Origin of the sequence: Brevundimonas sp. (assembly GCF_035627055.1) — a bacterium.
In the GTDB taxonomy this organism is placed as follows: Bacteria; Pseudomonadota; Alphaproteobacteria; order Caulobacterales; family Caulobacteraceae; genus Brevundimonas.
Genome location: NZ_DASPMM010000010.1, coordinates 277,048 through 327,428, shown reverse-complemented (window position 1 = coordinate 327,428; position 50,381 = coordinate 277,048). Strand labels below are relative to the sequence as shown.

Genomic DNA, 50,381 nt, shown 5'->3' with positions numbered 1-50,381 from the left:
GCTCCCACTGCTTGTAGGCATCCGGTTTCAGGAACTGTTTCACTCCCCTCGTCGGGGTGCTTTTCACCTTTCCCTCACGGTACTGGTTCACTATCGGTCACTGAGGAGTACTTAGGCTTGGAGGGTGGTCCCCCCATGTTCGGACAGGATTTCACGTGTCCCGCCCTACTCGAGGACCGTCGCTGGTTGACCCGTACGGGGCTGTCACCCGCTCTGGCCCGGCTTTCCAGCCGGTTCCGGTTGTGTCACGACGGCCACTGGCCTGGTCCGCGTTCGCTCGCCACTACTAGCGGAGTCTCGGTTGATGTCCTTTCCTCCGGGTACTGAGATGTTTCACTTCCCCGGGTTCGCCTCGTGAACCTATGAATTCAGCTCACGATCACCTTGCGGTGGGGTTGCCCCATTCGGAAATCTGCGGATCAAAGCCTGCTCGCGGCTCCCCACAGCTTATCGCAGCGTGCTACGTCCTTCATCGCCTCTCAGTGCCAAGGCATCCACCAGATGCCCTTGTTACGCTTGATCTCTCTTCAACCTTCGTCGCGTGCCCCGCACGCAGGGGCAACCCCGCGCACGCGACCCGCATCCTCGAAGATGCATCCTTCGGTCACACAATTACCCTCTTCACTTTGTCCAAGATCCCGGCGCCGCTGGAGGCGACGCCAACGGCCCACCGGCACAAGGCCGGTCGGCCGGGAACTCCGTTGTTGTGCCTTCGCCCTGGATGCCCCGCCCCCGCCACCGGGTGGTGGAGGCGAACGGGATCGAACCGATGACCTCCTGCGTGCAAAGCAGGCGCTCTCCCGACTGAGCTACGCCCCCGCCGCCGGCGCGCCGCGCCGGACGGGAAGATGGTGGGCCAGGGAGGAGTTGAACCTCCGACCTCACGCTTATCAAGCGCGCGCTCTAACCAACTGAGCTACTAGCCCAGAGGACCGGGCCGCCCGCGCCCGGCAACGGGCAAGGGCGGCGGTCGTCTTTGTCTGATCATCCAGGAGAAGGGATGCGCCGGCGGCGGCGCGCGGGGCCGAGGGCCGGGATCCTTAGAAAGGAGGTGATCCAGCCGCAGGTTCCCCTACGGCTACCTTGTTACGACTTCACCCCAGTCGCTGACCTGACCGTGGTCGGCTGCCTCCTTGCGGTTAGCGCACCGGCTTCGGGTAAAGCCAACTCCCATGGTGTGACGGGCGGTGTGTACAAGGCCCGGGAACGTATTCACCGCGGCGTGCTGATCCGCGATTACTAGCGATTCCAACTTCATGCACCCGAGTTGCAGAGTGCAATCCGAACTGAGACGGCTTTTGGAGATTCGCTCCCCCTCGCGGGATCGCTTCCCACTGTCACCGCCATTGTAGCACGTGTGTAGCCCAGCCCATAAGGGCCATGAGGACTTGACGTCATCCCCGCCTTCCTCCGGATTAGCTCCGGCAGTCCCATTAGAGTTCCCAACTAAATGATGGCAACTAATGGCGAGGGTTGCGCTCGTTGCGGGACTTAACCCAACATCTCACGACACGAGCTGACGACAGCCATGCAGCACCTGTGTCCCAGTCCCCGAAGGGAAAGCCAGATCTCTCTGGCGGTCCGGGCATGTCAAAAGGTGGTAAGGTTCTGCGCGTTGCTTCGAATTAAACCACATGCTCCACCGCTTGTGCGGGCCCCCGTCAATTCCTTTGAGTTTTAATCTTGCGACCGTACTCCCCAGGCGGATTGCTTAATGCGTTAGCTGCGTCACCGAGAAGTAAACTCCCCGACAACTAGCAATCATCGTTTACGGCGTGGACTACCAGGGTATCTAATCCTGTTTGCTCCCCACGCTTTCGAGCCTCAGCGTCAGTAATGAGCCAGTATGTCGCCTTCGCCACTGGTGTTCTTCCGAATATCTACGAATTTCACCTCTACACTCGGAGTTCCACATACCTCTCTCACACTCAAGACACCCAGTATCAAAGGCAGTTCCGAAGTTAAGCTCCGGGATTTCACCTCTGACTTAAATGTCCGCCTACGCTCCCTTTACGCCCAGTAATTCCGAGCAACGCTAGCCCCCTTCGTATTACCGCGGCTGCTGGCACGAAGTTAGCCGGGGCTTCTTCTCCGGCTACAGTCATTATCTTCACCGGTGAAAGTATTTTACAATCCTAAGACCTTCATCATACACGCGGCATGGCTGCGTCAGGCTTTCGCCCATTGCGCAAGATTCCCCACTGCTGCCTCCCGTAGGAGTTTGGGCCGTGTCTCAGTCCCAATGTGGCTGGTCATCCTCTCAGACCAGCTACTGATCGTAGCCTTGGTGAGCCATTACCTCACCAACAAGCTAATCAGACGCGGGCCGCTCTAAAGGCGATAAATCTTTCCCCCGAAGGGCACATTCGGTATTAGCTCAAGTTTCCCTGAGTTATTCCGAACCTAAAGGCACGTTCCCACGTGTTACTCACCCGTCCGCCACTAACTCCGAAGAGTTCGTTCGACTTGCATGTGTTAGGCCTGCCGCCAGCGTTCGCTCTGAGCCAGGATCAAACTCTCAGGTTGAGTTGACTATCTGACCTAAGCAGATCGGTCCGAAGACCGACTTGGCATTAGTTCTACGTATTCTTGACGAGATCCCACGAACGCCTCTCCGAAGAGCGACGTCATGGTGTCTTTTCAAAAAGACCGCAGTTGTCAGTGTCGAGACAATCTCTAGGATTGTCGCTAGGACACCGCCGCCTGCGTTTCTCTTTCCAGATCAACGATTTCAAAGACCCAGGAACCGGAGAACCGATCCCACCGTTTAGCGCCCGGTTGCGGCGGAGGCGGCGATGTAGTCGCCTCGCTTTCCCGTGTCAAGCGATCATTCCGAAGGACGATCTCTTTTCAGCGGCCCCGCCCGGAGGCGAGGGAGGCGGTGTTTACCGCCTCATTTTCCTGCGTCAAGTGGTTCTTTTTAAAGAAGAACCTCTCTCTGCAAACCCGCCCCGGAGGGCGGCGGAGGCGGCTATCTAGTGAGGCCGCTTATCCGTGTCAACCGGGCTTTTTGAGCCATTTTGCGAAGGCTGAAATCCGGAGACTTCGGGCCGCAAAAAACCGTCTGGAAAGCCGAGAGGCTTGCCTCTGTTTCGTCCGACGATTCGATTGGAGCGCGGAACCTAACCGAAACACCTTAAGGAAGCAACCCGCTTTCGCGACTTTCTTCCCGGGAAACCGTGGAGGCTTTCGTCTCCGTGGCCCCGGCGGCCGGCCCGTTTCCGAGCGAGGCGGCGATATACGCAGCGGCCTTTTGGACCGCAACCCGATTCCTGCGAATTCTCGAACTTTCTCGCGGACTCCCGGTCGCCGGCCGGCGTTCGCCGCCTCCCCGCCCGATGCGTCAGCCAGCCGCTATATAGGTGCGAAGCGACTCCGCCTCCTGGGTCGCCTCGGCGATCTGGCATTTCACCACGTCGCCGATCGAGATCACGCCGGCCAGCCGTCCGTCCCTGAGCACGGGCAGATGGCGGATGCGACGGTCCGTCATCCGGCCCATCAGGATGGTCACGGTCTCCGCCGGAGCCGCGAACACGACGTCGGCCGTCATGAAATCGGATACCGGCCGATCCAGAGCCGCCGCCCCGCCGGCGGCCATCGCCCTGACCACGTCGCGCTCGGACAGGACGCCGACCACCCGGTCCGCATCGCAAACGATGAGAGCACCGACCCGCAGCCTGTCCAGCTCGCCGCAGGCGTCGCCGAGGCGCACGTCCGGGCGGATGCTGTAGACGGCGTCGCCCTTGTCCTTGAGAATTTCGGCGACCAGCATCGCGGCTCCTCCTCTCTATATAGAGCGCGGCCGCGGACGGGCCGCTTCAGGCGGAAGGGTCGCGCAGATCGGGCGGGGAATCAAATGACGTCCGGCGTGAACCGAACAGCCGGACCCACGGCCCGATCAGCAACGCGCCGGCGATGAAGCCGAAGGCGTGGGCTTCCCACGCCACCCGCGCGCCCTCGGCGCCGGGCAGCAGGCCGATCACGCCCGCTCCGGCGTTCACCACCATGATGACCCCCGCCATCAGCAGGAAGCGGCGGTCGCCGAGGGGCCGCAGGGAGCCGTCGCGCCGTCCGAGCAGGCGCAACGCGGCTCCCATCACGCCGAACACCGCCCCGGAGGCGCCCACCAGCGGATCGAAGGTATCGGGGTGAATGAGGCCATAGCCCGCCGTGCCGACCAGGCCGGTCACCAGGTAGAAGGCGAGGAAACCGGCGACTCCGCGCGGCCCGGGCATCAGCCGGGCCACCGGCGGGGCGAAGGCGAACACGCCCAAGGCGTTCATCGCCACGTGCCCCCAACCGCCATGCATGAACATTGAGGTGAGCAGGCCGGGCCACCAGTCGCCTCTCCACAGCGACGCCGGCCTGAACGCCAGCGACAGACCGCCGTCGGGCAATCTTGCCTGTAGCCAGAACAGGGCTGGCAGGGATAGCGCCAACAGCACCGCCACCGCGGGAGCCTTGAAGATCGGTTCGGAGGGCGGCGACTCGGTCAGGGTGGGGCTCCGGAGCGGTTCGGCGGACAGATCGTCGTCAGGCCCGAGCATGGCAAGTGGTTCTTAATAACCATGATCCAGATTGGCACGGGGGTTGCTTGCCGGCCCGTAAACCATGATCGCCTGTGGAGGTTCGCCTTGACCATCCGGCCGAAGACCATCTCCGCGCTCCTCAGCGTCGCCGTCCTCGCCCTGCCTGCGGCCGCGACGGCCCAGTCGGCGGGTTCCTCGGGCATGGGCGCCTACCAGGCGGGCTACGGCGGCTCGCGCTACACCACCGCCCGGCCCCAGACCGGCTCGACCCGTGACCAGAACGGCAACCGCCTGATCGTCGACGGCATCATCCAGGCGGGCGCCAGCGCCTATTCCAGCGCCAGCGGCGGGGTCTCCACCAGCTTCACGGGCGCCGGCGGCCACAGCGGCCAGGGCGGCACGACCATCGGCGGCTCCACCGCGATCGGCAACAGCCTGAACGTCGTGGTCCAGGGCAACCACAACACCGTCATCGTCAATTCCACCCAGATCAACAACGGCAACGTCACCGCCGGAACCAGTCTGAACGGCACCCTGAGGCTTCCATGATTCACGGTCAGTCCGTTCGGCGTCTGAGGACGGTCGTCGCCGCCAGCGCCATCGCCGCGCTCCTCGGCGGCTGCATCTCCGCGTCGGCGGGGCCCCAGGGCGTGTATGCGACCCCGATCGGCAATGCGCCCGTGACCGCCAACCCGACCCCCTACTCCGCCGCTCTCTACTGCATGGCCGACTACGCCCGGCGCTACAACCTGCCGTCGCCGCGCATGGCCGTGGGCCGGATCAGCGACTACACCGGCACGGTCTCGGCCGACGGCGGTCGCCAGATCACCGGCGGCGCGTCACAGATGGCGATGACGGCCCTGGCGAAAGCCGGGGCCCGCCAGGTCGAACGCTACGACACCTCGGTCTCCGAGATGGAGCTGCGCTACGCCAACAACCGCCTGATTGGCGACGAAGGCCCCGCGGGAGCCGACGACAACCAGTATCGCCGCATCCTGGCGGGCCAGGTGCCGGGGTCGGACTTCTACATCGTCGGCGGCATCACCGAGGTGAACTACAACATCCGCTCGGGCGGGTTCGACATGGCCGCGGGCCAGGCCAGCACGGACACGCCGCTGTCGACAGCCTTCGCCGGCAAGGCCTTTGTGATGAACATCGCCATCGACCTGCGGCTGGTGCAGACCACCACGCTTGAGGTCGTCGACGTGGTCTCCTACCAGAAGCAGATCATCGGCCGCGAGATCTCGGCCGGCGTGTTCGATTTCCTGAACGGCAATGTCTTCGACATTTCCGCCGGCGAAGGAGGGCTGGAGCCGGTCCAGCTGGCGGTGCGAGCCCTGATCGAGCGGGCGACCGTCGAGTTCATGGCCAATCTGTACGGCGCTCCGGGACCGGAGATCTGCCTCTCGGCCGGCCCTGACCCGCTGGGCGGCACGACCGGCCCCACCGGCGGCTACTATCCGGCTTACCCCAACACGGACACGAACAATGGCGAAACCCGCGCGGATCCGTCTCGCTGGCACGATCGCCGCGACGGCGCTGTGCGCCGCAGCCGCTACTGAGGCTGTCGCGCAGACCCCGCCCCCCGGCGGTTCGATCGTCCTGAACGAACAGCTGCAACTGGGCGACGTGTTCTCGCAACAGACGCTGAACGTCGTCGACGCCCAGGACCAGGTCACCGTCAGCACCTCCGCCCAGGGCAACAGCGCGTCCGGGGCGGTCGAGAACGGCTCCATCACGGTGCAGTCCGACCAGGACATGCGCGGCGACGCGGTTGCGACCACCGACATGACCCTGGGCGGCGACACCGATGGCGTGGTCAACGCCACCACCCAGGCACAGGGCAACTATCTGGCGGTCAGCGCCTATGACGCCGACCTGACCATCGATGCGACCCAGTCCAACACCGGCGGCCTGGTCAGCGCGACCTCGCAGCTGGGCGACGACGACGCCCGCCTGCTGGACGGCGCCTACATCAATGCCTCGGCCATCTCCAACACGGTCGCGATGTACGGCGAAGGCTCGGTCGTCGCCGGCTCCATTGACCAGTCATCTTCGGCGACGGTCCGCGCCTACGACCGCATCGAGACCCAGTACATCCCGGCCGAAGCCGTGATCTCCAGCCAGGCCATCGCCAACGCCGTCCAGGTCAACAGCGGTCAGACCTCCGGCCAGGACCTCAGCATCGTCCAGTCCTCCACGGGGGACCTGGTCGAAGCCGAGTCCAGCGCCAACGCCGGCAACGCCTGGGATCTGGCCGGCCGCGCCCGCGCCAGCGCCAACCAGGCCGTGCTCTATAACGAGGGCGGGTCCGTCGTGGTCGGGTCCAGCCAGGACAACACCGCCTTCGTCCGCGCCGCCGCCACCACCACCGCCTATGACTACGGCCGCGCCGAAGCCTCCGCACGGGGGGCAGCCAACGAACTGTCCGTCGGCAACAACGACATCTTCGTCGAGATCGACAACAGCCAGTTCAACTCGGGCGGCGTCGACGTCACCGCCACCTTCTCGGGCACGAACGGCTACGACGTCTATGTCGGGGCGGAGGCGGTGGGGAACAGCGTCACCGGCTACGCCTGTTCCGAGTGCGAGGGCTATCTCGAAGCCCGCAACAGCCAGACCAACGGCGGCGACGTCTCAGCGACCGCCAACGCGACCGTCGCCGGCTCGACCCGCGCCGTGATCACCGGCGCCAACGCCGTCGGCAACTCCGCGTCCTTCTATGTCTCGCGGCCGTCACATTAATCTTCCGTAACTTGAGCGGCCCTTCCGTGTCGCTGAAAGGTTGACGAGGGCGTCGGCGGTCGAGGATCGCAGCCCCTGTACCTTGTCCGGCGCGGCTTCCGATCAGGAGCCCTCGCGCCTATCGGAAAGAACCGCCCATGCGTTCCCCCCGTCGCCTGCTCCTCCTCGCCGCCGCCTCCATGGCGGTCCTCGCCACGGCCGCCCCGGTCCTGGCCCAGGCTCCAGCGGCGGCACAGGCCCAGCCAAGCGACCCATGGGCCCAGAGCGCCAGCGACATTCCGGCCGACTCCAACGTCCGTTTCGGGCAGCTCGCCAACGGCATGCGCTACGCCATCCTGCGCAACGCCACCCCGCCCGGTCAGGCGTCGCTTCGCCTGCGCATCGACGCGGGTTCCCTGATGGAGAACGAGGACCAGCTCGGCCTCGCCCACTTCATGGAGCACATGGCGTTCAACGGGACGACCAACATTCCCGAGAACGACCTGCTGCGCATCCTTGAGCGGCTCGGCCTGGCCTTCGGCGCCGACACCAACGCCTCGACCGGCTTCGACCAGACCGTCTACATGCTGGAACTGCCCCGGACCAACGACGAGACCGTCGACACCAGCCTGCGGATCATGCGCGAACAGGTGTCCGAGGCGCTGATGGCCCCGGAGGCGGTCGACGCCGAACGCGGGGTCATCGCCGGCGAGGAACGGCTGCGCAACACGCCCGGCCTGCGTTCGGTTAAGGCCCAGCTGGCCCTGCTCGCCCCCGGCCAACGCATTTCCCAGCGCCTGCCGATCGGCGACCTGGAGATCATCCGCACCGCCCCGCGCGAGCGCTTCGTTGAATTCTATGAGGCCTACTACCGCCCGTCCCGCGCGACGATGATCGCTGTCGGCGATTTCGACGTCGACGTGATGGAAGCCAAGATTCGCGGCGCCTTCGAGACCTGGCAACCCAAGGGCGCCGAAGGTCCCGAGCCGGATCTCGGAACCGTTGCGCCGCGCGACCCGGAAACCCGCATCCTCGTCGAAGAGGGCGTCCAGTCGTCCATCCAGCTGAACTGGATCAAGGCGCCGGACACCGATCCGGACACCGTCGCGGAGCGCCGCGACAACCTGCTGCGCAACCTCGGCGTCGCGGTTCTCAACCGCCGGCTGGGCGAGATCGCGCGGGCCGACAATCCGCCCTTCATCTCCGCCGGCGGCGGTCAGGCGACCCTTGCCGAAAGCCTCGACATCGCCTCCGTCTCCGCGCAGTTCAATCCCGGCGAATGGAAGCGGGCCCTGGAGACGATCGAGCAGGAGCAGCGCCGCCTGGTGCAGTACGGCGTGTCCGACGCCGAGCTTCAGCGTGAGATCACCGACACCCGGGCCGCGCTCGAGAACGCCGTGGCCGCCGCGGCCACGCGGCGCACGCCGTCGCTGGCCAACGCCTTGGTGGGCGCAGTGAATGACGAGCAGGTCTTCTCGGCCCCCCAGACCAACCTCGACCTGTTCAATGCCTCCGTGGAGGGGCTCACCGCCGCCCAGGTGAACGAGGCCATCAAGCCCGTGTTCGAAGGCGGCGGTCCGCTGGCCCTGGTGGTCACGCCCGTCGAGATCGAGGGCGGCGAGGCGGCGGTCACCGCCGCGCTCGAGGCGTCGCGTCAGGTCCCCGTGGCGGCCCCCGCCGCCCAGGCGCAGCTTGACTGGCCCTACGCCACCTTCGGCGCGCCGGGCACGGTGCAGGATCGCCGCGAGATTGCGGAACTGGGCGCCACGGTGGTCACCTTCGCCAACGGCGTCCGCCTGACCGTCAAGCCAACCGACTTCCGCGACGAGCAGATTCTGGTCAGCGTCCGCACCGGCATCGGCGAGCTGGGCCTGCCGACCGACCGTTCGGACCCGCAGGCCCTGGCTCCGCTGGTCTTCACCCAAGGCGGCCTCGGCAAGCTGACGGCCGACGAGCTCAGCCGCGTGCTGAACGGCCGCATCTATTCGGCCAACTTCGGCATCGACAGCGACACCTACAGCCTGTCGGGCGCGACCCGGCCGCAGGACCTCGCGCTCGAGATGCAGGTGCTGACCGCCTATCTGACCGATCCGGGCCTGCGCCCGGCGCCGTTCCAGCAGATCAAGGCCTTCTTCCCGCAGATCGTCGCCCAGCAGATGGCCACGCCCGGCGGCGCCTTCCAGCTGCAGGCCTCCGGCCTGCTGGCCAGCGGCGACAAGCGGCAGTCCTTCCCCAGCATCGAGGATGTCGCGGCCTGGACCATCGAGGACATGCGCGCGGGCGTGACCCACGGCCTTGCCTCCGGTCCGATCGACGTGGTCGTCGTCGGTGACGTGACCGTCGACGACGCCATCGCGGCGGTCGCCCCCACACTGGGCGCGCTTTCCGCGCGCGGTCCCGACGCCCAGCCGGCGCCCGGCGCGACCCAGCTCCGCTTCCCGGCGGGGGTGGCCGATCCTGTCCAGCTGAGCCACACCGGCCCCGCCGAACAGGCCCTTGGCTATGTCGCCTGGCCGACCACAGACGCCGTCGGCGACCGCACCGAGTCGCGCCAGGTCGCCATCCTGGCCGAAGTGCTGAAGCTTCGGGTGCTCGAGGAAATCCGCGAGCGGCAGGCCCTCGCCTATTCCCCGGGGGTCTCGGCCAGCGCCTCCGACGTGTACGAGGACTACGGTTCCATTTCGATCACCGCCCAGACGGCGGCCGATGCCCTGCCCGCCTTCTATGCGGCGGTCGATTCGATCGTCGCCGGCCTTCGGGACACCCCGGTCGAGGAAGACGAGCTGAACCGCGCCCGCCTGCCGGTCATCGAATCGCTACGCCGCAGTCAGGCCGGCAACGAGTACTGGCTCGGCCAGCTGGGCGACGTGGCCGCGAGGCCGGAAGAGGTCGAACAGACGCTGACCCACATCTCGGACCTGGAAGCGATCACCCCGGCCGATATCCAGCGCCTGGCCCGTCAATACCTGCGGCCCGACACTGCCTGGCGTGCCTCGGTGACGTCCTCGCGTCCGCCGGCGGAGGCTCCGGCCGCGGCGCCGGCCCAGTAGACGACAAAAAAAGGCCCCGGTCCTTTCGGATCGGGGCCAGTCGCTTCTCAGGATCGTCGACAGAGCCGACGATCGCCATCCTATTGAAGGCGCGATGACGCGCGGCTGAACGCCGGCAGCGGGTCTCGCGTCAGAATACGCGGCCGCCGACGCCGCCATCGAGGGTCATGGACGCGCCGGACACCGCGATGCCCTGCTGTTCGACCACTTCCTCGCGGTACTCGGTGTAGATCTCTTCCCGGACCATGGTGAGGATCTTGATGCCGGCGCCGTAACGACGCAGGAGCGAGCGTTCATTGCATTCCCGCTCGGCCTTCTGGGCCCGGCATTCCACCAGTCCGCCGCGGCCGTGCCACAGCGCCTCGCCCTTGCGGCAGTCCATGGTCTGGCCGTGGCCGAAGTCGGCGTCGCCGGTATATTCGGCCCAGGTGTACTGCAGCCACGTTCCCGCCAGGCAACGGTACAGTTCGCCCTCGTAGTCGGCGTCGACCTCGCGGTCGGGCCGCACCTGGGACGCCGGATGGGGTACATTGCGGTCGTCCAGGCAGAAGGCGCGGATGACCACCCGCTTCTCCCACCGGCGGCGCGACTCATAGGGCACGCGGACGGTCTGGCGCACCCGGGCGCCCTCGACCATCAGGCCGTTGATCGTGGTCGGATAAGGCTGATCCACGGTCACATAGGCCGATCCGCCGCCCGAAACCCAGACCGCGCCGCCCGCGCGGGCGTTGAGCCCCGCCCGGCTGCGCGCGCCAGCCTCGGCGTTGGCGTTGACGTTCACATTGACGTTGAAGTCGCCGCCGCCGCCGCAGCACGGCGGGGGCGGGGGCTGCTGGCAGCACGGCGGGGGCGGCGGAGGCGGGGGCGGCGGGGGCGGCTCGCAGCAGGGCGGCGGCGGGGGCGGACAGACCGGTCCACATTGCGCCGCAGCCGTTCCGGCGACCGCCGTCACGACGACGAAGGTCGCCACGGCCGGCGTCCAGTTCATGATCCGCACCCGCATGGGCCGACCTCCAGATGAATCTTCTCGCGTGCCCAGCAAGACGCGGGCCGCTCCAGCCTGCATCTGAACCGCAAAAGCCTTTCGTTTCCGTTGCGCTCGGCCCGGCCCGGTCCTTGCGGCGGCGACGCCAGAGGCCAAGGCGATGTTTCACCCTGACACGCAGTTCCTGATCGACCACTGGACGGCCCTCGCGCGCCGGCCGGAGTCGCGTGGCGGAATTCCCCATCGAGCCGCTCTCGAGCCCGACGTCCTGGGTCTGCGCCTGCCGAGGGCGTTCGTGGCCAGGCGTTCAGGCGAGGACGCCGCGATTCGCCTCGCCGGAAGCTGGATCGAGGCGTTCCACGGCGAAGACCTGAAGGACAGGTCGCTGCTGTCCCTGTGGCGCACGGCCTCGCGGCCGCTGGTGTCCACGGCCCTGACCCAGACCGTCCGCGAAGGCCGCCCCGTGGTGGTCGCAGCCCTCGCCGGCAGCATCGCCGCCCAGATCGAGATCACCCTTCTGCCGTTGCGCGGACCGTCGGGGCGGCCCGATCGCCTGCTCGGCCTGTACGCGCCGGCCGCCACCCTGACCCTGGCCGCCGACGAGCCCCGCCTGCTGACCGCCCGCGTCTCGATCGGGGTGGGAGAGGCGGCCCGCGCTCCGCTCAGCCTGGCGGCGGTCGGCGGCCGCCGTATCGCCTGACCGGCCTAACCGGATTTGAGATCCGCCGCGTAACGCTTCCAGTTCTGGACATAGTGGGCGGCCGACGCCTTCAAGGCCTCGATCTGCCCCGGCTCAAGCTGCCGCACCACCCTGCCCGGCTGGCCCATGACCAGTGAACCGTCGGGAATCTCCTTGCCTTCGGTGATCAGGGTGTTGGCGCCGATCAGGCAGTTCTTGCCGATCTTCGCCCGGCCCAGCACGACGGCGCCGATGCCGATCAGGGTGTTGTCGCCGATCTCACAGCTATGGAGCATGACCATATGGCCGACCGTCACCCCGTCGCCGATGGTCAACGGCTCGCCCGGGTCCGAGTGGAGCACGCTGCCGTCCTGGATATTGGTGTCCCGCCCGATGGTGATGGGGTCATTGTCGCCGCGCACGACCGCGCCGAACCAGAGGCTGGCGCCGTGCTTGAGAATCACGTCTCCTATGACGGTTGCGGTCGGTGCGATCCAGTATTCGCCTTGTGGTGGAAGCTGTGGTTTCTTGTCACCGAGGCTGTAAACATTCATCACGACACCGTCATTTCTGAACAAATCAAGGGCTTTAAGCTCTCGTAAACCACGCTAGCATCAGAGTGTAGATGCGATTCGAGGCCGCCATTTCCGCCCCGGATCCGAAGCCGGATCAAGCCCGGTCCGGTCAGACCCAGGAGAGCGCGCGTGACGCGTTCCGGTCGGCGGGTATTCCCGCTGGAAGTTGGTTCTTCCTCAGACCCGGGCGGATGCGCCGCGTCCCCTTCCCCGACCACCTTCGTTCGAGGCGATGCTTTTGCGGCATCGCCTTTTTTCATGCCCTGGAGGCGTCCATGACCAAGCGTGCGGCAATCAAGCGTCAGACCCGTGAAATGTCCCGTGAACACGGCGTTCTGGATTCGCGGCAGTTCATCGAGGACGCCAAGGTACGGCGCCTTCCCACGCACGCCGGCTGGTCGCCCTACCCCTCCAACGACGATCGCGACCAGGCTTATCTGAAGACGCTGAAGCCGAAATCGGACGGTCAGGCTGAGCTGATGACGGCCATCGACCACCACAACATGGTCCTGGCCCTTGGTCCGGCCGGCACCGGCAAGACCTACCTCGCCGTCGCCAAGGCGGTAGAGGCGCTCGAAGCCGGCAAGGTCGGCCGCATCGTCCTCTCACGCCCGGCGGTCGAGGCCGGAGAATCGATCGGCTTCCTGCCCGGCGACATGGAGGACAAGCTCGCGCCCTATCTGCGCCCCCTCTACGACGCCCTGTCAGACCGGCTGTCGATGAAGCGGGTCAAGGCGTTGATGGCCGAAGGCCTGATCGAGATAGCGCCGATCGGCTACATGCGCGGCCGCACGCTGAACAACGCCTTCATCGTGGTCGACGAGGCCCAGAACTGCACCTACGTCCAGCTGAAGATGCTGCTGACGCGGCTGGGCTGGCATTCGACCATGGTGGTCACCGGCGATCCGCAGCAGTCGGACCTGCTGCCGGGCATCTCCGGCCTGTCCGACATCGCCGAACGCCTCGCCCCGGTGCCTGACATCGCCGTGGTCAAGCTGGCCGAGCGCGACATCGTCCGCCACCCCTTGGTGGCCAGTATGATCGGCGTGCTCTGAGACCTAGATCAGGTCCCTGACCGGAACCGCCTCCGGCGTTGCCGGGAGCGGTTTCGGCCGCGCACCCATCCGGTCGACAAGCGCAAAGACGAACGGGTTCAGCGAGATCGACAGCAGGGCCGCGGCCAGGATCAGGTCGTGGGTCTCCCGGCTCATGGCGCCGAGGGACACGCACAGGGCGGCCAGGATGAAGGAGAACTCGCCGATCTGCGCCAGGCTCGCCGCAACCGTCAGGCTGGTCGCCCGGTCCAGCTTGAACAGGCTGGTGATGGCCAACGCCGCCAGCGACTTGCCGACGATGACGATGCCCAGCACGCCGAGCACGGCCAGTGGCTCGCGGATCAGGATGCTGGGATCGAACAGCATGCCGACGGAGACGAAGAACAGCACGGCGAAGGCGTCCCGCAACGGCAGGGAGCGCTCGGCTGCATTGTGCCCCAGCGGCGAACTGTTGAGCACCAGGCCCGCCAGGAAGGCCCCCAGCGCGAACGAGTGGAACAGGGCGTAGGCCACCCAGGCGATGCCCAGGGCTATGGCCAGCACGCCCAGGGTGAACAGCTCCCGCGACCGGGTGTGGGCGATGCGGATCAGCAGCCAGGGCAGGACCCGCGGGCCCACAAACAGCATCGCGCCGACGAAGGCGCCCACCTTGAGCAGCGTCCAGCCGATCGACTGCGCCAGTTCAAGACCGTCAAGGGTCTGGCCCGGCTGCACGATCAGCAACGGCAGCATGACCAGGGCGATGACGATGACGAGGTCTTCGACGATCAGCCAGCCCACGGCGATACGCCCGACCTCGACCTTCAATTGCTTGCGTTCCTCGATCGCGCGCAACAGCACCACCGTCGAGGCGGTGGCGAGGGCGAAACCCAGCAGGGCGGCCTCAAGATGGCCGAGACCCAGCAGCGTGCGGCCGAGAACCCAGCCCAGCACCGTCGCCGCCACGATCTGCACGACGGCGCCCGGAAGCGCCACCTTGCGGACCTTCATCAGGTCCGCCGGCGAGAAATGCAGTCCGACCCCGAACATCAGCAGGATGACGCCGATCTCCGCCAGTTGCGGCGCCAATTCGGTGTCGGCGACGAAACCCGCGGTGAAGGGGCCGACCGCCACGCCAGCGACCAGATAGCCGACCAGGGGCGACAGCTTCAGCCGGTTGGCCAGCATCCCGAACACGAAGGCCAGCACAAAGCCGCCGACCAGGGTGAGGATCAGGCTGTCGGCATGCGGCATCGGCGCTCCTTCTGACGGGCGGCTGGTTCGGGGGGAGAAAGCGTGACAATTGAAGCGTGCAACGCATCGGGGCAAGCTTTGATGCTCCCGCGCGACCACGCGCCACGATTGCCCCTTCGCGCCCGGGGCCGGGGCTGCTAACCGGGCGATCTCACCCATTCAGCGACCCCAATGAAAATCCCACGCATCGCACTGGCCGCCTACGGCATCGCCATCTTCGTCATCGTCTTCGACCAGTTGACCAAGGCCTGGGTGCTGTCCGGCCTGGATCTGCGCGAGCTTGGCCGGGTTCCGGTCCTGCCGCCGATCTTCAACCTCACCTGGGTCGAGAACCGCGGCGTCAGCTTCGGCCTGTTCGGCGACGGGTCGGCGCGCTGGATGCTCAGCGCCTTCTCGCTCGCCGTGGCCGGCGTTCTGGGCTGGTGGGCGCTCAAGGCCGACCGCCGCCTGCTGATCAGTTCGGTCGGCCTGATCATGGGCGGGGCCATCGGCAACGTGATCGACCGCATCCGCTTCGGCTTCGTGGTCGATTTCCTCGACTTCTCCGGCACGGGCTTCTTCCCTTGGGTGTTCAACGTCGCCGACAGCGCCATCACCGTCGGCGTCATCCTGCTCATCCTCGACAGCCTGCTGTCCGAAAGGGCGGCCAAGGTTGGCGTCGCCGCCGAAAAGTCGTAATCAGCCGCTTCCTCTAGGGTTTACGCGCGCGCCTTCGGGCGCGCCCAGCCGAGATTGACCATGCGCCTTAACCGCACCGCCATCCTGACCCTCGCCGCATCGACGCTGGTGCTCGGCGCCTGCGGGAGCATGCGGCAGACGATCGGCCTGACCAAGGTCACTCCGGACGAGTTCCTGACCGTCTCCACGGCGCCGCTGACGGTGCCGCCGGAATACGGCCTGCGTCCGCCCGCGCCGGGCGAGCCGCGCCCGCAGGAGCTTGCGCCCGAGTCCGCCGCCCGTCAGATCCTGCTGGGTCAGCGCCAGGCCGTGACCCGTTCGCCCGGGGAGCAGGTGCTGGTGGCCCAGGCCGGCGGCGACCGCGCCGATCCCCTCGCCCGCTACGTCATCGACGACGAATTCGGCGACCTCGCCCACAAGGAAGAGGGCTGGGCCAATCGCATCCTGTTCTGGCGCCGCGACGACGCAGCGACCCAGGCCCCGACCACCACCCAGACCGCGAGCGGAGCCGTCACCATTGACGCCGCCAGTGAATACGCCCGGGTTCAGGCCCTGACCGGCGGCCGCGCCGGCATCGTCATCGCGCCGCGCCGCGACACCGGCTTCAAGCTCCCGGGTCTGTAGGACCTCGGCATGTGCCCGAAGGCCCGGACGCTTCGGCGTCCGGGCCTTTTTCGTTTCAGGCCTTCGCCGCTCCGGCGCGGAGGCCGCGTTCCGCAAGCGCCACCACCGCCACGCCGGCGATGGTCAGGGCCGCGCCAGCGAGGATTTGCGGCGTCAGCACATCGCCCATAAAGCCCCAGCCGATCAGGATGGAGACCACCGGGGTGGCCAGCAGATAGGGCGTGACCCGTCCGGCCTCCCGCTTCTGGACCAGCCAGAACACCAGGGTGGTCGCCAGCACCGACGACACCAGCCCGGCCCAGACGACGCAGGTCCAGACGAGGGCGTCGGCCTCCCGCATCGCCTGCACCTGCCCCTGTTCGAACATCGCGGAGCCGAAGGCCAGGCTGGGCAGGGCCACCAAGGCCAGCAGCCCCTGCATCTTGAGCGGCGGAATGGAGGTGGTCCGACGCGCGATCACCGTCGTCATCGCCCAGGCGGCGCTGGCCGCGACGCCGACCAGGATCGCCTGCCAATCGGCGAAGGCGTGCGGGTCCAGCGTCATCCAGGCCACGCCCGCAAAGGCCACGCCCATGCCGATCAGGGCGAACCGCGACAGGCGCTCCGCCAGCAGCAGGAAGGCGAACAGGGCCGTGAACGGCACCCACAGCTGGGTCGCCACCGACACCGGGCTGACGTCCCGCGCCATCCAGAAGGCCAGATAGATCAACCCGTAGTGAACCGGCCCCCCGAGACCGACGATGATCAGAAGGCTCTTCCAGTTGGGGAAGGGCGGCCGCACGAAGGGGATCAGGCAGACGGCGGCTATGGCGAACCGGAGCGCGCCCGTCAGCAGCGGCGGCAGGGTCTCGGTGGCCTGTTTGGCCGCGGCGTTGTTGACGCCCCAGATCACCACCACCGCCACGATGGCGGCGATCTCGACGAGGGAAAGCGGGCTGTGCGGCTTGTCGGGCGTGATCACAGGACGCCTATGCCATGCGCCGCGCCGCGTCGCCCGTCAAAGCGGGTAACCGACCGTTTCGACCTCCGCCCGCCGGTCCTCGACCTAGAACGGAATGTCGTCGTTGAGGTCGTAGCTTTCCTTGGGACCGCTCGGCTTGTTCGCGCCGCCGGTCGAGAAGCCCGACGAATAGTCGTCATCGCCGCCGCGCGAGGCGCCGCCGCCTTCACTGCGCCCGCCCAGCATGGTCAGTTCCCCGCGGAACTTCTGCAGCACGATCTCGGTGGTGTATTTCTCGACGCCGTTCTGTTCGTATTTCCGGGTCTGCAGCGAGCCCTCGACGTAAACGGTCGAGCCCTTCTTCAGATAGTTCTCGGCCACCTTGACGATGTTCTCGTTGAAGATGACCACCCGGTGCCACTCGGTCTTTTCCTTGCGCTCGCCGGTGGCCTTGTCGCGCCACTGCTCCGAGGTCGCGAGCGACAGGTTGGCTACGCGCTCGCCGGAGTTGAGGGTGCGGATTTCCGGGTCCTTGCCCAGGTTGCCGACCAGAATGACCTTGTTGACGCTGCCCGCCATCATCGAATCCTTTTTGTAGGCCTGACGTGTGTTTCGCCACGGGCCGGTTGTGTTGGGTGGCCGCAACCTAGCGGATCACGGACCAATGTTCCAGTTTTGTTCGCTATTGCCCCGCCGGCGCCGGTTCCGGCTCGGGGGGTGCGGCGACGCCGATCGGCCGCCCGGTCTCGTCCCTCACGATCGCCCCGGGCGTCGCCAGCCGGCCGTCGCCCGTCCGGGCCATGAAGATGAACCGCGAGCCGTCCAGCGACTTGCCGAGCCAGATGCCTTCCTGGTCGATGAAGATGTACTGGCCCTGATAGGACCCGGTGATCTCCTGGCGACTGCCGCCCTGACGCAGGAAACGGACCCGCATCTCTTCCAGTCGCGCCGCGCAATGCTCGAGCTGCGGCTGGTTGTCGGCGAGCTTGTTGAACACGGGCGCCTCGCCCGGGGCTCCGGCTTCCACCGCGAAGCAGACGCCCGGTTCGAACGGCGCCTCGACGGCGTTGCTGCAGGCCGTGAGGGCGAGGGCGCCGAGACCGGCGGTCAGGAAAAGGCAGGCGCGGGTCATCAACGGAGGTCCGGGAACTGGCAGCTCCGGTCCTGTTCGACCAGGGTGCGGAAGCGATTGTTGTCAGGCGACTGCTCGACCCGGCGCGGCACGAGTCTCAGGGTGGTGTTGCCCCAGCGGCCGTACAGGGCGTCGCCGGGGCGGACGCAGGTGCCGGAATACAGCGCCTGCACGCAGGCGTTCAGGCTGGTGTTCGAAGAGACGGTGCGCCAGTCGGAGCCGGTGTGGCGCAGGCATTGCGCGCCCGGCGCGGCCTGGGCCTGAGTCTGGGGCGGTTCCGAGGGCTGGGCCTGGACCGGTTCGGGCTCCAGCTGGGCCCGTTCGTCGGGCTCCGTGGGCGGGGGAGCGAACGACGCCGTCGGAGCCGCCACCAGCGCCCCGGTCTCGTCCACCCCGACGTCGAGAGCGTCTGTGGCCAGGCCATTGCGGCGCGCGCAATCGACGAGGGTGGCCATCCCCACGAACCGCCCGTCGACATAGCAGCGCAGTTCCCGGGTCGTGTTCAGTTCCGGCGCGTCGGCGACATCGACCGTGAGGCCGCCCTGGGCGGCCGGAGGCGGGGTCGGGTCGCGGTCCCGTCCGCCGGAGACGATCAGGGCGATCACCACCGCCGCGACGACCGCGAGGCCGGCGCCGATTGCGATGAGGATGCGGTTGTCCTGGGGCATGAAAGGCTCGCGCGGCTGGGGAGTCCAATAACCCCGCCGGGCCATGCCGCGTCAACGGCCTTCGTCAGGCTCGCGACTAGCCGCCCAGCCGCGCCAAGGCCGCCTGATAGTTGGCCAGCTGGTTGGTCAGATAGGCCGGAACGGGACCGTTGGCGGCCGCGGAGGCGCTGGTGGCCGGGTCGAGGGACCGGTAGGCGTCGCGGACCGCCTTCATGGCCGCCTGGATGCGCTCGCCTGCGGTCTTCGCCAGCGCAGCGTCGCCGAGACGGAGACTTCCCGGCAGATCCAATCCGAAGGTCTTGCGGATATCGTCGCCGGTCGAAGCGCCGATGTATCCGGACGACAGGCCCAGACCGGCCAGGGCGTCGCGGTCGGTTTCGCCGGCGGTCAGCACCGCGCCGGCCTTGCCGTCGCGGGCCATGATCGAGAGGCGCTGGAAGCCGCCGGTCGTCGTGGTGATCTCGCCGTCCTTGCCGGTCACCGAGCCGCCCTCGGAAGCGACGGTCACCTTCAGCTTGCCGTTGGAGGCGATCTCGATCTTGCGGGCCAGCGTCGCCAGGGTGTCCTTGGCGGCGATGGTGACAGACACCGAGCGGCCGCCGTCGGCCGGACTGACGTAGAACCGGTCTCCCACCCTCAGCGAGGTGGCGTCGACCAGGCGCTTTGAATCGCTCTGGTCGATCTCGCCATTCGGCAGGCCCAGCCGGTCCAGAACGCTGGCCCCGCCGGACGCGACCGCAAGGGTCAGGGGCGCGGCCATTTCGCCGTCGCCGGACCAGGTTCTCTCGTATTCGACTGCCCCGGTGAGCGGGTCGAGCCGGGCCAGATAACCTCGGGTCGGATCCTCTTCATCCGCCGCTGGATCGCGGTCGGCTATGCCGGTGATCCAGACCTTGCCGTCATGGACCTTGACGTCGGCGGCGCCGTCGTCGCCCGCGCCGCCGTACCAGGTCATGCGGTCGGCGGGCGAAGCCGCCAGGTCGCCTGCCAGCGTGGCCACGAAGACATCCTTGGCGCCGGAATGGGCCGTGGTCACGGTTCCTGCCGCCAGACCGCTGTCGCGGCTCGCGCCGGTCACGATCACCTGGCCGCCGGAGACGGAAACCCCGCCGATCTCGCCGCTGATGGTCCCCAGGTCACGGGTCGAGGCCAGCGTCGGCACGCCCTCGGCGTCGAGGGTGAAGTGGCGGACGACCGCGTGACCGTTCTCGACGCCGGCGGTGTAGAGGTTGGCGCCGTCGACGGTCATCGCATCGACGCCGTCGTCGCCGCCGGTCCCGAACTGGCTCGTCGCGGTCGCCTTGGAAACGATCCCGGCCGTCGGATAGGGCTCCCCCGCCTTGAAGGCCTGGACGTAGCCGTCCCAGCCGCCGACAGCGGCGCCGCCAGGCACAGCCGATTTGGCTCGTCCGCCGATATAGACCGTCCCGTCGGCGCCGAAGCTGACCGAGGTGGCCTCGTCAGCGGCGCGTGCGCCCCGGCGCTGGGTCCAGATCTCCTGCGCGTCCTTGTCGAACACGGTGACGAAGCTGTCGGCGACGTCGGCGACCTCCCCGGTCTTGCCGGCGTCGGTCGTGCTGGTGTTCAGCGCCCCGGTGACCGAGCCCGCCACGGCGACATCCCCGTTCGCGTCGATGGCGATGGCGTAGCCGCTGGCCGTCGACGCCGCGCCCAGGGTGCGCGTGGTCACCAGCCGGCCCGCGGAGTCGTATTTCATCAGGGCGACATCCTGGACGCCCTTGATCGGCTGGGTGTCCGGCCCGGCGGTGAGATTGGCCACGATCCACAACGAGCCATCGGGACCGACGGCGCTGGCCCGGACGTTTTCGACGCCGTCCGGCAGGGCGTCCTGCGACAGCCGGCCGTCGACCCACTGGGTCTCGCCGACCCCGCCGCCCGTCGGCGGGGCGGCCGTGCCGACATCGCTCTGGAACTTCAGCAGCTGGGCGCCGCCCGTGGTCCCGGACGCCTGCACGATATAGACCGCGTCCGAGGTCTCGGGCGCGGTGAAGCCCACGGTTTCGGTCGAGGTCCCGCGGATGGCGAGCGCCCATTGGTCCGGCCCCGCCGGCAGGGTCACGGGCTTGCCGTTGACCTGGATCGTCCTGGCCTCGGCCTTGATCTGCTCGCGGCCGAGTCGGGTCTGGAAGCCGGCGGTTTCGAGTTTTCCGTTAATGTGGCTGAGGACGTTGTCGAGCGTCCGCGGCGTCGCGCCCATGTCCGCCAGATCGATCGGCACCGCCGTCGTCTGCGAGCTGTCGACCCCCACGGGCACCTTGATGGTGATGCTGAAGCGGGTGTCGCCCTGGAAGGCGGCCACCGGCGTGTCGACCGATCCCTCGTGAATCGGGCCGGTGATGGACCGGGCGCTGTCCCGCGGCACGGCGGCCGTGGTCTTGCTGGTCATCTTGGACGTGCCCTGCACCATCCGGATTGCATCGAAGTCGGCAGAGGACAGCCATGACCCAATCTCGGTCAGGCCGGAGCTGAAGCGTTTGGACAGCTGCGCCAGCTCAAGGCTGCTGACGCCTTTGGTGGCCGACCGGTTGACCAGGGCGTTGAGCGTATCGAGCCCCTGGTAGAGGGCGAACAGCTTGCGGTAGTCGGCCGAGGCGGATTTGACGTCGAGCTGGGCCGCGCCCTCGTTGATGAATTTCCGCCCGCCAAGCGCGGCCCGGACCAGGGCGTCCTGCTTCGGCGGCTCGATGCTGGTCGACCAGGGCGGAGTGGGCTGCTGGCGCGCGGCCTGCCGCAGGGTGGCGGCCGTCGTCGTGTCCAGGGCCAGAGGCGCCGTACCGCCGAACAATCCGAGAAGATAGCTGTTGTTGATCACACGGCGCTCCCGGCCGCGAGTGTGACGGCCCGAGCGTAACGAGGCCTTAACATCCGCCGTCTGAGCGACTCCGAACGCGACTCAGGGAACAATGGCCGACGGCGACGGTTGAGCCATCGCCGTGGAAGCAGGAGACGTGCCTCATGTCTGCCTTCGTCGAAACCCTGAGATCGCTGCTCGCCCTGTACGGATTCGGCCATCGCGCCCAGCGGCGCCGGCCCGCACCCGTCTACATCGGCCGCTCGGGAGCGGCGCGCTTCTGAGGCTCTAGCCGCCGCGGAACAGCGACAGGATGATCTGCGGCGCCTGATTGGCGATCGACAGCGATTGCGCGCCCAGCTGCTGCTGAACTTGCAAGGCCTGAAGCCGGGCGCTCTCCTTGGCGAGGTCGGCGTCGACGAGGTTTCCGATCCCGGATTCCAGGGTGTCGACCAGCTTGGTCACAAAGCTCTGGTGCGCCTCGATCTGCTTGGCCTGGGCGCCGATCTCGCCCAGCGAGGCGTTCAGCTGGGTGATCGAGTCGTCGAGGCGGGTCAGGGCCTGGGTCGCGCCGGTCAGCGTCAGCAGGCTGTCGGACATCGACAGCTCGATGATCGCGCCGCCGAGGCTGAGATCCTTGGCCGACAGGGTGACGAAAGAACTGGCGTCGGCGTTGGCGAGGAATTTGATCCCCGTCGTCAGCGAGCCGTTGAGAATGTTGCCGCCGTCGAAGGTCGCATTCTCGACCGCCGAGGAGATGGCCTTCATCAGGGCCTTGAAGTCGGCGTCGAGCAGTTGGCGCGACTGGGTCTTGAGCGAGGTGTCCTTCGCCGCGACGACCTTTTCCTTGAGCTGGTTCAGCAGGTCGGAGACCGATTCGCCGGCCGACAGGGCCACATCTGCGATCGAGGTCGCTCGGTCGAGGCTCTGTTTCACGGCGCTGAGGGCGCCGACGTCGGCCCGTTGCTGCTGGGCGATGGCCCAGATGGCGGCGTTGTCCTTGGCGCCCTGGACCTTCAGTCCGGTCGAGATGCGGCTCTGGACGTCGCCGAGGCGCTCGTTGGTGCGCGTCAGGTTCTGCAGCGCGATCGCGGCGGAAGTGTTGGTATGGACGCTGTTCGTCATCCGACTCGGCCTTTCAGGTTTGGCCAAGGCTATGAGGCGAACCGTGCACACATGGTTAACGGCCGTTCACCACGCGCTTTAACCGCGCGGATCGCTCCTGCGCGGCGGGTCTCGTCGATTACGCTGTGGCGTCAGGCCTTGGTGTCGATCACCGAGCCGGCGCTGTACTGGGCGGTCCGCATCAGGTCGACGACCTGCTCGCGGGGCAGCTGCTTGACGACTTCGCCGGTGATCCGGTCCAGCGTCTTGTAGATGAAGGACCCGGACTGCGGCCCCTCCTCGATCACCAGGCGGTAGCGGGCGGCCTGTTCGGCTTCCTGCGCGAACCTTGAATCGTGGAAATCGCCGCCTGCGGTGGCCGCGGCGGCGGGCTGAACGGCGAGGGCGCCGATCGGGTCTATCCTGGCATTGCTCTGCATCTCTCCTTCCGCCGGCGTCTAGCCGGCGTCTCCGTGAGGCGGCCCGGATCGGTCGGGCGGGACCCGAAGGCCCCGCCCTTCCGGTCGATCCTTAGCGGAACAGTCCGAGCAGGATGGAGGTCGAGGAGTTGGCGATCGACAGCGCCTGCACACCCAGCTGTTGCTTGGTTTGCAGAGCCTGCAGTCGGGCGCTTTCCTTGGCCAGATCGGCGTCGACCATGTTGCCGATACCGGCTTCGATGGTGTCTTGCAGCTTGCCCACGAAGGTCAGGTGGGTCGCGAACGACTTGGAGCCGGTGCCCAGGCGAGCCAGGGAGGCCGAGACCTTGTCGATCGAAGCGTTGACCAGACCCAGGGCCGTGGTGGCCAGGGTCGAGGTGCCGATGGTGGTGGTGGCGGCGACGGTCACGTTGGCGCCGCCCAGCGACAGGTTTTCACCCGCGGCCTTGATGGTGGTGCCGCTCGTGTTGGCGAGGGCCTTGTAGCCGTTGGTGCCGGTCGAGTTGTCCAGCAGGTTGACGCCATTGAACTTGGCGTTCGAAACAACGGTGGCGATCTGGTCGCGGATGGCCTTGAAGTCTTCGTTCAGGGCCGAGCGAGCCGAGGTCGTCAGGCTCTTGTCGGTGGCCGCGAGGGCCTTTTCCTTCAGCTGGCTGAGCAGGTCGGAGACCGACTCGCCGGCGGAGAGGGCGACGTCCAGGGCCGATTGGCCGCGGTTCAGGCTGTCCTTGACCGCGTTCAGGGCGCCGATTTCAGCGCGCTGTCCTTGGGCGATGGCGAAGATGGCGCCGTTGTCCTTGGCGGACGAGACGATCTTGCCGGTGTTGATGCGGTTCTGAACCGTGCTCAGTTCACTGTTGGTGACCGACAGGTTCTGGAGGGCGATCATCGCGCCCACGTTCGTGTTTACGCTGTTCAGCGCCATGACACGTAGTCCTTCTTCAAGGTGTCCGACGCCGTTTTGGCTGCCGGGAGCATTCTGCTCGGACGTATCGCAGCAAGGACGGGACCAGTCGGCGACCCGCCGTGCCAAGGGTCCATCCGTTGTTTTTGCTGCGTTAGTTCCTGTTAAGCACGTCGGCCGCCCGGCAGGATGTGCCGGGCTCCCGGCAAGATCTGCCTGCCTGACCCGGCACAAGTTGCACTCGGCGACCGGCACGGCTTCGCGAAATCGCGGGGCCAACCCTGCCAGAATCGGCCAGATCGCCCGCCTTCACCACGGCGGCCAGCGGCGGCGCGGCCGCGGAGGCTCGCGCCAGCGGTCCTGGAGGGCCCGCTCGGCCAGAAGGGTCTCCACGGCGAGCGAGCGCGCGGCGTCGCAGGCGACCAGGGCGGCGCCCCGCGCGACATAGGCGACCTCCAGATCGCCCTCGGTCGAAGCGTCAGGCAAGCGGTCCAGCCGGCACGGCCGCGCCGCCGCTTCCGGCAGGGTCAGACGGGGCGCCGCCGCAGACGGCGGGAGAGAGGCGGCACAGCTCGCTGTCATGGCGCAGAAGACGGCCGGCGCGAGCCGGATCCAGGGGTGTCGAGGCATCGTGGGCGCTCCGGGCCTCGGTCGCGGCGACGGCGGTCACCCGCTCCACGGCCATGGCCTGTTGATGAAGATGTTCAAGGCGGCGAGCCTGATCCGCCCGGCCGTCGCTCTCGAGGCGGCGCGCCTGGGCGTCCGAAACGGCGGCGTCCGCGAGGGCCTCGGCCGTGCGCAGCCGGCGACCGGCCAGGTCGAAGGGGTCCCAGCGCAGACCGACCCCTTGGGCCAGCAGCACAACGGCGATCAGGGCGAGGGCCGCGCCCAGCGCCCAAACGGCCGTCCTGACCCACCCGGGAAGGACCGGCGGCGTCACGGGAACACCTTACCGTCGAGCTCGAAATGCGGGCCGTCGCGCAGCTTCGGCCAGTCTCCGCCCCAGACGATCGCCGTGCCCTGGCGGACCGCGGCGGCCTTGAAGGCGGCGGCGATGCGCGGATACAGCGGCCAGTCCCAGCGCACCTGCCCGTCGACCAGGGCGGCCACGTCGATGGCGTGGCCGGTCAGGTGGCGCGAGTTCCGGGTCCGGCTGGCCCCGGCGCGCACCAGCGCCGCCTGACGCTGCGGCGTCCGGAGCCCTTCGGTGACCATGAAGTCGACCGGGCTGAGCGCCACGGCCTCGCCCGCCAGGGCGACCAGACGGGGATGCACCCCCTCCAGCCGCTTCAGCGAGCGTTCGGAAAGACGGAAGCCCATCACCGCCCCTCCCCGCCCGGGCCGGGACGCAGCGCGCGCAGACTGGCGATCAACTGCTGCGCCGTCGGCGCGACCAGATACAGGATCATGGTCAAGGCCAGCAGCGCCATCAGCCCCTTGGCGAGAGGAAGCGCCGCCTCAGGCGGCGTCAGGACGATCAGCCGGTCCAGCAGCAGCCAGGCCGTGCCGGTGCTGGCGAACACATACAGCCGTCGCCACAACCAGCGGCCCTCCGCCAGGGGCGGCGCCCCGTCCACGCGGGGTGCGGGTCCCGTCATCGGTCATCCTCCGGATCGTCGAAGGGCCCGCGACCGCCGCGGCGGTCCGCTCCCGATTCGAGGTAGAGATCGTCGGCCGACATCGGGGAGGGAGCCTCCCAGGCCTCCGGTTCGAGAAGGGCGTCGTCGGGGTCATGGGGTCGGGACATGACGGTCATCCCTGCGCGATCAGCCAGACGAGACCGCTCGCGCCGGGCCCGCCGACGCCCCCGGCCGCGACTCCCGCTCCGCCGCCGCCGCCCCCGCCTCCTGCCAACCCGCCGCCGCCTCCATCGTGGCCCGCGCCCGACGCGACCGCCCCGCCGCCGCCTCCGCCGGCGCCGGCCCAGTGGAGCGCAGGCTGGGGCGAGGCCGAGCCGGCCCCGCCGGACGCACCCGATCCGCCGCCGCCGCCCGTCGCCTTGACCGCCAGCGCGCCGCCGTCGCCTCCGGCGCCGCCCGCGTGAGCCACGCCCGCGCCGTCGAGACCGCCGCCGGCCCCGCCGCCGCCCGATGCATCCGGGCGATCGAAGCTCCGGCCCGCCGCCCCGTCAGCCGTGACGCTGGAGGCGCCGCCGGCGTTGGAGGTCGGCGCCCCCGCGCCAGCCATGCCGGCCTCGCCGCTCACCCCATCGCCCAGCCCGCCGCCGCCACCGCCTGCGGCGACCAACAGGGGCGTGGCGCCGAAACTGACCAGGGAATCGCCGCCCGAAGCGCCGGCGCCCGCCTCGCCGCCGGCCCCGCCGCCGCCCACCACCACCGTGAGCCCGGCCGAGACCTCATCGGCCGCCCAGATCGCCCGGCTGACGCCGCCGGCCCCGCCCCCGCCGCCGCCGAAGCGAGGGCCGGACGGGCCGGACGCCCCGGCGCCGCCCCCGCCTCCGCCGCCGACCGCCACCGCCTCGACGGTTCGGGCCCAGGCCGGAACGGCGTAGGCGCCGTCCGCCGCCACTATGGTCACCGCCCGCCGCGTCGCGCCCAGCTCGAAGCTGGCTCGCCCCGTGACCCGGTCGACCGACCAGACGTCCTGCCACGCCGAGCCGTCGCTGCTGACCTTCAGCCTCAGGTCGTCGTCGCCGATCAGGCCCAGTTCCGCCCGACCGCCCCAGCCGCTCTGGAACAGCAGCGACAGAACATCGGCGGACGCCTCCTTGTTGAAGGTCAGCCGCAGGTCGCCGTCGCCGCCGTCCCACGCCTCCCGGGCGGTCCACAGAGCCTTGTTCAGGCGGGCTGCGAACGGATTGATCGCGTCCGCCGTCGTGCCGAGCCCAAGCCGCGTCAGGCTCTGGACCGCATCCAGCCGGGCGCCGAGCGGAACCCAGGTCCCGTCCTGCCGCACCACCAGTTCATCGGCGTCGACGACCAGGGCGACCACGCCGTCCGGCGCCGCGACGGCGCTCCAGCCGCCCGCTTCGGCCCGCATCAGCGTCCCCTCGGCGAGACCGGCCCAGGCGGGGCCGGCGGCGTCGGCCGGCAGGATGTAAAGCGCCCCGTCCGGCGGGTCGGCGGGCTGGGACGGCTGGGTGCGGCTGACCACGGCGCTCTGGACCAAGGCGTCGAGCCGGGTCAGGGCCTCGTTCAGCGTCACATGCTTCTGCATCTGACCCGCCGCCAGATAGGGCAGGCCCAGGCGGGCGGTCTGTTGGTCGCTCATCAGAATGTCTCCGAAACTCTGTCGGAGAACATTTTGCGACCCCCCGCTCCTGTGGCGGGTTCAGGACGCTGACGAAGGAGTCATCGGAAGCGATATCAATGACATGGCTCGAAAAATTAGGGGGGTTGGAGCCGAAAAGGTAGCAGCCGATACCGGCGTTCAGTCGTGCAGATAGACGACCCGCCGCAGCCCTCCCTTGCGCCGCATCTCGGCGACATGGCGCTCATGCGCCCCCGAGGCGCGGGCCTCGCGCTCGCTCGCCTCAACCCAGTGGGTGGACTCGATATCCTTCTGCAGCGCCTTGGCCGCCATCAAGTGGCCGGGGAACAGAACGTCGACCACGCTCGGCACGAAATCGAGGAACGGCACCTCGCCGACCATGGTCGTGACGCTGTCGAGGCCCAGATAGGCGAGCATCCGTCCCACGGTCGTCGGCGACGCCTTGACCCGGGCAGCCTGGATCAGCAGCCAGCCGGCCGCCCCGAGGGTGTAGGCCGTGCCCACGACGGGGACCCAGGTCAGCAGGCCGTCGAGGCCGATGCCGAAGGGACCGACCCCCACGACCCGGTCGGACAGCTTCTTCACGCCCTCGACATTGGCCCAGATTTTCTCGATATCGCCGATGGTCCGTCTGGCCATGCCATCCTCCGAAGCGAGACCGTAACGCGCCATGACGACCCCCGTTCAACCGGAAAGGCAAGGCTGGCGCCGGTGGCGGGCGCGGATCGCCCCGACCGGGCCGTGGGACGCGCTGATCCGTCTGGCCCTGGCGTTTCCCCCTGGCCTCGCGGTCGCGGCCCTGAGCGGGATCGGCCACCGCTGGATCGACATCCTGGCCCAGTTCACCGCCCCGGCGCTGGTGGCGACCGCGCTGCTGACCGGCCTGCTGGCCCTGACCCGGTTCAGAATGGCGGCCCTGCAGGGAGCGGTGGCCTGCGTCGCCCTGTTGGTTGCCGTCGCGCCGCAGTGGTTTCCCCGGGGGCCGGAGCCCGAGGCCGGTGCGCCGATCGTGCGGCTGTATTCCGCCAACCTGTGGGCCCGCAACGGCGAAGTGGACGCCATGGCGGCCTCCGTCCGGGAGGCCGACGCCGACATCGTGGTGCTGATCGAACTGGGGGACGTTGCGGCCGGACGGCTCGACGAGGTGCTGGCCGGCTATCCCCATCGGGTGGCAACGCCGCGCATCGATCGCTCCAGCGGCGCCGCGCGCTCCATCATCGCGTCGCGATACCCCCTCACGGTCATCGCCGACCGGCCCGACGGCCTGCATGCCGTCGGCGCCTCGGTCCGCACGCCGGTCGGTCCGGTCCATGTGCTCGGCGTGCATCTGACCAGGCCATGGCCGTTTCAGGAGCAGTGGGGCCAGATCGAACAGACGATGGCCATCGGAGCCATCCGCGCGGACCTGACCGGGCCGATGGTCGTCGCCGGGGATTTCAACAGCGTCTCGAGCGCCCGGATCGGCCGGCAGATGCAGCGCGAGACCGGGCTGAGGCCGGCGTCCGGCTTTCCGGGAACCTGGCCGAGCGGGCTGCCCGCCGTCGCCGGGGTGAGCATCGACCAGGTCTATGCCTCGCCTGATCTGGCCTTCGTGCGCCGCCGGCTCGGCCAGCCGACGGGCTCGGATCACCGCCCGGTGGTGAGCGAGTTCACCCGCGCCGCGCGCTGACCAGCGCCGTCAGCCGCGCGGCGTGCCCCTCGGCCGGGAAGTCGTCGGCGATCCAGCCGTCCTCGAAGGCCTTGAGCAGGCGGCCCGTGTCCGGCCCGGGAGCCACGCCGAGCCGCGCGAGATCGCGCCCGCCAACCGGCATGGGCGGCCGGGTCCACGCCTCCGCGAGCGCCAGCAGGCGGCGGGCCGGAACAGACTCCGCCGGGGCCTCGGCCCAGCGGCGGCACACGGCGTCTCGGAAGGCCGGGACGCCATGGCGATACAGCGCCACACGCGCCTCCCGGTCACTCATCGACAGGCTGACGGCGGGCAGCGCCTGCGCCGCAAATGCCAGCCGGTCCCGCGTGGCGTTGGGAAAGCGCAGGCGGACCGCCGCCTCGCGCGCCACGCGCTCGTCGGCGGGCAGCAACAGCATCAGGCGGACGACCGGGTCGCCGCTCTGATCCACGGCGGCCTCGAACAGCGGCGACAGGCGCGCCTCGGGCAGGAGCTGGGCCAGGACGCCGGCGTCGGCCATGGCCGCCACGGCGGCGCGCGGGTCGGGCGCAGCGAGCAGCTTCATCAGTTCGCTGGAAACCCGCTCCGCCGACAGACGGCTCATGCCGGGGGCGAGGGCGCGGCAGGCGGACAGGGCCGCGGAGTCGGGCTCGCCCCGGCCGTACCAGGCGTGGAAGCGGAAGAAGCGCAGGATGCGCAGATAGTCCTCGCGGATCCGGGTCTGCGGATCGCCGACGAAGATGATCCGTCCCGCCAGCGCGTCGGCCACCCCCTCGCCGGTCGGGTCGAACACCGTGCCGTCCGCATCGGCGTAGAGGGCGTTGAGGCGGAAATCGCGCCGGGCGGCGTCTTGCGCCCAGTCATCGGTGAAGGCCACGGTGGCGTTGCGGCCGTCGGTCGAGACGTCGCGGCGCAGGGTGGTGATCTCGAACGGCCGCCGCTCGGCCACGGCGGTCACCGTGCCGTGCGCGATACCGGTGGGCACGGCCTTCAGCCCGGCGGCGCGGATGGCGCGGTCGGTCTCGTCCGGGGTCAGGGTGGTGGCGATGTCGATGTCGGCGACCGGCTGGCCGATCAGGGCGTTGCGCACGCAGCCGCCGACGAAACGGGCGCAGCCGGGCCCGCCGACGGCCTCCAGCGCGGCCATGACGGCGCGGGTGGCCGGGGCGATCAGCCACGGTTGGTCGGACAGGCGGGCGGTCACGCGGCGTCCTCGTCGACGGCCGCGGCGGGTTCGGCCTCGTCGCCGTACAGCCGGGTGCGCAGGGCCCGCACGATGGCGGCGGTGGCGCCCCAGATGTAGCGTTCCCGCCATGGCATGGCCCAGAACCAGCGGCGCGGGCCGCTCTCGGGGTCGTAGAAGTCCCGGCGGTGATTGGTCGGGTCCATCAGGAAGTCCCACGGCGTCTCGAACACCTCGGCCACCTCGCCGGGGGATGGCGTCAGCGACGGCGGCTCGGCCAGCCATCCGACCACCGGCGTGACCATGAAGCCGGTGACGGTCTCGTAGCCGTCGCCGACGCCCAGCACCTCGACGGTCGAGGGGTTCAGCGCCACCTCCTCCCATGCCTCGCGCAGGGCGGCCTGGGCGGCGGTCTCGCCCGGGTCCAGCCGGCCGCCGGGAAAGGCGATCTGGCCGGTGTGGTTTGCCAGGGTGTCGGCGCGGCGCGTCAGCAGCACGGTGGCCCCCTCCGGCCGCGCGATGACGGGTACCAGGACGGCGGCGGGGCGCAGGGTCCGACCGAGCCGGGCGGCCTCGGGATTGAGGTCGAAATCGGAGCGCTGGGGCAGGCCGCCGGGCCGCCAGGCCGAGACCGGCGCCAGCCGCTCGACCAGCCGCTCTCGCAGGGAGGCCAGACTCATGCGACGCCGGCTCCGACAGGGCCGAGGGCGAAGGAGCAGCCGCGGGAGCGAACCACCAGCCGCCCGCCCTCGACCTCCGCGCGCTCGACCAGTTCATAGAAGACCGGCCGGGCGACGCGGGCCCACAGGTCGGCGCGGACGTGCAGGGCCGGCGCGGGTTCGCCGGTGACGGGATCGGTGTCGACGCGCAGGGGATGATCCGGACCGGCCTCGACCGTGTCGCCGACATCGGTGGTGAAGCGCAGCGCGTCCTCGTCCGCGGTCAATGCGACCGCGCGGAACGGCAGGTCCTCGACCCGGATCGACAGCTTCTCGACCGGGGTGACGAGGCAGTAGCCGTCGGGGTCCTTGCGCAGAACGGTCGAGAACAGACGCACCAGTTCGGGCCGGCCGATGGGCGAATTCTCGTGCAGCCAGACGCCGTCGCCGCGGATGACGATGTCGATGTCCCCGCAGTGCGCCGGGTTCCACAGGTGGACCGGCGGCAAGCCTCTGCCCGGGGCCTGGGTCGCCGCCTCGGCGACGGCGGCCAGTCCGGTCTTGCTGTCGGCGGGGTCGGACATGGGTGCAGACTTAAGGGTCCGCGCGGCGCTGGCAATCCCCGATCAGGCGGCGGGGAGAACCGCGCCGGCCGCCCCGCCCTCGCCGCGCCACAGGACGCGGCGTTGATCCACGGGGCCCGGCAGGCGAACGTCCGGCGCGGCGGTGAAGCCGAAGCGGCCGAAATAGGGAGCGTCGCCGACCAGCAGCACGCCCTGCCCCACCTCGGCGGCCCAGGCCAGGCAGGCCTGCACCAGCTCGGCTCCTAATCCGGCGCGCCGGTTGTCGGCCGCGACGGCGATCGGACCGAGGAACAGGGTGGGCGTCCCGCCGACGGTGATCGACCAGAGCCGCACCGAACCCAGCAGTTCCGCGTCGCCCCGCGCCACGAAGCCCGCGGCCAGCCTGGCCCGCTCCCTCAGCCGCTCGGCGGTCTTGGCGAAGCGGCCCGGACCGAAGGCGGCCAGCACCAGCGCCTCCACGGCGGCGGCGTCGGCGGGCGTCTCCACCTGGATGTGCGGGACGGGGGAAAGGCAGGGCGTGGAGGACATCGGCGCGCGCACCTAAGAGCCGCGCGAGGGGGAATCAACCGGATTTCGAGAAATCCGGCGCGCGCTTCTGACTGAACGCCATGAAGGCCTCCATGGCCTCAGGGCTCGACATTTGGCTGCCGAAGGCCTCGCCCTCGCGCTGCATCAGCGCCCACAGGGCCTCGGCGTCGCGCATCAGCCGCTTGGTCTTGCGGATCGAGTTCGGCGCGCGGGCGGCCAGTTTCGCCGCCAGGTCCGCCGCCGTCGCCTCGACCTGGTCGGCCGCAACGGCCCGGTTGGCGAGGCCCCAGGCCGCGGCCGTGCGTCCGTCGATGGGCTCTCCGAGAGCGAACATCTCGAACGCCCTGCGGTGGCCGATGGCGGCGGGCAGCAGCATCGACGACGCCGCTTCGGGCGCGAGGGCCAGGTTGATGAACGGCGCGGACAGCAGCGCGTCCTCGGCCACCACCACCATGTCGCAGTGGAGCAGCAGGGTCAGGCCGATGCCGACGGCCCGGCCGCGCACCGCCGCCACCGCCGGCTTGTCGAACTCGGCCAGCGCCTTGAGGAAGCGGAACACCGACATGTCCACCGGCTGCTGGCCCTGCGACCCCAGGGCGATGAAGTCGGCGATGTCGTTGCCGGCCGAGAAGCTGTCGCCCTCGCTGCGGAATAGCAGCACCCGCACGGCCTCGTCCGCCCGCGCCCCCTCCACCGCGTCAGACAGCGCCGCGTACATCGCCTGGGTGATGGCGTTCTTCTTCTCGGGCCGCGCCAGCGTCACGGTCAGCACGCCGCCGGAAAGTACTGTCTGGATGTGATCGGTCACGCCGCTCGCCCCCGTCTGATTGCGGTCCACCAGTCGACGCCGTCGGCGTCGCGCTGGCGCGACGCCCGCCCCCGATGAAGCAGATAGTTGAGATGCGCCAGGCTTTCACCCGTCGCCATGCCCCTGACGCCGTCGCCGACGGGCCGTGCGAACAGGGCCTGGAACACGTCGACGGCCCGGCACGGCGTCCGCAGGGTCCGCTCCAGCCGCTTCAGGGCCGTCAGATGACCGCGGATCAGCGCGTCCAGCCGCGCCTGCACGCCACGGAACGGCTCTCCATGCGACGGCAGCACCAGCACGCCTTCGGGGAACACGGTCTTCATCCGCTCCAGCGAGTCCAGCCAGTCGCCCAGCGGGTCGGCGTCCGGTTCGGTCGGCCAGACCGACACGTTGGAGGATATTCTGGGCAGGATCTGGTCGCCGCCCAGGACGATCCCGTCGGACTCGCGCCACAGGCAGGCGTGCTCGGGACTATGGCCCTCGCCCACGACGACGCGCCATTCGTGACCGCCGATCGACAGCCGGTCGCCTTCGCGCATACGGACGAAGCCGGACGGCATCGGCGAAACCCAGCGCCCGAACTGACCATACCCCTTCCGGTAGCCTTCGACCTGGGCCTCGTCCCAACCGGCCGCCCGATAGAAGTCCGCCCCCGCCTCCGGCGCCGGCGCTCCGGTGTCAGCCAGGAGCATGCGCGCCGTGACGTACTCCAGGCGGGTCATCACCAGCGGGGCCCCGAACCGTCCGCACAGCCATCCCGCCAGGCCGATATGGTCCGGATGCATATGGGTGCAGATCACCCGCGTCACCGGCGCCCCTCCGAGCGGTCCGACCAGCAGCGGCTCCCAGTCGTCGCGGGTCGCCGGCAGATCCAGCCCGGTGTCGACCACGGCCCAGCCCTCGCCGTCGCGCACGGCATAGACATTGATGTGGTTCAGGGCGATCGGCATGGCCAGCCGCATCCAGAGCACGCCACGGGCGACCTCGACCGCCTCTCCGGGACCGGGGGGCAGGCCGAACGGATAGCTCAGCCCGCGCTGCTGGCGCGCCGTCCTGTCTCCACCCGTCAGAGCGACACCGTCCGGCAAGTCCGTCTCCAATTGAAACTCAATCCGTAGATACTCCCATGCCGATCCCTGCGTCCACCCCGCCCGGGCCTCCGGCTTGACCGGGCGCGGATTAGGGCAAAAGGTGGGCGCTCAGAAATCATCCAGGAGTGGCGCCGTGTTCAATCGGAAGATATTCGCCCTGCTTCTCGGCGCCTGCGCCGTGTTTCTCATCGCCGATCCTGCGCAGGCGCAGGGGCGTGGGGGAAGCTTTTCCAGCGCGGGGGACGGCAAATACGCCCCCAACGTCCCGCCCGGCAATGCGGTCGACCCCCCGGAGGGCATGGCCATCACCCGGGACAACACCAGCGGCTCGCGCCTCAATCGTCAGACCAACGAAGAGCGCCGCCAGGCGGAACGACGCCGCCGCGCCGCTCGTGGGGAAGCTGTCGCGCCGGAGAACAGCACGCCCGCGCAGAACCTCAGGGCCGCCCAGGCGCTCGCCACCGGCGCCGCTCTGGAGTGCCGCGTGACCGAGGCCTCGCTTCTGGGCGTCGACGCCCAGGAGGCGCCCATCTATGAAGCCGCCTGCGCCGAAGGGCCGGGCCAGTTGATCATCGCGTCGACCCCAACCCAGGCCTACAGCTGCTTCGAGCTCGCCGCCGTGCCGGAAGGCCAGCAGTGCGAACTCCCGGCCAACCAGAACAGTCTCGCCGTCATCGGCGGCTGGGCCCGCCAGTCCGGCGTGACGTGCCAGATCAATCAGGCCGTGGCCGTCGGCCGCAGCGCGGACGGCAACCTCATCTACGAGATCGGATGCGCGGGCGCTGACGGCTATTGGCTCGAGAGAGCCAGCGACGGCTGGAGAGTGCAGAGCTGCGAGGTGATCGCCTCGACCGGCGAAACCTGCCGCTTCTCCGAAGACCGCGGCTAGACGGCCGCTTCAAACCTGCGCGAGGCGCCCCGGGGGTCGAGTCCCGGGGCGTTTTGCTGTGTGACGCCCGCCCGCGACGCCCCGGCTTGCCTTGACCCCGCCACAACCGGTCGCCAAGGAATCGCATCGACGATTTCCCTTCCCGGAGTTTTCCTGTGTTTCACAAGACGTTGCTCTCGCTGGTCGGCGGCGCGATGGCGCTGGCGCTGCTGTCGGCCCAGCCGGCCCTGGCCCAGGAGACGCCGCCCGATGAAGGCCGCACTGCGTCCGACGACGCCAGCGGCGCGATCCGCGGCGAGCGGGTTCTGCCCGGCCGCATCGGCGGCGACCGCAACGCCCGTGACCGCCGTCGGGAGCGCCAGCAGGAGCAGGAACGCCCCGCCGCGCCCACGCCTGAGGAAACCGTGGCCGCGGCCCAGGCCATGCTGACCACCGCCGGCCTCGATTGTCAGGTCACCGAAGCCGCGATTCTCGGCGTCACGGCCGAACAGCAGGTCACCTATGAAGCCGTCTGCGCCAGCGGTCCCGGCTATCTGGCCGTCGCATCGACGCCGCCCCAGACCTTCAACTGCCTGGAACTGGCGGGTCAGGCCGAGACCAACCGCCTGCGCGACCCCGCCGCCGACGTGGGCCAACAATGCACCCTGCCCGCCAACCAGGATCCGGTGCGGATCATCGCCGCCTACGCTCGTGAGGCCGGCATCGCCTGCACGGTCGATCAAGCCGCCGCCATCGGCCGTCTGGAAGGCAACCTCGTCTATGAGGTGGGCTGCACGGACGACGACGGTTACCAGATCGAGCACGCCAGCACGGGCCTGATCAAGACCCCCTGCTGGGCCCGGGCGCTCGAGAACGCGACCTGCCGCTACAGCACGCCGGAAGAGAACCTGAAGGCCTGGACCTCGGTTCTCGCGGGCACGGACGCCGCGGCGTGTCAGGTCGTCGAGGCCCGCAAGGTCGGCACCGACGCCCAGCGCCTGCAGGTCTATGAGGTGAAATGCAGCGCCGGGGACGGCTATTTCGCCCGCGTCGGCGACACCTTCACCGCCCAGCGCGTCCACACCTGCGCCGACGCCGCCCACATCGCCAACGGCTGCACCCTGACGGCCCCGGCCCCGGCGGCGGCGACCAGCGAGCAGTAGGGCCAACCGCTCCGATCGAACGACGCCCCGGGCTCCTCCCCGGGGCGTTTTTCGTTTGGGCGATCGGCGCTTCACAGACGCCCCCGACGCGCCGTAATCATGGGCGATGCGCATCGCCACCTGGAACGTCAACTCGGTCAACGCCCGCCTGCCGACCGTGCTGGCCTGGCTGGAAGCCGCCGCGCCCGACGTCGCCTGCCTGCAGGAAATCAAATGCGTGGACGAGAAATTCCCGCGCGAAGCCTTCGAGAGCCTCGGCTACAACGTCGAGACCCACGGCCAGAAGAGCTACAACGGCGTCGCCATCCTGTCGAAGCATCCGCTGTCCGACGTCCGCCGCGGCCTGCCGGGCGTCGACGCCTCCGGCTACGAGGCCGAGGCCGAGCAGTCGCGCTACATCGAGGCGGTGGTCGAGGCCCCGCGGCCGGTGCGGGTCGGCTGCATCTATCTGCCCAACGGCAATCCGGTCGGAACCGGGAAGTTCGATTACAAGCTCGCATGGTTCGAGCGCCTGCACGCCCACGCCCGCGATCTGCTCTTGCTGGAAGAGCCTTTCACCCTGTGCGGCGACTACAACGTCATTCCCACGCCGGATGACGCCAGAAACCCCGCTGCCTGGATCGGCGACGCCCTGTTCCAGCCGCAGAGCCAGGCGGCCTTCCAGGCGCTGCGCCATCTCGGCCTGTCCGACGCCGGCGAGCTGGGCGGCCAGCCGCCGGGGACCTTCACCTTCTGGGACTATCAGGCCGGGGCCTGGCAGCGCGATCACGGCATCCGCATCGACTTCCACCTGCTGTCGCCGCAGGCCGCCGACCGCTTTCAATCCGTCGAGACCCATCGCGACGCCCGCGACATGGACAAGCCCTCCGACCACGTCCCGGTCGTGATCGAGCTGGAAGACTGACGATGGCCGAGGCGCTTCGGGTCATCCTGCTCGTGGCGCTGGCGGCGGCGGCCCTGACCACGGCCGCCCTCGTGCTCGCCTGGTGGATGGAGCCGGTGCGCCGGATGCGCCGGGCCCTGCTCAAATCCCTGGGAGCCACCCCCGAGGCCGAGGCCCTGTCGCCCGCCGAGGGCCGCGCCGCGGGGCTCGATTTCGACGGCGCCCAGGTGGCGGTGCTGTGGAACCGGGGCGCCGCGGGGCTGGTCTACGCCTTCGAGGAGATCGACGGCGGCGAGATCATCGTCGATGGCCATGTCGTGGCCCGGGTCCGCCGCGGCGAGACCCGCAAGTCGCTGGATGTGCTGGCCCCTGACGCCGAGCAGGTGGTGCTGCGGCTGATGTTCGGCGACGCGCGACACCCGGAGTTCGAACTCGCCCTGTGGGACGCGACCCTGCCGGTCCAGACCAGTTCCCCCGGCGAGGCCCTGCGGCTGGGCCGCCGCTGGCTGTCGCACCTCGAGGCGCTGCTGAAGGGCTGAGGTCTCCTCCCTGCCGCGCACCGATGGGGAGGTGGATCGGCGCGTCGCGACGAGACGGAGGGGCCCCTTCCGCCCCCGCCGCCGGAACGCTAGAAGCCCCCATTCCTTTGTGACCGAGTAACCCGGAGCGCCCGCCGTGGCCCGTCTGTTCGACGCCTACATCATCGCCGACTGGACGGCCGCCGAGGGCAAGAAGCTCGGCGACCAGTCGGTCTGGATTGGCGTGGCCAAGCGCGACGTCCGCTTCCGCCTGTACACCGAGACCCACAACGTCGCGACGCGAGCCGAGGGCGAAAAGCTGCTCGCCAGCCTGCTGGCCGACCACCGCAAGCGCGGCGACCGGGTGCTGGTCGGGTTCGACTTCAACTTCGGCTATCCGGCCGGCACGGCGGAGAGGCTCAATCTGAGCGGAACTCCGTGGCAGGCGATGTGGAAATTCATCGCCTCTAACGTCGTCGACAAGCCCGACAACACCAACAACCGCTATCAGGTCGCGGCCAAGATCAACCGGCTGATGACCGACGAGGCCTGGCCGATGTGGGGCGCGCCGGCCAAGCAGGCCCAGCGCTGGCTGACCACGACCAAGCCTCCCGCGGGCGCGTGCGCCGACATTCCCGAGTTCCGCGCCACCGAGGACGCGGTCCGCAAGGGCCGGCTGCAGCCCAAGAGCGTCTGGCAGATGCACGGGGCCGGCGCCGTCGGCGGGCAGACGCTGGTCGGTATCCCCGCCGTCCGCCGCCTGCTGGAGAGCCTCGGGCCCTCGGGCGCCGTATGGCCGTTCGGCACCGGCTGGCGGGCGCTGGACTCCGCCGATGTCGAGCCGCTTTCGGCGCTGGTGGTCGAGGTCTGGCCGTCGATGTTCGACGGCAAGCCGAGCCCCGGCGAGTTCAAGGACCAGGCCCAGGTGCGCTCGACCGCCGAGGCCCTGGCGAAGATGGACGAGGCGGGCGACCTGTCGAAGGCCTTCGCCCCGCCAAAGGGTGCGGACGAGGCGCTGATCACACGCGTCGAACAGGAAGAAGGCTGGATTCTCGGCGCCTAGCCGATCAGGGCGCGGGCGGCTGCCCGGGCTTCATCCGTGATCTCCGCGCCCGAAAGCATGCGGGCGATCTCTTCACGCCGCGCCGCCTCGTCCAGGGCATCTACGGTGGTGGTCGTCAGGCCGCCGGCGTCCGCCTTGCGGACCTTCCAGTGGGCGTGGCCGCGGGCCGCGACCTGGGGGCTGTGGGTCACGACCAGCACCTGGGCTCCCGCCGACAGCCGCTGCAGGCGTGCGCCGACGGCCGAGGCCACGGCCCCGCCGACGCCCTGATCCACCTCGTCGAAGATCATCACCGGCTGGCGCTGGTCCTCCCGGCCGGCCAGCGCCGCCTTCATGGCCAGGGCGAAGCGAGCCAGCTCCCCGCCCGAGGCGATGGCGTCGAGGGGACCGAAGTCCGTGCCGGCGTTGGTGGCGATCTCGAAGCGGACGGTCTCGACCCCCAGCGGTCCGCGCCGGCCCTCGGCGACAGGCTCGGAAGCCACGCGGAAGCGGGCCCGGTCCAGCTTCAGCGGCCCCAGCTCCGCCATGACGGCCGCGGTCAGGCGGTCGGCGGCGGCCTCCCGCGCCGAAGTCAGCAGCAGGGCGGCGACGTCATAGGCCTCGCGCGCCGCCGAGGCGGCCCGTTCAGCGGCGGTGATCGCCTCGGCCCCGTCCTCGATCAGCCTCAGCTGCTCGCGGAAGCGGACGCGCAGGACCGGCAGCATCTCGACCGAGGTGTTCAGCTTGCGGGCGGCGGCGCGCAGGGCGAACAGCCGCTCCTCGGCCTTGTCGAGGCGGCCCGGCTCGAACTCGAAGGCGTCGGCGGCGGCGTCGACGCAGGCGATGGCTTCCTCCGCCTCGACCAGCGTCCGGTCGATGGCTTCGGCGGCCGCGGACAGCTTCTGCAGCAGAGGGTGTTCCGGATCCGTGCCCGCCTGCCCGGCCCGTTGGCGGGCGTGCTCGACGGCGCGCAGGGCGGCGGCGAGGTTGCGCGACAGCTTGTCCCCGCCCAGCGAGGCGCGAGCGTCGGACAGATCGGCGATGGCCTTCTCGGCGGCGCCTAGCAGGGCCCGCTCGCCGGCCAGTTCAGTCTCCTCGTCGGCCCGGGGATCGAGGGCGTCGAGTTCGGACAGGTTCTGCTCCAGCTCCTCCCGATGGGCGGCGGCGTCGGCGGCGGCGGCCTTCAGTTCGGCGACGGCGCGCTCGGCGGCCTTCAGCCGGTCGGCGGCGGTCGCCACTCCCGCGAGTTGCGGGCTGAGGCCCCCATAGGCGTCCAGCAGGCCGCGGTGGGTCTTCCAGTCCAGCAGGCCGACGGTTTCGTGCTGGCCGTGCACCTCGACCAGCGCCTGGCCGATCTCCCGCAGGGCGGTGACGCCGGCGGGCTGGTCGTTGACGAAGGCGCGGCTGCGGCCGTCGGCGGCCAGGGTGCGGCGCAGGATCAGCTCCTCGCCCGCCGCGACCTCGAAGCCCCGCTCGACGATCATGTCGATCAGCGCCGGATCATCGGGCGCGGTGAAGACGGCGGTCGCCGAAGCCTGTTTCGCCCCGGCGCGAACGAGACCGGCGTCGGCGCGGGCGCCGAGGGCGAGTCCGAGCGCGTCCAGGATGATCGACTTGCCGGCGCCGGTCTCGCCGGTCAGCACCGTCAGTCCGCCCTCGACCTCCAGATCGAGGGCGTCCACCAGCACGATGTCGCGGATGGAAAGGGCGGTCAGCATGGGGGCGCGGTCGTCCGGGTCTGATTCGCCATGGTCGTCAGTCTAGCGGCGAACGCCCGTCATGAGCGCCCCTTGCGACAGAATCGGACGTCAGCCCGGGATGATGCGCCGCAGCCAGCTCTCGCGCTGCCCTTCCGGCGCGACGTCCGGCCGCTGGCCTTCCTCGGTCAGCAGGGCGTAGGCCTCGGCGTACCACGGGCTGCCCGGATAGTTGTGGCCCAGCACCGCGCCGTTGCGGGTCGCCTCTTCCTTGAGGCCCAGCTGCAGGTTGACCTCGACCAGCCGGAACAGGGCTTCGGGCGTGTGCGAGGTGCGCTGGTAGGCTTCATTGTCGATGACCGCCTTGTAGCGGTTCATGGCCGCCAGGGGCTGGCCGGCCCGCTGGTAATAGCGGCCGATCGACATCTCCTTGCCCGCCAGCTGGTCGTTGACCATGTCGATCTTGACCGTGGCGTCGATGGCGTACGAGGTCCCCGGGTAGCGTCGGGCCACGTCACGCAGCCCGTCCAGCGCCGCCTGGGCGTAGCCCTGGTCGCGGCCCACGTCGGTGATCTGCTCGAAGTTGCAAAGGGCCTTCATATAGAAGGCGTAGGGCGCGCTGGGATTGCCCGGGAACAGCTGGATGAACCGGTCCGCCGCCGCGATCGCCTCGGCGTAGTCGCCCCCTTGGTAGTAGGCGTAGATCTGCATCAGGATGGCCCGGCGCGACCACTCCGAATACGGATGCTGGCGCTCGACCTCCTGGAAATAGTCGATGGCATCGTCCCAGCGCCGGCTCTCGAGGCGCTGGTAGCCGGTGTTGTAGAGCGCCTCGACCGGGCGTTCCTCATAGGCGAGACGGGTCCGGTTGCCGCGGCCGGAGCAGGCGGAAATCGTCAGGGCCGACACGGCGACGGCCGACAGGATCAGGCCGGTGCGGAACTTGGAAGCAGGCAAGGACGACCTCAACATAACAGGCCGGCGGGCATCCGCCCGTCGGCGCCCCCGAAAACGAGACGCGATCTCTACACCAGCGAACAACCCCGCGCCAATGCGGGAAGAAGTCTGCCAAAAAGACTCTCGGCGCTTGTGGCTGAGCCGTCCCCTGATATGTAGCGCGCCAGCGCAACGGCGGCATTCTGAGCCGGGCGATGACGGCGAAAGGATGACCGGACATGAAGCTGCTCTCTGGCAACTCCAACCGGACGCTCTCCCAGGCCATCGCGGCGCATCTCGACATGCCGCTGACCAAGGCCGAGGTGAAGCGATTCGCCGACAACGAGGTCTTCGCCGTCATCGAGGAGAACGTCCGGGGCGAGGACGTCTTCGTCATCCAGTCGACCAGCTACCCCGCCAACGACAATCTGATGGAACTGCTGATCATGACCGACGCCCTGGTGCGGGCGTCGGCGCGGCGGATCACGGCGGTGATGCCCTATTTCGGCTACGCCCGGCAGGACCGGAAGACCGGCGGACGCACGCCGATCTCCGCCAAGCTGGTCGCCAACCTGATCACCCGCGCCGGGGCCAACCGGGTGCTGACGATGGATCTCCACGCGGGCCAGATCCAGGGCTTCTTCGACATCCCCACCGACAACCTGCTGGCCACGCCGGTGCTGGCCCAGGACATCAAGGAACACTACCGCAAGGGCGACGACCTGATGATCGTCTCGCCGGACGTCGGCGGCGTGGTGCGGGCGCGCTCGCTCGCCAAGCGGCTGGATGCGGACCTCGCCATCGTCGACAAGCGCCGGCCCAAGGCGGGCGAGAGCGAGGTCATGAACATCATCGGCGACGTCGAGGGACGGCGCTGCATCCTGTTCGACGACATCGTCGATTCCGGCGGCACCCTGGTGAACGCCGCCCAGGCCCTGATGGACAAGGGCGCGACCGAGGTGTCGGCCTACATCAGCCACGGCGTTCTTTCCGGTCCCGCGGTTCAGCGGATCACCGACGGCCCCTTGAAGGAGTTGGTCATCACCGACTCGATCGAGCAGCCGGAGGCCGTGCTGAACTGCAGGAAAATCCGCAGCGTCTCGGTCGCGCCGCTGATCGGCGAGGCCATCCGGCGGATCGCCAACGAAGAATCCGTCTCCAAGCTGTTCGACTAGATTCTCGGAACCGTATGGGCGCCCGCCCCATTTGCGCCCTCAGACTGGGCGTTGCTGGACGCCGGTAATCCGAGGAGTCCCGATGCGTCCGGTTTTCCCTCACCGCGGTCTGTCCGCAGCCGCCCTCGCCGCCGCCCTGCTGGCGGGGTGCGCGTCCGATACGCCCACGCGGGCCGAAGTCGAGGCGGCGCGGGTGGCTGCCGAGGCCGCCGAGATCGCCGCGCGAACACCGCCGCGGATCAGACTGAACCAGAGCGTGGCCGACGCCGCGGCCGTCTACATGGCGTTCAGTCGCGACATGGCCGCCCTCGAAGGCGGATTCACCAATCCGGAGCAGATCCAGGCCGCCCTGCGGCGGGGCGCGGCCTACGATCCCGAGCAGATTTCACGCGGACTGGTGGCCTACGCCTCGATCCTGGCCCTGCAATCGCCCGAGTTCGTCTCCGGCGTCCGGTCGCTGGCCGATGATCAGGTCACGCGGGAAAGGATCGTCGCCCGGATCGTGGCCGACCCCAGCTACGCCTCGACCCTGCCGGGCGCGGAGGCGGCCGCGGGCCTGGTGATGACGACGATGGCGGCCGACATCAATGCGCTGGGCCGCGCCGCCAATTCGATCGAGAACGACGCCTACGCCATCCAGGCGCTGTACGACCCCCGCCGCTCATGGGGCGTGGCCGAAGTCGTCGATCGCGAGGGCCGCCTCGAAGCCGCCAAGGCCCGTTCGGCCCAGACATTCCGGCCGTCCGCGGAAGAGGCCTCGCGCCTGTTCGCGGCCGCGCACAGCGGCGGCGGCGCCCTGCCCGTCAGCGGAGAGCCCCGCAAGCCGCCCTATCCGCCGGCGGTGGTGAACGGCCTGGCGCTCGCGGCGCTCGCCGCCCTTGGCTATGCGGGGGAGAACGCCCGGGCCAACACGGATGCGTTGCAGTTCGATCGGGTCAGCCAGGGCTGCCTCGCCATGTCGAAGCTGAACCTGTTCCAGTGCCTGGCCGCGTCGCGCCCCAACTACGAGGATATGTTCTGCCTCGGGCGCCACATCGTTCGCGACCTGGCCACCTGCTCCCGCGGCGCGGCCATGCCCGCGCCGATCGTCACCGTCTCCGACGTCAGGCCCGCGGATCCGCCGCCCCCCGCGCCTGCCCAGACACCCATCGTCATCACCCCGGCCCCGGCGCCGGCGCCGGCGCCCTCGCGGCCGATCACAATTTCGCCAGCGCCCACGACCGCGACGCCGCCCCGCCCCGCCCCGTCGCTGACGGAGCGGCTGAATACCGAGCCCGCGCGTCCTTCGGGCGACTAGTGCGAAGGATCGCCGTCTCGCTCCGGCCAAGCTGGCATTAACGCTCGGCGAACCACTTTGGCCGCGTTATAAGGGTTTCCAGGTCCGGCGTCCGATGGCGACGCCGTGTGTCCAGGGTGGGGACTTCGTATGCTTGAGGCTCGTTTTCGCCGCGGCCTGTCGCTGACCGCGATCGCCGCAATGGCCGCTCTCGCGGCGTGCGCCACGCCGGAGCCGGAACCGGAACCCGCGCCGCCGCCGCCGCCGCCGCCGCCCGCCGTCAGCCTGAACGAGGGCGTGGCCCAGGCCGCCTCCATCTATGTCGCCTTCATGCGCGACGCGGCCACCATCCAGGCCGGATTCCAGACCGCCGAATCGATCCAGGCGGCGATCCGCAAGGGCGCGTCGTACGAACCCACCCAGCTGTCCCGCGGCATGATCGCCTATGGCTCGATCCTGGCGCTTCAGTCGCCGGAGTTCGTCCAGGGCGTGCGGACCTACGCCGTCGATCCGGCCATTCGCCAGGAGATGGTCGCCCGCATCATCGCCGATCCCGCCTATGCCGCCACCCTGCCCGGCGCCGACGCGGCGGCCGGCCTCATCGCCGAAGCGATCGGACGGGATTCCGCCATCATGCTGGCGATCGCCGATGCGGTCGAGGAGGACGCCTACACCATTCAGGGGCGGTCGGACCCGCGCCGCCGCTGGGCCATTGTGCCGATCGCCGACCGTGATGTCCGCCTGCAGGGCGCCAAGGCGCTGTCGGCGGTGCAGATGCTCCCCTCGGCGGAGGAGGCGGCGAAGCTGTTCGCGGCCGCCAACAGCGGCTCCGGACTTGCGGTCACGCCGGCACGGGCTGGCCCGCCATACACGCCCGCGGTGGTGCGTTCGCTGGCCCTGGCAGCCCTGGCGGCCCTCGGCGCCGGGGGCGAGGACGCCCGCGCCAATACCGAGGCGCTGACGGTCGAGCAGAACAGCGAGTTCTGCCTGAACATGTCCAAGCTGATGCTGTTCCAGTGCCTGGCCGCGTCTCGCCCAAGCTATGAGGACATCTTCTGCATCGGCCGCCACGTGGCGCGGGACCTGGCCACCTGCACGGCACAGAACATCACGCCGGCGCCTCTCGCGACCCCCGCCACCGAAGTGGCCGGCTCCGAGCCGGCCGTCGTGCAGACCCCCGTCGCCGCCGGAGCGGCCGCCGCTTCGGCCTCGGCCACGGCGGCCCTGAGCAGCGAAGGCTGAACCGCCGTCGCGATCCGTGCGCCCGGACGGTTGCGTCACCGGGCGTCTGCGTGTAATAGCCCGCCCTCTTGAATTCGAGGGTTCGAGGACCCCGTCGCGCGGGCCAATGCGTCAGCGCGGCGTTTCTGTTTGTTGAGGCGAGCCAGATGGCCGAGATCATTCTGAACGTTGATGTCCGTGACGGCGTCGGCACCGGCGGCGCCCGCGCCGCGCGTCGCGCGGGCATGGTCCCGGGCGTCCTGTACGGCGGCGACAAGGCCCCGGTGGCCATCTCGGTCAACGAGCGCGACTTCCGCAAGTCGCTCTACACCGGCAAGCTGCTCGGCCACCTGGTGACGCTGAAGTACGGCGACGAGACCCAGCCGGTCATCGCCCGCGACGTGCAGTTCGACCCCGTCTCGGACCGCCCGCTGCACTTCGACCTGATGCGCGTCGACGAGAAGCAGACCATCAAGATCGAAATCCCCGTCCACTTCATCAACCAGGACCAGTGCGAGGCCTTCCGACAGGGCGGTTCGCTGGAAGTCGTGCGTCACTCGGTCGAGGTGAAGGTCCGCGCCGACCACATCCCGGAAGACCTGATCGTCGACCTGGCCGGCCACAAGCTGGGCGACACCATCCGCTGGACCGACCTGAAGGGCACGGAAGAGGTCGAGCCGACCATCACCGACCGTGACTTCGTGATCGCCTCGATCAAGACGTCGTCCGCCGCCATCTCGGCCGCCGCCGACGAGGCCCACGACGCCGAAGTGGCTGAAGCCGCCGCCGAGGTCGAAGCGACCGAACAGGCCGCCGCCGACGAAGCCGCCGCGGAAGACACCGCCGAGGGCTGATCCTCTCGCGACAAGCTGCTACTGGAACGGCCCCATCCGGCGACGGACGGGGCCGTTTCCATATCCGGAACCCGCCATGATCATCATCGCCGGCCTCGGCAACCCGGGCCCGAAATACCAGGGCAACCGACACAACATCGGCTTCATGGCGGCGGACGAGATCGCGCGCCGCTGGTCCTTCGGACCGGAGCGGGCGAAATTCCAGTCGGTGCTCCGCGAGGGCGAGGTCGAGACGGCTTCGGGCCGTGAGCGCGTCCTGCTGATGAAGCCGCAGACCTATATGAACGAGAGCGGCCGGGCCGTGGCCGAGGCGGCGCGCTTCTACAAGATCAAGCCATCGGAGGTCATTGTCTTCCACGACGAGATCGACCTCGCCCCGGGGCGTTTCCGCATGAAGAGCGGCGGCGGGGCGGCCGGCCAGAACGGCGTCCGCTCGCTGATCAGCCAATTGGGCCCCGATTTCCGGCGCGCCCGCATGGGCGTCGGACATCCGGGGGAGCCCCAGTTGGTGCACGGCTATGTCCTCAGCGACTTCCACAAGGCCGACCAGCCGTGGCTGGACGCCATGCTGACCGCGGTCGCCGACGCCCTGCCCTTCGCCCTCGCCGGCGACGACGACCGCTACCAGGCCGAAGTCATGCGCCTGGCGCCGGCTCCGAAATTCAGCCCCCGCCAGGCGGCGCGCGGCGAAGGCTGAGCCGTGACACGCGGCCGCCTTGTCGGGCCGCCGGCCGAACGATAGACCCCCGCTCTCACAGAAGGCATTTCCGATGGTCCGCGCTCAGCCCTTCGTCATCCTGACCGCCTTCGCGGGCGCGCTCGCCGCCTGTTCGCCGGGCGAAAAGGCCGCGCCCGAGGCGGCCTCGACCGTCCAGGCCAGCGGCGCCCTGTGCCGCCCCACGCCGCCCGGACGTCAGACCACCGGCTGCTACCTGACCCTGACTTCCGCTGCGGACGACCGGCTCATGGGCATCACCAGCCCCGTTGCGGGTCGCGTTCAGGTCCACGAGAGCCGGATCGAAAGCAACATGATGATGATGCACGAAGTCGAGGGCGGCCTGCCTCTCCTCGCCGGTCAGGCGGTCGAGCTGAAGCCCGGCGGCGACCACATCATGCTGCTCGGCGTCGCGGAGCCGCTCAAGGCCGGCGACGCCGTGCCGCTGACCCTGACATTCGCCTCCGCCGCCCCGATCGAGGTGAGCGCCACCGTCGGCCAACCCGCGACGACGGACTACGGCCACGCCGCCCACTGACGGCGACCGCCGAGCCTGACAAATCGGCCGCTAGCCGCTAAAGGCTCGCGCTCAGCAAGGAAAACCCAGCCCCCATGGCTTTGAAAGTCGCGATCGTCGGCCTGCCCAACGTCGGCAAGTCCACCCTGTTCAACGCCCTCACCAAGACAGCGGCGGCCCAGGCGGCCAACTATCCCTTCTGCACCATCGAACCGAACACCGGTGATGTGGCGGTGCCGGAGCCGCGGCTGGATGTGCTCGCGCAGATCGCCGGGTCGAAGGAGATCATCCCCTCGCGCATCACCTTCGTTGATATCGCCGGCCTCGTGCGCGGCGCGTCGAAGGGCGAGGGCCTCGGCAACCAGTTCCTCGCCAACATCCGCGACTGCGACGCCGTCGCCTTCGTGGCGCGCTGTTTCGTCGACGACGACATCACCCACGTCGAGAACCGCATCGATCCGATCTCCGATCTCGAGATCATCGAGACCGAACTGATGCTCGCCGACCTCGAAAGCCTCGAAAAGCGGGTCGTCAACGTGGAGAAGAAGGCCAAGGGCGGCGACAAGGAGGCCCAGCAGACGCTGCGCCTGATCAACATGGCCCTGACGCCCCTGCGCGGCGGCAAGCCGGCGCGCGTCGTTCAGGTCGACAAGGAGGATCTGAAGGCGTGGCACATGCTGCAGCTGCTGACCTCCCTTCCGGCGCTCTATGTCGCCAACGTGGACGAGGCCTCTGCTGACAAGGGCAATGAGCTGTCGGACCTGGTGGCCAAGCGCGCCGCCGCGGACAACGCCAAGGCCGTCGTGATCTCGGCGAAGATCGATTCCGAACTGGCGGTGCTCGATCCGGAGGAGCAGGCGGAATTCCTCGAGAGCATGGGGCTGGAGGAGCCGGGCCTGAACCGCCTGATCCGCGAGGCCTACGCGCTGCTGGGCCTGCAAACCTATTTCACGGTCGGCCCGAAGGAGGCGCGGGCCTGGACGATTCCGATCGGGGCGACCGCGCCGCAGGCGGCGGGGGTGATCCACACCGATTTCGAGAAAGGCTTCATCCGCGCCGAGACCATCGCCTACCCGGACTTCGTGGCCCTCAAGGGCGAGGCGGGCGCGAAGGAGGCCGGGAAGATGCGGGCCGAAGGCAAGAGCTACGTCGTCAAGGACGGCGACGTGATGCATTTCCTGTTCAACGGCTGAGACCTAACCGGCGGGCGTGTCCTCCAGGGTGGTGCACTTCGTCAGGGTGACCACGGCGTTGTCACGGTTCAGCCAGGTCAGGCGCATGGCCTGGCCGGACACCGCCATCCGCACGCGTTCATTGGAGACGGTCCCCTCGGCTGTGCAGGTCAGCACGGCCTCATAGCCATCCGCCACCTGATCGATCGCGCTGATGGCGCAGCTGTTCTCATAGCCCTCGAACCGGGTGGTGGTGATTTCGATCGGGCGTTCAGGTCCAGTGGTGTTCGGGCACCAGGACACGTCCGCGGCCCAGCGGCCCACGAAACTGCGCGGGCCCATGCCCGGCAGGATCGAGCCCCTGCCCGGCGGCCGCGGCGCCGGCGAAGCGGCCACATCAGGCGTATCGATCGGCTCGGCGGGGTCTGTCGGAGGATTGGGATCGCCGGGGCCGCAGGCGGCGACGGCGAGGGCGACGAACAGGCTGGAACAGATCCGGGTCATGGCGCTGAAACGCGTCGCGAGGCACCGGGCTCCGTGGGGTTCGCCCCGATCACGAATTCGCGGTCACGCTTGCATCCCCCGCCAGTATTTGCGACCGGTTCTCCTGTGTCGAGAACAAGGGGGTGTCCCGAATGACTCAGAACACCAATCCATGGGCAGCGCAGATCGATCCGTTGGCGCAGGACATCGCCGCGGTGCTCAAGCGCATGGGCGGGTCCGCCCACCAGAAGGACGTCGTCCAGTGCGTCTGCGCGATGAAGCGACAGCGCGGCGAGACGGTCGCCCAGGATCTGGCCAACCGGATCGTCGAGGTGTTCGAGCGTTACCGCGACCTGTTCTTCAAGCCGTTCGGCGAAGGGTCGATGCGCTGGGCGCTGCAGCCCGGCGTGGCCTGAAGCATCGGCAGTTTTCGAAAAGGCCCGCGGCGATCGCCGCGGGCCTTCGTCGTTCCAGAACCTAGAAGCGGCGCACAAAGCTGAGGCCGTAGGTGTCGATCTCACCGCCCTGATCGTCGGTGAAATCGCGGCGGGTCCAGTCGGCGCGAAGGCCGTTCTGGCCATCGAAGAAGTAGTTGGCGCCGGCGCCGTAGTTCAGGCTTTCACCGTCCTCGCTGGCCGTGACCCCGGCCACGTCGGCCTTGATCGAGGTGGTGCCGTAACCGACGCGGCCGAAGAGCTCGAAATTCTCGCTCACCGGGACCGAGCCGACGGCGTAGAGAGCGGCGTCGTATTCATGCTCCACCGTGCCGTCGACGCCGCCGATGGTGACGTCTTCGTCCTTGACGCCGAACGAGGCCTCGCCCTCGACGCCGATATAGCGCGACAGCTTGGCGCCGACCCGGCCGGTGACCGCGCCGAGGCTCTGGTCGCCGCTGTCGAGGTGGGTGTAGCCGACCGAACCCGTCCATTGCGGATCCGAGAAGCTCTGCGCCATGGCCGGCGCAGCGAAAAGAGAAAGTGCAGCAGTCGCGAGAAGAACGTTACGCATTGTTTCTGTATCCTCTAGATGTGGTCACTTCTGCGGTGACCAGCCCCATCCAGCGGTGACAGAAATGGGCGGTTGTTGAAGGTGTTCCAGTCCGCCTCAACGACTGATGCTTGACTGTGCACCGGGTGACACAGACGCCGGTACGTCAACCGTGACCTTATCGTGTTCTTATTCTGGCGACCCGCTTTCCTACCGATCCTTTTCCCTCTCTGTCCCGGCCCGGGCGTCCAGCGCGGCCTGGGCGGCGGCGAGGCGGGCGATGGGGACGCGGTAGGGGGAGCAGCTGACGTAGGCGAGGCCGACCTGTTCGCAGAAGGCGATCGAGGACGGATCGCCGCCGTGCTCGCCGCAGATGCCCATCTTGATGTCGGGACGGGCCGCGCCGCCGCGCACGGCGGCGATGCGGATCAGGTCGCCGACGCCGTCGCGGTCGAGGCGGACGAAGGGATCGGTCTCGAAGATGCCCTTGTCCATATAGGCCTGCAGGAAGCGGCCTGAGTCGTCGCGGCTGATGCCGAAGGTGGTCTGGGTCAGGTCGTTGGTGCCGAAGCTGAAGAACTCGGCGTGCTCGGCGAGGTCGCCGGCGCGCAGGGCGGCGCGGGGCAGTTCGATCATGGTGCCGACGAGATAGTCGACCCGGTCGCTGGCCTCGGCGAAGACGGCCTCGGCGGTGCGGTCGGTCAGCTCGCGCAGGTATTTCATCTCCAGACCGAGGGCGACCAGCGGGTGCATGATCTCGGGGATGGGGGCCTCGGCGGCGGTCTTCTTCACCTCCAGCGCCGCCTCGAGGATGGCGCGGACCTGCATCTCGTAGATTTCGGGATAGGCGACGCCGAGACGGCAGCCGCGGTGGCCCAGCATCGGATTGGTCTCGTGCAACTCCTTCGCCCGGCGCTTCAGCTTGGCGGCGTCGAGGCCCTGCGTCTCCGCCAGGGCGTCGATCTCGGCGTCCGTGTGCGGGATGAACTCAT

Annotated in this window: 53 protein-coding genes, 2 tRNA genes and 2 rRNA genes (1 of these 57 running past the window's edge); 22 read left to right on the top strand and 35 right to left on the bottom strand. The window is 69.1% G+C overall.

Annotated elements, in window-relative coordinates; genetic code table 11:
* From VEA98_RS05345 to VEA98_RS05320, 6 genes are all read right to left on the bottom strand, one after another.
* Positions 1 to 521, bottom strand: a 23S ribosomal RNA gene (locus tag VEA98_RS05345); the annotation flags it as partial.
* Between the two features lie 222 nt (positions 522 to 743).
* Positions 744 to 819 (bottom strand) — tRNA-Ala (locus tag VEA98_RS05340).
* Between the two features lie 30 nt (positions 820 to 849).
* Positions 850 to 926: transfer RNA gene (locus tag VEA98_RS05335), tRNA-Ile, on the bottom strand.
* A gap of 118 nt (positions 927 to 1,044) precedes the next feature.
* A 16S ribosomal RNA gene (locus VEA98_RS05330) occupies positions 1,045 to 2,526 on the bottom strand.
* Between the two features lie 817 nt (positions 2,527 to 3,343).
* A complete protein-coding gene (locus VEA98_RS05325; RefSeq protein WP_324811460.1) occupies positions 3,344 to 3,772 on the bottom strand; it encodes a CBS domain-containing protein in 429 nt (142 codons plus the stop codon).
* Between the two features lie 46 nt (positions 3,773 to 3,818).
* Positions 3,819 to 4,547, bottom strand: a complete 729-nt coding sequence (locus VEA98_RS05320; RefSeq protein ID WP_324811458.1) for a rhomboid family intramembrane serine protease — start codon at positions 4,545 to 4,547, stop codon at positions 3,819 to 3,821.
* 87 nt (positions 4,548 to 4,634) lie between these two features.
* Here VEA98_RS05320 and hfaA point away from each other — a divergent pair, with 87 nt between their 5' ends.
* From hfaA to VEA98_RS05300, 4 genes are all read left to right on the top strand, one after another.
* Positions 4,635 to 5,078: a holdfast anchoring protein HfaA gene (gene hfaA / locus VEA98_RS05315; RefSeq protein WP_324811456.1), complete on the top strand. Its 444-nt coding sequence runs from the start codon at positions 4,635 to 4,637 to the stop codon at positions 5,076 to 5,078.
* Complete coding sequence (gene hfaB / locus VEA98_RS05310; protein ID WP_324811455.1) at positions 5,075 to 6,091, top strand: holdfast anchoring protein HfaB; 1,017 nt, start codon at positions 5,075 to 5,077, stop codon at positions 6,089 to 6,091. The genes hfaA and hfaB overlap by 4 nt, the downstream gene beginning before the upstream one ends.
* On the top strand, positions 6,018 to 7,274 hold the full coding sequence (hfaD, locus tag VEA98_RS05305; RefSeq protein WP_324811453.1) for a holdfast anchor protein HfaD: 1,257 nt from the start codon (positions 6,018 to 6,020) through the stop codon (positions 7,272 to 7,274). The genes hfaB and hfaD overlap by 74 nt, the downstream gene beginning before the upstream one ends.
* A 137-nt stretch (positions 7,275 to 7,411) precedes the next feature.
* Positions 7,412 to 10,303 (top strand): M16 family metallopeptidase, encoded by a 2,892-nt coding sequence (locus tag VEA98_RS05300; RefSeq protein ID WP_324811452.1) that lies wholly within the window; start codon positions 7,412 to 7,414, stop codon positions 10,301 to 10,303.
* A 130-nt stretch (positions 10,304 to 10,433) separates the two neighbouring features.
* Here VEA98_RS05300 and VEA98_RS05295 read toward each other — a convergent pair whose 3' ends face one another.
* Entirely contained in the window at positions 10,434 to 11,306 is an 873-nt protein-coding gene (locus VEA98_RS05295; protein WP_324811451.1) for a hypothetical protein, read from the bottom strand.
* 142 nt (positions 11,307 to 11,448) lie between these two features.
* On the opposite strand from VEA98_RS05295, the gene VEA98_RS05290 reads away from it, so the two are divergent.
* A complete protein-coding gene (locus VEA98_RS05290) occupies positions 11,449 to 11,988 on the top strand; it encodes a PAS domain-containing protein (RefSeq protein WP_324811449.1) in 540 nt (179 codons plus the stop codon).
* A 5-nt stretch (positions 11,989 to 11,993) separates the two neighbouring features.
* Here VEA98_RS05290 and VEA98_RS05285 read toward each other — a convergent pair whose 3' ends face one another.
* On the bottom strand, positions 11,994 to 12,521 hold the full coding sequence (locus VEA98_RS05285) for a gamma carbonic anhydrase family protein (protein WP_324811448.1): 528 nt from the start codon (positions 12,519 to 12,521) through the stop codon (positions 11,994 to 11,996).
* 284 nt (positions 12,522 to 12,805) lie between these two features.
* Between VEA98_RS05285 and VEA98_RS05280 the strand changes: the two genes are divergently transcribed.
* Positions 12,806 to 13,597, top strand: a complete 792-nt coding sequence (locus tag VEA98_RS05280) for a PhoH family protein (RefSeq protein WP_324811474.1) — start codon at positions 12,806 to 12,808, stop codon at positions 13,595 to 13,597.
* 3 nt (positions 13,598 to 13,600) lie between these two features.
* On the opposite strand, the gene VEA98_RS05275 is transcribed toward VEA98_RS05280, so the two are convergent.
* Complete coding sequence (locus VEA98_RS05275) at positions 13,601 to 14,830, bottom strand: cation:proton antiporter (protein WP_324811446.1); 1,230 nt, start codon at positions 14,828 to 14,830, stop codon at positions 13,601 to 13,603.
* A 171-nt stretch (positions 14,831 to 15,001) separates the two neighbouring features.
* Here VEA98_RS05275 and lspA point away from each other — a divergent pair, with 171 nt between their 5' ends.
* Both lspA and VEA98_RS05265 read left to right on the top strand, forming a co-directional pair.
* Complete coding sequence (lspA, locus tag VEA98_RS05270) at positions 15,002 to 15,508, top strand: signal peptidase II (protein WP_324811444.1); 507 nt, start codon at positions 15,002 to 15,004, stop codon at positions 15,506 to 15,508.
* Between the two features lie 60 nt (positions 15,509 to 15,568).
* Positions 15,569 to 16,132 carry a DUF3035 domain-containing protein gene (locus VEA98_RS05265; RefSeq protein WP_324811442.1) on the top strand — a complete coding sequence of 188 codons (564 nt, stop codon included), beginning with the start codon at positions 15,569 to 15,571 and terminating at the stop codon, positions 16,130 to 16,132.
* Between the two features lie 55 nt (positions 16,133 to 16,187).
* Here VEA98_RS05265 and VEA98_RS05260 read toward each other — a convergent pair whose 3' ends face one another.
* From VEA98_RS05260 to VEA98_RS05190, 15 genes are all read right to left on the bottom strand, one after another.
* A complete protein-coding gene (locus tag VEA98_RS05260) occupies positions 16,188 to 17,093 on the bottom strand; it encodes a DMT family transporter (protein ID WP_324811439.1) in 906 nt (301 codons plus the stop codon).
* Positions 17,094 to 17,177: 84 nt separating this feature from the next.
* Positions 17,178 to 17,651: a single-stranded DNA-binding protein gene (gene ssb / locus VEA98_RS05255; RefSeq protein WP_324811472.1), complete on the bottom strand. Its 474-nt coding sequence runs from the start codon at positions 17,649 to 17,651 to the stop codon at positions 17,178 to 17,180.
* Between the two features lie 103 nt (positions 17,652 to 17,754).
* A complete protein-coding gene (locus VEA98_RS05250) occupies positions 17,755 to 18,204 on the bottom strand; it encodes a hypothetical protein (protein WP_324811437.1) in 450 nt (149 codons plus the stop codon).
* On the bottom strand, positions 18,204 to 18,872 hold the full coding sequence (locus tag VEA98_RS05245) for a hypothetical protein (RefSeq protein ID WP_324811435.1): 669 nt from the start codon (positions 18,870 to 18,872) through the stop codon (positions 18,204 to 18,206). Before VEA98_RS05245 ends, VEA98_RS05250 begins: the two co-directional genes overlap by 1 nt.
* Positions 18,873 to 18,948: 76 nt before the next feature.
* On the bottom strand, positions 18,949 to 21,705 hold the full coding sequence (locus VEA98_RS05240) for a transcriptional regulator (RefSeq protein ID WP_324811433.1): 2,757 nt from the start codon (positions 21,703 to 21,705) through the stop codon (positions 18,949 to 18,951).
* 267 nt (positions 21,706 to 21,972) lie between these two features.
* A complete protein-coding gene (locus tag VEA98_RS05235; protein ID WP_324811431.1) occupies positions 21,973 to 22,809 on the bottom strand; it encodes a flagellin in 837 nt (278 codons plus the stop codon).
* Positions 22,810 to 22,940: 131 nt separating this feature from the next.
* On the bottom strand, positions 22,941 to 23,228 hold the full coding sequence (locus VEA98_RS05230; RefSeq protein WP_324811429.1) for a flagellar protein FlaG: 288 nt from the start codon (positions 23,226 to 23,228) through the stop codon (positions 22,941 to 22,943).
* A gap of 91 nt (positions 23,229 to 23,319) precedes the next feature.
* Positions 23,320 to 24,153: a flagellin gene (locus tag VEA98_RS05225; RefSeq protein ID WP_324811427.1), complete on the bottom strand. Its 834-nt coding sequence runs from the start codon at positions 24,151 to 24,153 to the stop codon at positions 23,320 to 23,322.
* A 288-nt stretch (positions 24,154 to 24,441) separates the two neighbouring features.
* Positions 24,442 to 24,618, bottom strand: a complete 177-nt coding sequence (locus VEA98_RS05220; RefSeq protein ID WP_324811425.1) for a hypothetical protein — start codon at positions 24,616 to 24,618, stop codon at positions 24,442 to 24,444.
* Positions 24,611 to 25,072 carry a hypothetical protein gene (locus tag VEA98_RS05215; protein ID WP_324811423.1) on the bottom strand — a complete coding sequence of 154 codons (462 nt, stop codon included), beginning with the start codon at positions 25,070 to 25,072 and terminating at the stop codon, positions 24,611 to 24,613. The genes VEA98_RS05220 and VEA98_RS05215 overlap by 8 nt, the downstream gene beginning before the upstream one ends.
* Positions 25,069 to 25,452 carry a M15 family metallopeptidase gene (locus tag VEA98_RS05210; protein ID WP_324811421.1) on the bottom strand — a complete coding sequence of 128 codons (384 nt, stop codon included), beginning with the start codon at positions 25,450 to 25,452 and terminating at the stop codon, positions 25,069 to 25,071. Before VEA98_RS05210 ends, VEA98_RS05215 begins: the two co-directional genes overlap by 4 nt.
* Positions 25,452 to 25,730: a hypothetical protein gene (locus tag VEA98_RS05205; RefSeq protein ID WP_324811419.1), complete on the bottom strand. Its 279-nt coding sequence runs from the start codon at positions 25,728 to 25,730 to the stop codon at positions 25,452 to 25,454. Before VEA98_RS05205 ends, VEA98_RS05210 begins: the two co-directional genes overlap by 1 nt.
* Positions 25,727 to 25,879, bottom strand: a complete 153-nt coding sequence (locus VEA98_RS05200) for a hypothetical protein (protein WP_324811418.1) — start codon at positions 25,877 to 25,879, stop codon at positions 25,727 to 25,729. The genes VEA98_RS05205 and VEA98_RS05200 overlap by 4 nt, the downstream gene beginning before the upstream one ends.
* A 5-nt stretch (positions 25,880 to 25,884) precedes the next feature.
* Positions 25,885 to 27,363: a DUF2793 domain-containing protein gene (locus VEA98_RS05195; protein ID WP_324811417.1), complete on the bottom strand. Its 1,479-nt coding sequence runs from the start codon at positions 27,361 to 27,363 to the stop codon at positions 25,885 to 25,887.
* A gap of 159 nt (positions 27,364 to 27,522) precedes the next feature.
* Positions 27,523 to 28,002 carry a DUF4112 domain-containing protein gene (locus tag VEA98_RS05190; RefSeq protein WP_324811416.1) on the bottom strand — a complete coding sequence of 160 codons (480 nt, stop codon included), beginning with the start codon at positions 28,000 to 28,002 and terminating at the stop codon, positions 27,523 to 27,525.
* Positions 28,003 to 28,033: 31 nt separating this feature from the next.
* Here VEA98_RS05190 and VEA98_RS05185 point away from each other — a divergent pair, with 31 nt between their 5' ends.
* Positions 28,034 to 29,032 carry an endonuclease/exonuclease/phosphatase family protein gene (locus tag VEA98_RS05185; RefSeq protein ID WP_324811415.1) on the top strand — a complete coding sequence of 333 codons (999 nt, stop codon included), beginning with the start codon at positions 28,034 to 28,036 and terminating at the stop codon, positions 29,030 to 29,032.
* On the opposite strand, the gene VEA98_RS05180 is transcribed toward VEA98_RS05185, so the two are convergent.
* The 6 genes from VEA98_RS05180 to VEA98_RS05155 are packed head-to-tail and all read right to left on the bottom strand — an operon-like array spanning position 29,013 to position 33,879.
* On the bottom strand, positions 29,013 to 30,233 hold the full coding sequence (locus VEA98_RS05180) for a CCA tRNA nucleotidyltransferase (RefSeq protein ID WP_324811414.1): 1,221 nt from the start codon (positions 30,231 to 30,233) through the stop codon (positions 29,013 to 29,015). The genes VEA98_RS05185 and VEA98_RS05180 overlap by 20 nt on opposite strands.
* Positions 30,230 to 30,892, bottom strand: coding sequence for a CoA pyrophosphatase (locus tag VEA98_RS05175; RefSeq protein WP_324811413.1), 663 nt, complete (start codon positions 30,890 to 30,892; stop codon positions 30,230 to 30,232). The genes VEA98_RS05180 and VEA98_RS05175 overlap by 4 nt, the downstream gene beginning before the upstream one ends.
* The gene (locus VEA98_RS05170) at positions 30,889 to 31,455 is read right to left on the bottom strand and encodes a DUF1285 domain-containing protein (RefSeq protein WP_324811412.1); all 567 of its coding nucleotides are present in this window, start codon (positions 31,453 to 31,455) and stop codon (positions 30,889 to 30,891) included. Before VEA98_RS05170 ends, VEA98_RS05175 begins: the two co-directional genes overlap by 4 nt.
* 42 nt (positions 31,456 to 31,497) lie before the next feature.
* Positions 31,498 to 31,983 (bottom strand): N-acetyltransferase, encoded by a 486-nt coding sequence (locus tag VEA98_RS05165; protein WP_324811411.1) that lies wholly within the window; start codon positions 31,981 to 31,983, stop codon positions 31,498 to 31,500.
* A gap of 34 nt (positions 31,984 to 32,017) precedes the next feature.
* Complete coding sequence (locus VEA98_RS05160) at positions 32,018 to 32,791, bottom strand: enoyl-CoA hydratase (RefSeq protein ID WP_324811410.1); 774 nt, start codon at positions 32,789 to 32,791, stop codon at positions 32,018 to 32,020.
* Positions 32,788 to 33,879: an MBL fold metallo-hydrolase gene (locus tag VEA98_RS05155; protein WP_324811409.1), complete on the bottom strand. Its 1,092-nt coding sequence runs from the start codon at positions 33,877 to 33,879 to the stop codon at positions 32,788 to 32,790. The genes VEA98_RS05160 and VEA98_RS05155 overlap by 4 nt, the downstream gene beginning before the upstream one ends.
* Positions 33,880 to 34,015: 136 nt before the next feature.
* Here VEA98_RS05155 and VEA98_RS05150 point away from each other — a divergent pair, with 136 nt between their 5' ends.
* From VEA98_RS05150 to VEA98_RS05130, 5 genes are all read left to right on the top strand, one after another.
* Positions 34,016 to 34,771 (top strand): hypothetical protein, encoded by a 756-nt coding sequence (locus VEA98_RS05150; RefSeq protein ID WP_324811408.1) that lies wholly within the window; start codon positions 34,016 to 34,018, stop codon positions 34,769 to 34,771.
* 155 nt (positions 34,772 to 34,926) lie between these two features.
* Positions 34,927 to 35,913, top strand: a complete 987-nt coding sequence (locus tag VEA98_RS05145) for a hypothetical protein (RefSeq protein ID WP_324811407.1) — start codon at positions 34,927 to 34,929, stop codon at positions 35,911 to 35,913.
* A gap of 106 nt (positions 35,914 to 36,019) precedes the next feature.
* On the top strand, positions 36,020 to 36,817 hold the full coding sequence (locus VEA98_RS05140; protein ID WP_324811406.1) for an exodeoxyribonuclease III: 798 nt from the start codon (positions 36,020 to 36,022) through the stop codon (positions 36,815 to 36,817).
* A 2-nt stretch (positions 36,818 to 36,819) separates the two neighbouring features.
* Positions 36,820 to 37,335, top strand: coding sequence for a hypothetical protein (locus tag VEA98_RS05135; RefSeq protein ID WP_324811405.1), 516 nt, complete (start codon positions 36,820 to 36,822; stop codon positions 37,333 to 37,335).
* 136 nt (positions 37,336 to 37,471) lie between these two features.
* The gene (locus tag VEA98_RS05130; protein ID WP_324811404.1) at positions 37,472 to 38,377 is read left to right on the top strand and encodes a cobalamin biosynthesis protein CbiG; all 906 of its coding nucleotides are present in this window, start codon (positions 37,472 to 37,474) and stop codon (positions 38,375 to 38,377) included.
* Here VEA98_RS05130 and recN read toward each other — a convergent pair.
* A complete protein-coding gene (gene recN / locus VEA98_RS05125; protein WP_324811403.1) occupies positions 38,374 to 40,074 on the bottom strand; it encodes a DNA repair protein RecN in 1,701 nt (566 codons plus the stop codon). The genes VEA98_RS05130 and recN overlap by 4 nt on opposite strands.
* A 90-nt stretch (positions 40,075 to 40,164) precedes the next feature.
* Positions 40,165 to 41,025 (bottom strand): outer membrane protein assembly factor BamD, encoded by an 861-nt coding sequence (locus tag VEA98_RS05120; RefSeq protein ID WP_324811402.1) that lies wholly within the window; start codon positions 41,023 to 41,025, stop codon positions 40,165 to 40,167.
* Positions 41,026 to 41,228: 203 nt separating this feature from the next.
* Between VEA98_RS05120 and VEA98_RS05115 the strand changes: the two genes are divergently transcribed.
* The 7 genes from VEA98_RS05115 to ychF all read left to right on the top strand — a co-directional run bounded on the left by VEA98_RS05115 (position 41,229) and on the right by ychF (position 47,940).
* Positions 41,229 to 42,164, top strand: coding sequence for a ribose-phosphate pyrophosphokinase (locus VEA98_RS05115; RefSeq protein ID WP_324811401.1), 936 nt, complete (start codon positions 41,229 to 41,231; stop codon positions 42,162 to 42,164).
* Between the two features lie 82 nt (positions 42,165 to 42,246).
* Positions 42,247 to 43,461, top strand: a complete 1,215-nt coding sequence (locus VEA98_RS05110) for a hypothetical protein (protein WP_324811400.1) — start codon at positions 42,247 to 42,249, stop codon at positions 43,459 to 43,461.
* Between the two features lie 129 nt (positions 43,462 to 43,590).
* A complete protein-coding gene (locus tag VEA98_RS05105) occupies positions 43,591 to 44,682 on the top strand; it encodes a hypothetical protein (RefSeq protein ID WP_324811399.1) in 1,092 nt (363 codons plus the stop codon).
* Positions 44,683 to 44,828: 146 nt separating this feature from the next.
* Positions 44,829 to 45,515 carry a 50S ribosomal protein L25/general stress protein Ctc gene (locus VEA98_RS05100; RefSeq protein ID WP_324811398.1) on the top strand — a complete coding sequence of 229 codons (687 nt, stop codon included), beginning with the start codon at positions 44,829 to 44,831 and terminating at the stop codon, positions 45,513 to 45,515.
* 76 nt (positions 45,516 to 45,591) lie between these two features.
* Positions 45,592 to 46,212, top strand: coding sequence for an aminoacyl-tRNA hydrolase (gene pth / locus VEA98_RS05095; RefSeq protein ID WP_324811397.1), 621 nt, complete (start codon positions 45,592 to 45,594; stop codon positions 46,210 to 46,212).
* Positions 46,213 to 46,285: 73 nt separating this feature from the next.
* Entirely contained in the window at positions 46,286 to 46,768 is a 483-nt protein-coding gene (locus VEA98_RS05090; protein WP_324811396.1) for a copper chaperone PCu(A)C, read from the top strand.
* 74 nt (positions 46,769 to 46,842) lie between these two features.
* On the top strand, positions 46,843 to 47,940 hold the full coding sequence (gene ychF / locus VEA98_RS05085; protein WP_324811395.1) for a redox-regulated ATPase YchF: 1,098 nt from the start codon (positions 46,843 to 46,845) through the stop codon (positions 47,938 to 47,940).
* A gap of 3 nt (positions 47,941 to 47,943) precedes the next feature.
* Here ychF and VEA98_RS05080 read toward each other — a convergent pair whose 3' ends face one another.
* On the bottom strand, positions 47,944 to 48,423 hold the full coding sequence (locus tag VEA98_RS05080; RefSeq protein ID WP_324811394.1) for a hypothetical protein: 480 nt from the start codon (positions 48,421 to 48,423) through the stop codon (positions 47,944 to 47,946).
* A gap of 131 nt (positions 48,424 to 48,554) precedes the next feature.
* On the opposite strand from VEA98_RS05080, the gene VEA98_RS05075 reads away from it, so the two are divergent.
* On the top strand, positions 48,555 to 48,818 hold the full coding sequence (locus VEA98_RS05075; protein WP_324811393.1) for a hypothetical protein: 264 nt from the start codon (positions 48,555 to 48,557) through the stop codon (positions 48,816 to 48,818).
* A 61-nt stretch (positions 48,819 to 48,879) separates the two neighbouring features.
* Here the strand turns inward: VEA98_RS05075 and VEA98_RS05070 are convergent, their stop codons facing one another.
* Positions 48,880 to 49,356, bottom strand: coding sequence for a porin family protein (locus tag VEA98_RS05070; protein ID WP_324811392.1), 477 nt, complete (start codon positions 49,354 to 49,356; stop codon positions 48,880 to 48,882).
* 243 nt (positions 49,357 to 49,599) lie between these two features.
* On the bottom strand, positions 49,600 to 50,381 hold the 3' end of the coding sequence (gene ppdK / locus VEA98_RS05065; protein ID WP_324811391.1) for a pyruvate, phosphate dikinase. 1,909 nt of this gene lie beyond the right edge of the window; 782 of the gene's 2,691 nt are visible here — the last part of the coding sequence; its start codon lies off the right edge, out of view — the gene reads right to left on this strand; the stop codon is at positions 49,600 to 49,602.

What these genes read in the sequence shown, in the direction of transcription:
- hfaD (WP_324811453.1), top strand. Translation starts at nt 6,018, where the DNA reads ATGGCGAAACCCGCGCGGATCCGTCTCGCTGGCACGATCGCCGCGACG.
- VEA98_RS05210 (WP_324811421.1), bottom strand. Translation starts at nt 25,452, where the DNA reads ATGGGCTTCCGTCTTTCCGAACGCTCGCTGAAGCGGCTGGAGGGGGTG.
- ychF (WP_324811395.1), top strand. Translation starts at nt 46,843, where the DNA reads ATGGCTTTGAAAGTCGCGATCGTCGGCCTGCCCAACGTCGGCAAGTCC.
- VEA98_RS05135 (WP_324811405.1), top strand. Translation starts at nt 36,820, where the DNA reads ATGGCCGAGGCGCTTCGGGTCATCCTGCTCGTGGCGCTGGCGGCGGCG.
- VEA98_RS05250 (WP_324811437.1), bottom strand. Translation starts at nt 18,204, where the DNA reads ATGACCCGCGCCTGCCTTTTCCTGACCGCCGGTCTCGGCGCCCTCGCC.
- VEA98_RS05080 (WP_324811394.1), bottom strand. Translation starts at nt 48,423, where the DNA reads ATGACCCGGATCTGTTCCAGCCTGTTCGTCGCCCTCGCCGTCGCCGCC.
- VEA98_RS05120 (WP_324811402.1), bottom strand. Translation starts at nt 41,025, where the DNA reads ATGTTGAGGTCGTCCTTGCCTGCTTCCAAGTTCCGCACCGGCCTGATC.
- VEA98_RS05300 (WP_324811452.1), top strand. Translation starts at nt 7,412, where the DNA reads ATGCGTTCCCCCCGTCGCCTGCTCCTCCTCGCCGCCGCCTCCATGGCG.
- VEA98_RS05090 (WP_324811396.1), top strand. Translation starts at nt 46,286, where the DNA reads ATGGTCCGCGCTCAGCCCTTCGTCATCCTGACCGCCTTCGCGGGCGCG.
- VEA98_RS05105 (WP_324811399.1), top strand. Translation starts at nt 43,591, where the DNA reads ATGCTTGAGGCTCGTTTTCGCCGCGGCCTGTCGCTGACCGCGATCGCC.
- VEA98_RS05075 (WP_324811393.1), top strand. Translation starts at nt 48,555, where the DNA reads ATGACTCAGAACACCAATCCATGGGCAGCGCAGATCGATCCGTTGGCG.
- ssb (WP_324811472.1), bottom strand. Translation starts at nt 17,651, where the DNA reads ATGGCGGGCAGCGTCAACAAGGTCATTCTGGTCGGCAACCTGGGCAAG.
- VEA98_RS05070 (WP_324811392.1), bottom strand. Translation starts at nt 49,356, where the DNA reads ATGGCGCAGAGCTTCTCGGATCCGCAATGGACGGGTTCGGTCGGCTAC.
- VEA98_RS05165 (WP_324811411.1), bottom strand. Translation starts at nt 31,983, where the DNA reads ATGTCCTCCACGCCCTGCCTTTCCCCCGTCCCGCACATCCAGGTGGAG.
- VEA98_RS05200 (WP_324811418.1), bottom strand. Translation starts at nt 25,879, where the DNA reads ATGTCCCGACCCCATGACCCCGACGACGCCCTTCTCGAACCGGAGGCC.
- VEA98_RS05185 (WP_324811415.1), top strand. Translation starts at nt 28,034, where the DNA reads ATGACGACCCCCGTTCAACCGGAAAGGCAAGGCTGGCGCCGGTGGCGG.
- pth (WP_324811397.1), top strand. Translation starts at nt 45,592, where the DNA reads ATGATCATCATCGCCGGCCTCGGCAACCCGGGCCCGAAATACCAGGGC.
- VEA98_RS05230 (WP_324811429.1), bottom strand. Translation starts at nt 23,228, where the DNA reads ATGCAGAGCAATGCCAGGATAGACCCGATCGGCGCCCTCGCCGTTCAG.
- VEA98_RS05195 (WP_324811417.1), bottom strand. Translation starts at nt 27,363, where the DNA reads ATGAGCGACCAACAGACCGCCCGCCTGGGCCTGCCCTATCTGGCGGCG.
- lspA (WP_324811444.1), top strand. Translation starts at nt 15,002, where the DNA reads ATGAAAATCCCACGCATCGCACTGGCCGCCTACGGCATCGCCATCTTC.
- VEA98_RS05225 (WP_324811427.1), bottom strand. Translation starts at nt 24,153, where the DNA reads ATGGCGCTGAACAGCGTAAACACGAACGTGGGCGCGATGATCGCCCTC.
- VEA98_RS05140 (WP_324811406.1), top strand. Translation starts at nt 36,020, where the DNA reads ATGCGCATCGCCACCTGGAACGTCAACTCGGTCAACGCCCGCCTGCCG.
- VEA98_RS05245 (WP_324811435.1), bottom strand. Translation starts at nt 18,872, where the DNA reads ATGCCCCAGGACAACCGCATCCTCATCGCAATCGGCGCCGGCCTCGCG.
- VEA98_RS05175 (WP_324811413.1), bottom strand. Translation starts at nt 30,892, where the DNA reads ATGAGTCTGGCCTCCCTGCGAGAGCGGCTGGTCGAGCGGCTGGCGCCG.
- hfaB (WP_324811455.1), top strand. Translation starts at nt 5,075, where the DNA reads ATGATTCACGGTCAGTCCGTTCGGCGTCTGAGGACGGTCGTCGCCGCC.
- VEA98_RS05290 (WP_324811449.1), top strand. Translation starts at nt 11,449, where the DNA reads ATGTTTCACCCTGACACGCAGTTCCTGATCGACCACTGGACGGCCCTC.
- VEA98_RS05190 (WP_324811416.1), bottom strand. Translation starts at nt 28,002, where the DNA reads ATGGCCAGACGGACCATCGGCGATATCGAGAAAATCTGGGCCAATGTC.
- VEA98_RS05235 (WP_324811431.1), bottom strand. Translation starts at nt 22,809, where the DNA reads ATGACGAACAGCGTCCATACCAACACTTCCGCCGCGATCGCGCTGCAG.
- VEA98_RS05275 (WP_324811446.1), bottom strand. Translation starts at nt 14,830, where the DNA reads ATGCCGCATGCCGACAGCCTGATCCTCACCCTGGTCGGCGGCTTTGTG.
- VEA98_RS05205 (WP_324811419.1), bottom strand. Translation starts at nt 25,730, where the DNA reads ATGACGGGACCCGCACCCCGCGTGGACGGGGCGCCGCCCCTGGCGGAG.
- VEA98_RS05100 (WP_324811398.1), top strand. Translation starts at nt 44,829, where the DNA reads ATGGCCGAGATCATTCTGAACGTTGATGTCCGTGACGGCGTCGGCACC.
- VEA98_RS05265 (WP_324811442.1), top strand. Translation starts at nt 15,569, where the DNA reads ATGCGCCTTAACCGCACCGCCATCCTGACCCTCGCCGCATCGACGCTG.
- VEA98_RS05110 (WP_324811400.1), top strand. Translation starts at nt 42,247, where the DNA reads ATGCGTCCGGTTTTCCCTCACCGCGGTCTGTCCGCAGCCGCCCTCGCC.
- recN (WP_324811403.1), bottom strand. Translation starts at nt 40,074, where the DNA reads ATGCTGACCGCCCTTTCCATCCGCGACATCGTGCTGGTGGACGCCCTC.
- VEA98_RS05295 (WP_324811451.1), bottom strand. Translation starts at nt 11,306, where the DNA reads ATGCGGGTGCGGATCATGAACTGGACGCCGGCCGTGGCGACCTTCGTC.
- VEA98_RS05320 (WP_324811458.1), bottom strand. Translation starts at nt 4,547, where the DNA reads ATGCTCGGGCCTGACGACGATCTGTCCGCCGAACCGCTCCGGAGCCCC.
- VEA98_RS05285 (WP_324811448.1), bottom strand. Translation starts at nt 12,521, where the DNA reads ATGAATGTTTACAGCCTCGGTGACAAGAAACCACAGCTTCCACCACAA.
- VEA98_RS05325 (WP_324811460.1), bottom strand. Translation starts at nt 3,772, where the DNA reads ATGCTGGTCGCCGAAATTCTCAAGGACAAGGGCGACGCCGTCTACAGC.
- VEA98_RS05115 (WP_324811401.1), top strand. Translation starts at nt 41,229, where the DNA reads ATGAAGCTGCTCTCTGGCAACTCCAACCGGACGCTCTCCCAGGCCATC.
- VEA98_RS05170 (WP_324811412.1), bottom strand. Translation starts at nt 31,455, where the DNA reads ATGTCCGACCCCGCCGACAGCAAGACCGGACTGGCCGCCGTCGCCGAG.